Annotated in this window: 52 protein-coding genes, 1 pseudogene and 1 other annotated feature (2 of these 54 cut by a window edge); of the genes and pseudogenes, 15 read left to right on the top strand and 38 right to left on the bottom strand. The window is 42.3% G+C overall.

The window, feature by feature from the left end; genetic code table 11:
- On the top strand, window positions 1-2130 hold the 3' portion of the coding sequence (gene metE, locus L4D20_RS10930) for a 5-methyltetrahydropteroyltriglutamate--homocysteine S-methyltransferase (protein WP_428801600.1). Its footprint begins 210 nt before the window's first position; 2130 of the gene's 2340 nt are visible here — the last part of the coding sequence; the start codon falls outside the window, past its left edge; the stop codon is at window positions 2128-2130.
- Between the two features lie 115 nt (window positions 2131-2245).
- On the opposite strand, the gene L4D20_RS10935 is transcribed toward metE, so the two are convergent.
- From L4D20_RS10935 to trpL2, 16 genes are all read right to left on the bottom strand, one after another.
- On the bottom strand, window positions 2246-2803 hold the full coding sequence (locus L4D20_RS10935; RefSeq protein ID WP_428801601.1) for a VC2662 family protein: 558 nt from the start codon (window positions 2801-2803) through the stop codon (window positions 2246-2248).
- Window positions 2804-3030: 227 nt separating this feature from the next.
- The gene (locus tag L4D20_RS10940) at window positions 3031-3414 is read right to left on the bottom strand and encodes a GspS/AspS pilotin family protein (RefSeq protein ID WP_428801602.1); all 384 of its coding nucleotides are present in this window, start codon (window positions 3412-3414) and stop codon (window positions 3031-3033) included.
- A 1-nt stretch (window position 3415) separates the two neighbouring features.
- Window positions 3416-3712, bottom strand: a complete 297-nt coding sequence (locus L4D20_RS10945) for a YciI family protein (RefSeq protein WP_428801603.1) — start codon at window positions 3710-3712, stop codon at window positions 3416-3418.
- Window positions 3713-3819: 107 nt separating this feature from the next.
- Complete coding sequence (gene yciA / locus L4D20_RS10950) at window positions 3820-4209, bottom strand: acyl-CoA thioester hydrolase YciA (protein WP_428801604.1); 390 nt, start codon at window positions 4207-4209, stop codon at window positions 3820-3822.
- A 118-nt stretch (window positions 4210-4327) separates the two neighbouring features.
- On the bottom strand, window positions 4328-4876 hold the full coding sequence (locus L4D20_RS10955) for a septation protein A (RefSeq protein WP_428801605.1): 549 nt from the start codon (window positions 4874-4876) through the stop codon (window positions 4328-4330).
- An 84-nt stretch (window positions 4877-4960) separates the two neighbouring features.
- On the bottom strand, window positions 4961-5212 hold the full coding sequence (locus L4D20_RS10960) for a hypothetical protein (RefSeq protein ID WP_428801606.1): 252 nt from the start codon (window positions 5210-5212) through the stop codon (window positions 4961-4963).
- Between the two features lie 97 nt (window positions 5213-5309).
- Window positions 5310-7853, bottom strand: a complete 2544-nt coding sequence (locus L4D20_RS10965) for a hybrid sensor histidine kinase/response regulator (protein ID WP_428801607.1) — start codon at window positions 7851-7853, stop codon at window positions 5310-5312.
- Window positions 7846-9033: an acyl-homoserine-lactone synthase gene (locus L4D20_RS10970; protein ID WP_428801608.1), complete on the bottom strand. Its 1188-nt coding sequence runs from the start codon at window positions 9031-9033 to the stop codon at window positions 7846-7848. The genes L4D20_RS10965 and L4D20_RS10970 overlap by 8 nt, the downstream gene beginning before the upstream one ends.
- 236 nt (window positions 9034-9269) lie before the next feature.
- Window positions 9270-10559: a dicarboxylate/amino acid:cation symporter gene (locus L4D20_RS10975; RefSeq protein WP_428801743.1), complete on the bottom strand. Its 1290-nt coding sequence runs from the start codon at window positions 10557-10559 to the stop codon at window positions 9270-9272.
- Between the two features lie 321 nt (window positions 10560-10880).
- Window positions 10881-11687: a tryptophan synthase subunit alpha gene (trpA, locus tag L4D20_RS10980; RefSeq protein ID WP_428801609.1), complete on the bottom strand. Its 807-nt coding sequence runs from the start codon at window positions 11685-11687 to the stop codon at window positions 10881-10883.
- Entirely contained in the window at window positions 11687-12877 is a 1191-nt protein-coding gene (gene trpB, locus L4D20_RS10985; RefSeq protein ID WP_428801610.1) for a tryptophan synthase subunit beta, read from the bottom strand. The genes trpA and trpB overlap by 1 nt, the downstream gene beginning before the upstream one ends.
- Window positions 12878-12888: 11 nt before the next feature.
- Window positions 12889-14304, bottom strand: coding sequence for a bifunctional indole-3-glycerol-phosphate synthase TrpC/phosphoribosylanthranilate isomerase TrpF (gene trpCF / locus L4D20_RS10990; protein ID WP_428801611.1), 1416 nt, complete (start codon window positions 14302-14304; stop codon window positions 12889-12891).
- 4 nt (window positions 14305-14308) lie between these two features.
- A complete protein-coding gene (trpD, locus tag L4D20_RS10995; protein WP_428801612.1) occupies window positions 14309-15307 on the bottom strand; it encodes an anthranilate phosphoribosyltransferase in 999 nt (332 codons plus the stop codon).
- Between the two features lie 13 nt (window positions 15308-15320).
- Window positions 15321-15947: an aminodeoxychorismate/anthranilate synthase component II gene (locus L4D20_RS11000; protein WP_428801613.1), complete on the bottom strand. Its 627-nt coding sequence runs from the start codon at window positions 15945-15947 to the stop codon at window positions 15321-15323.
- Window positions 15948-15952: 5 nt separating this feature from the next.
- Complete coding sequence (locus tag L4D20_RS11005) at window positions 15953-17518, bottom strand: anthranilate synthase component 1 (protein ID WP_428801614.1); 1566 nt, start codon at window positions 17516-17518, stop codon at window positions 15953-15955.
- 126 nt (window positions 17519-17644) lie between these two features.
- Window positions 17645-17745, bottom strand: a sequence feature (Trp leader region).
- Window positions 17698-17829: a tryptophan operon leader peptide gene (trpL2, locus tag L4D20_RS11010; RefSeq protein ID WP_428801615.1), complete on the bottom strand. Its 132-nt coding sequence runs from the start codon at window positions 17827-17829 to the stop codon at window positions 17698-17700. It overlaps the preceding feature by 48 nt.
- A 56-nt stretch (window positions 17830-17885) precedes the next feature.
- Between trpL2 and rnm the strand changes: the two genes are divergently transcribed.
- The 3 genes from rnm to rluB all read left to right on the top strand — a co-directional run bounded on the left by rnm (window position 17886) and on the right by rluB (window position 20491).
- Window positions 17886-18761, top strand: a complete 876-nt coding sequence (rnm, locus tag L4D20_RS11015) for an RNase RNM (RefSeq protein WP_428801616.1) — start codon at window positions 17886-17888, stop codon at window positions 18759-18761.
- Between the two features lie 47 nt (window positions 18762-18808).
- Complete coding sequence (locus L4D20_RS11020; protein WP_428801617.1) at window positions 18809-19429, top strand: L-threonylcarbamoyladenylate synthase; 621 nt, start codon at window positions 18809-18811, stop codon at window positions 19427-19429.
- Window positions 19430-19540: 111 nt separating this feature from the next.
- A complete protein-coding gene (gene rluB, locus L4D20_RS11025; RefSeq protein WP_428801618.1) occupies window positions 19541-20491 on the top strand; it encodes a 23S rRNA pseudouridine(2605) synthase RluB in 951 nt (316 codons plus the stop codon).
- Between the two features lie 85 nt (window positions 20492-20576).
- On the opposite strand, the gene L4D20_RS11030 is transcribed toward rluB, so the two are convergent.
- Genes L4D20_RS11030 through L4D20_RS11040 form a run of 3 tightly spaced genes read right to left on the bottom strand, consistent with a single transcriptional unit; the run spans window position 20577 to window position 22474 of the window.
- Window positions 20577-20891, bottom strand: a complete 315-nt coding sequence (locus tag L4D20_RS11030) for a DUF1330 domain-containing protein (RefSeq protein ID WP_428801619.1) — start codon at window positions 20889-20891, stop codon at window positions 20577-20579.
- Window positions 20884-21492: a short chain dehydrogenase gene (locus L4D20_RS11035; RefSeq protein ID WP_428801620.1), complete on the bottom strand. Its 609-nt coding sequence runs from the start codon at window positions 21490-21492 to the stop codon at window positions 20884-20886. The genes L4D20_RS11030 and L4D20_RS11035 overlap by 8 nt, the downstream gene beginning before the upstream one ends.
- A 13-nt stretch (window positions 21493-21505) precedes the next feature.
- Window positions 21506-22474 carry a haloalkane dehalogenase gene (locus L4D20_RS11040; RefSeq protein WP_428801621.1) on the bottom strand — a complete coding sequence of 323 codons (969 nt, stop codon included), beginning with the start codon at window positions 22472-22474 and terminating at the stop codon, window positions 21506-21508.
- A gap of 155 nt (window positions 22475-22629) precedes the next feature.
- On the opposite strand from L4D20_RS11040, the gene L4D20_RS11045 reads away from it, so the two are divergent.
- Entirely contained in the window at window positions 22630-23490 is an 861-nt protein-coding gene (locus L4D20_RS11045) for a LysR family transcriptional regulator (RefSeq protein WP_428801622.1), read from the top strand.
- A 109-nt stretch (window positions 23491-23599) separates the two neighbouring features.
- Here the strand turns inward: L4D20_RS11045 and cydC are convergent, their stop codons facing one another.
- The 4 genes from cydC to L4D20_RS11065 all read right to left on the bottom strand — a co-directional run bounded on the left by cydC (window position 23600) and on the right by L4D20_RS11065 (window position 29279).
- Window positions 23600-25321: a heme ABC transporter ATP-binding protein/permease CydC gene (gene cydC / locus L4D20_RS11050; RefSeq protein ID WP_428801623.1), complete on the bottom strand. Its 1722-nt coding sequence runs from the start codon at window positions 25319-25321 to the stop codon at window positions 23600-23602.
- Entirely contained in the window at window positions 25314-27101 is a 1788-nt protein-coding gene (gene cydD, locus L4D20_RS11055) for a heme ABC transporter permease/ATP-binding protein CydD (RefSeq protein WP_428801624.1), read from the bottom strand. The genes cydC and cydD overlap by 8 nt, the downstream gene beginning before the upstream one ends.
- A 129-nt stretch (window positions 27102-27230) precedes the next feature.
- Complete coding sequence (trxB, locus tag L4D20_RS11060; RefSeq protein WP_428801625.1) at window positions 27231-28193, bottom strand: thioredoxin-disulfide reductase; 963 nt, start codon at window positions 28191-28193, stop codon at window positions 27231-27233.
- 261 nt (window positions 28194-28454) lie between these two features.
- Window positions 28455-29279 carry a DUF2797 domain-containing protein gene (locus L4D20_RS11065; RefSeq protein WP_428801626.1) on the bottom strand — a complete coding sequence of 275 codons (825 nt, stop codon included), beginning with the start codon at window positions 29277-29279 and terminating at the stop codon, window positions 28455-28457.
- A 275-nt stretch (window positions 29280-29554) separates the two neighbouring features.
- On the opposite strand from L4D20_RS11065, the gene L4D20_RS11070 reads away from it, so the two are divergent.
- Window positions 29555-30859, top strand: a complete 1305-nt coding sequence (locus L4D20_RS11070) for a GGDEF domain-containing protein (protein ID WP_428801627.1) — start codon at window positions 29555-29557, stop codon at window positions 30857-30859.
- 21 nt (window positions 30860-30880) lie between these two features.
- Here the strand turns inward: L4D20_RS11070 and L4D20_RS11075 are convergent, their stop codons facing one another.
- From L4D20_RS11075 to L4D20_RS11085, 3 genes are all read right to left on the bottom strand, one after another.
- On the bottom strand, window positions 30881-31642 hold the full coding sequence (locus L4D20_RS11075; RefSeq protein WP_428801628.1) for a SanA/YdcF family protein: 762 nt from the start codon (window positions 31640-31642) through the stop codon (window positions 30881-30883).
- Window positions 31615-31938: a DUF3392 domain-containing protein gene (locus L4D20_RS11080; protein WP_428801629.1), complete on the bottom strand. Its 324-nt coding sequence runs from the start codon at window positions 31936-31938 to the stop codon at window positions 31615-31617. The genes L4D20_RS11075 and L4D20_RS11080 overlap by 28 nt, the downstream gene beginning before the upstream one ends.
- 92 nt (window positions 31939-32030) lie before the next feature.
- Window positions 32031-33719, bottom strand: a complete 1689-nt coding sequence (locus L4D20_RS11085) for an NAD-dependent malic enzyme (RefSeq protein WP_428801630.1) — start codon at window positions 33717-33719, stop codon at window positions 32031-32033.
- 182 nt (window positions 33720-33901) lie between these two features.
- On the opposite strand from L4D20_RS11085, the gene L4D20_RS11090 reads away from it, so the two are divergent.
- From L4D20_RS11090 to L4D20_RS11100, 3 genes are all read left to right on the top strand, one after another.
- Complete coding sequence (locus L4D20_RS11090) at window positions 33902-36247, top strand: helicase-related protein (protein WP_428801631.1); 2346 nt, start codon at window positions 33902-33904, stop codon at window positions 36245-36247.
- A gap of 218 nt (window positions 36248-36465) precedes the next feature.
- Window positions 36466-36843 (top strand): transporter, encoded by a 378-nt coding sequence (locus tag L4D20_RS11095; protein ID WP_428801744.1) that lies wholly within the window; start codon window positions 36466-36468, stop codon window positions 36841-36843.
- A 174-nt stretch (window positions 36844-37017) separates the two neighbouring features.
- A complete protein-coding gene (locus L4D20_RS11100; RefSeq protein WP_428801632.1) occupies window positions 37018-37662 on the top strand; it encodes an outer membrane beta-barrel protein in 645 nt (214 codons plus the stop codon).
- A gap of 152 nt (window positions 37663-37814) precedes the next feature.
- On the opposite strand, the gene L4D20_RS11105 is transcribed toward L4D20_RS11100, so the two are convergent.
- Together L4D20_RS11105 and L4D20_RS11110 are read right to left on the bottom strand one after the other, a co-directional pair.
- On the bottom strand, window positions 37815-39005 hold the full coding sequence (locus L4D20_RS11105) for an amino acid aminotransferase (protein ID WP_428801633.1): 1191 nt from the start codon (window positions 39003-39005) through the stop codon (window positions 37815-37817).
- 208 nt (window positions 39006-39213) lie between these two features.
- Window positions 39214-40662, bottom strand: coding sequence for an HD-GYP domain-containing protein (locus tag L4D20_RS11110; RefSeq protein ID WP_428801634.1), 1449 nt, complete (start codon window positions 40660-40662; stop codon window positions 39214-39216).
- A 369-nt stretch (window positions 40663-41031) separates the two neighbouring features.
- On the opposite strand from L4D20_RS11110, the gene L4D20_RS11115 reads away from it, so the two are divergent.
- The gene (locus L4D20_RS11115) at window positions 41032-42123 is read left to right on the top strand and encodes a GGDEF domain-containing protein (protein ID WP_428801635.1); all 1092 of its coding nucleotides are present in this window, start codon (window positions 41032-41034) and stop codon (window positions 42121-42123) included.
- Between the two features lie 115 nt (window positions 42124-42238).
- Here the strand turns inward: L4D20_RS11115 and asnS are convergent, their stop codons facing one another.
- Both asnS and L4D20_RS11125 read right to left on the bottom strand, forming a co-directional pair.
- Window positions 42239-43639 (bottom strand): asparagine--tRNA ligase, encoded by a 1401-nt coding sequence (asnS, locus tag L4D20_RS11120; RefSeq protein WP_428801636.1) that lies wholly within the window; start codon window positions 43637-43639, stop codon window positions 42239-42241.
- 190 nt (window positions 43640-43829) lie between these two features.
- On the bottom strand, window positions 43830-45449 hold the full coding sequence (locus L4D20_RS11125; protein WP_428801637.1) for a methyl-accepting chemotaxis protein: 1620 nt from the start codon (window positions 45447-45449) through the stop codon (window positions 43830-43832).
- A 314-nt stretch (window positions 45450-45763) separates the two neighbouring features.
- Between L4D20_RS11125 and queD the strand changes: the two genes are divergently transcribed.
- The 4 genes from queD to L4D20_RS11145 all read left to right on the top strand — a co-directional run bounded on the left by queD (window position 45764) and on the right by L4D20_RS11145 (window position 48448).
- Window positions 45764-46126 carry a 6-carboxytetrahydropterin synthase QueD gene (gene queD / locus L4D20_RS11130; RefSeq protein WP_428801638.1) on the top strand — a complete coding sequence of 121 codons (363 nt, stop codon included), beginning with the start codon at window positions 45764-45766 and terminating at the stop codon, window positions 46124-46126.
- 113 nt (window positions 46127-46239) lie between these two features.
- Window positions 46240-46902: a hypothetical protein gene (locus tag L4D20_RS11135; protein WP_428801639.1), complete on the top strand. Its 663-nt coding sequence runs from the start codon at window positions 46240-46242 to the stop codon at window positions 46900-46902.
- A gap of 147 nt (window positions 46903-47049) precedes the next feature.
- Window positions 47050-47223 carry a hypothetical protein gene (locus L4D20_RS11140; RefSeq protein ID WP_428801640.1) on the top strand — a complete coding sequence of 58 codons (174 nt, stop codon included), beginning with the start codon at window positions 47050-47052 and terminating at the stop codon, window positions 47221-47223.
- Window positions 47224-47293: 70 nt separating this feature from the next.
- Entirely contained in the window at window positions 47294-48448 is a 1155-nt protein-coding gene (locus L4D20_RS11145; RefSeq protein WP_428801641.1) for an amino acid permease, read from the top strand.
- Between the two features lie 86 nt (window positions 48449-48534).
- Here L4D20_RS11145 and catB read toward each other — a convergent pair whose 3' ends face one another.
- The 8 genes from catB to L4D20_RS11185 all read right to left on the bottom strand — a co-directional run bounded on the left by catB (window position 48535) and on the right by L4D20_RS11185 (window position 57172).
- Window positions 48535-49167, bottom strand: a complete 633-nt coding sequence (gene catB / locus L4D20_RS11150; protein WP_428801642.1) for a type B chloramphenicol O-acetyltransferase — start codon at window positions 49165-49167, stop codon at window positions 48535-48537.
- A 13-nt stretch (window positions 49168-49180) separates the two neighbouring features.
- Window positions 49181-49780 (bottom strand): class I SAM-dependent methyltransferase, encoded by a 600-nt coding sequence (locus tag L4D20_RS11155; RefSeq protein ID WP_428801643.1) that lies wholly within the window; start codon window positions 49778-49780, stop codon window positions 49181-49183.
- A gap of 98 nt (window positions 49781-49878) precedes the next feature.
- A complete protein-coding gene (locus L4D20_RS11160; protein WP_428801644.1) occupies window positions 49879-50229 on the bottom strand; it encodes a putative quinol monooxygenase in 351 nt (116 codons plus the stop codon).
- A 143-nt stretch (window positions 50230-50372) separates the two neighbouring features.
- The gene (speB, locus tag L4D20_RS11165) at window positions 50373-51314 is read right to left on the bottom strand and encodes an agmatinase (protein ID WP_428801645.1); all 942 of its coding nucleotides are present in this window, start codon (window positions 51312-51314) and stop codon (window positions 50373-50375) included.
- A complete protein-coding gene (gene speA, locus L4D20_RS11170) occupies window positions 51315-53225 on the bottom strand; it encodes an arginine decarboxylase (protein WP_428801646.1) in 1911 nt (636 codons plus the stop codon).
- Between the two features lie 332 nt (window positions 53226-53557).
- A complete protein-coding gene (locus tag L4D20_RS11175; RefSeq protein WP_428801647.1) occupies window positions 53558-54919 on the bottom strand; it encodes an L-serine ammonia-lyase in 1362 nt (453 codons plus the stop codon).
- Between the two features lie 78 nt (window positions 54920-54997).
- A complete protein-coding gene (locus L4D20_RS11180; protein ID WP_428801648.1) occupies window positions 54998-56251 on the bottom strand; it encodes an aromatic amino acid transport family protein in 1254 nt (417 codons plus the stop codon).
- Between the two features lie 315 nt (window positions 56252-56566).
- Window positions 56567-57172, bottom strand: coding sequence for a CoA pyrophosphatase (locus tag L4D20_RS11185; protein ID WP_428801649.1), 606 nt, complete (start codon window positions 57170-57172; stop codon window positions 56567-56569).
- Between the two features lie 357 nt (window positions 57173-57529).
- Here L4D20_RS11185 and L4D20_RS11190 point away from each other — a divergent pair.
- Window positions 57530-57671: pseudogene (locus L4D20_RS11190) on the top strand (response regulator); its annotated part runs 248 nt beyond the window's last position; the annotation flags it as partial.

Raw genomic sequence — 57671 nt, forward strand, 5'->3', positions numbered from 1 at the left:
CTAACCACAACATTACTGTTGGGCCATACGCCTAAGCGTCATAACAATGGCTTTCCTGATTTGGACACCCTGTTTAAGGTGGGTCGTGGCCAGTCTCAAAATCATTCTAGCAATACGTGTGGATGCGGTAGTGCTCATGGGAATAGCGAAGTAAAAGAGGAGAGCGGAAATGCCGCGTCTGATATGACGAAATGGTTTAATACCAATTACCACTATATTGTGCCAGAGTTTAGCCAAGACGATAGTTTCGAAGTCAGTTGGCCACAGCTGTTTGAAGAGGTGAATGAAGCGATTAAAGCGGGCCACAAAGTCAAACCTGTTCTGCTTGGTCCTTTGAGCTATCTATACCTAGGTAAAGAAGTTGAGCCAGGCTTTGATCGTTTAACATTATTGCCGCGTTTACTTACGGCTTATCAAGCAATCTTGTCAAAACTAGCGGGTCTTGGCGTTGAATGGGTACAAATTGATGAGCCAATTTTATCGCTTGAGTTAGAAGAGAAATGGTTAAACTCTTTCAAACTAGCCTATCAAGTGATTCAAGGTGATGTAAAACTACTGCTTACCACGTATTTTGACTCTGTCGTTGATACCATTGACAAAATTGTAGAGCTTCCAGTTCAGGGACTACACGTTGATTTATCAGCCGCACCAGAGCAGCTTGATCTTGTTCTTTCTAAACTGCCGCAAGATTGGGTTCTATCTGCTGGTGTGATTAATGGCCGTAACGTATGGCGAGCCGATTTAAGCGCCTTAATTGAACGTTTAGAGCCAGTCAAAGTGCAGTTAGGTGAGCGTCTATGGATTGGTACATCGTGCTCTCTGCTTCACAGCCCAGTTGATTTAGAGTTGGAATCTGACTTAAGTGAAGATGTTCGCTCTTGGTTTGCTTTTGCAAAACAGAAAGTAGATGAGGTAACACTACTTGCCGCAGCACTTGATGGAGACAGTAATGCGGTGCTAGCTTGTGACACTTATAGCCAGCCAATTGTAGCCAGGCGTTCATCAACTGCAGTAAACAAACCGCAAGTGGAAGTACGCATTAATAGCATTACCAAAGCATTAGCTGAGCGAAGTGAAGAGTATGCTACACGTGCTCAACATCAAGCAAATGTGCTTGGTTTACCTTTACTACCAACAACAACAATTGGCTCTTTCCCGCAAACTGGTGAAATTCGTGCTCAACGTAGTGCACATAAAAAGGGCCAGTTAACCGATACGGAATATAATCAAGCGCTGAAAGGTCATATTGCTGATGCTGTAAAACGTCAAGAAGCGTTAGATTTAGATGTTTTGGTGCACGGTGAAGCTGAACGCAACGACATGGTTGAGTATTTCGCAGAGAACTTATCTGGGTTCCAAACAACTAAGTTTGGTTGGGTACAAAGTTATGGCTCTCGTTGTGTTAAACCTGCAATTGTGGTTGCCGATATTGAGCGTGAACAGCCAATCAGTGTGGGTTGGACGACCTATGCGCAGTCTCTAACATCGAAGAAAATGAAAGGGATGCTTACAGGGCCTGTAACAATCCTATGTTGGACTTTCCCCCGTGAAGATATCTCACGTAAAAAAATCGCCCAGCAATTGGCGTTCGCATTGCGTGACGAAGTGTCTGACCTACAAGATGCGGGGATCAACATAATTCAAATTGATGAACCAGCGATTCGTGAAGGGCTACCACTTAAGAAGCAAGATCATAAAGAGTACCTAGAGTGGGCGGTAGACGCTTTTAAAATCTCAGCGGCTAGTGCAAAACCTGAGACTCAAATACATACTCACATGTGTTACAGCGAGTTCAATGAGATCATTGATTCAGTAGCAGCGTTAGATGCAGATGTGATCACCATCGAAACCTCTCGCTCAAATATGGAACTACTGAGAGCATTTGAAGAGTTTAACTATCCAAATGAAATTGGTCCGGGTGTCTATGATATTCATTCACCAAATATTCCATCGGAAGAGTGGATTCAAGATCTACTTAAAAAAGCAGCAGAGAAGATTCCAGCAGAGCGTTTATGGGCAAATCCAGATTGCGGTTTGAAAACACGAAACTGGCCTGAAACTGAGCAAGCATTAACGAACCTAGTGTCAGCGGCGAAGTCGTTACGTAAAGAGTGGACTGAAGCGGTATAGCTTTAGAGTGGCTTTGAAATGAAACTAAAAATGCCGCTATTAATAGCGGCATTTTTATCAACTTTTGAAAGTAAGATATCTAACTTAGAAAAACGCTAACTTAGAAAAATCAGAGCTACTTAGCAAAGTTGATGATAGGGAAACACTTGAAGAATCCGTTATCAGCACAGTTGATCAGACCGATCTGAACACCCTCAATTTTTGATGTTTTGTTGAAGATGCCGACTTGCACTGTTGATGTCTCAGACAAGTTAGCTGCACCAACATCAACCATAGTGTTACCTTCTGAGTAGTTTACAAAACTTACGTTTGCACCTTTAACATCATTAGTTACGTTTACAGCACCAACGTTTGCACCCAGTGTTGAGCCAGTATTCCAGTTAAAGAAACCTAAAGATGCACCTGTCATTGATTCGTTAACTTTTGAAGCGCCGAAAATACCCAGGTTTACACCAGTTGTGTTATTAGTTTCTGAAAGACCAACAATTGCTAGATCCACACCTTTAACTTCATTAACTTGACCGTAAAGCGCAGCAACACGAACGCCGCCAACAGCGTTTTCGTCTGGGGCGTTAAAGTTATTAATAGATGAGAACATTACTGGGGTAGAAGCAAAGGCAACCGAAGAAGTAAGCGCTGCTGTTACAGCTAGAGCAGAAACGATTTTTTTCATGGGGGACTCCAAACTATGAGTTTTTATAATTTTCAATTGACGCTTGTACAAACAAGGGGCAATAGATGCGATCTGACTCGCATACTCTATATGCGTAATGTAGAGTATGCAAGTCTATCAGTGAGTTGGGTTGAATGCGTATCACAGATGAAACGATAGCGTATCATTTCATCTTGTTCGTATATTGCTCCGTAATTGACAAGTACTATCTATTTTAGAAGTACTGCCTATTTACAAGTGCTATTGTCAATGTATTGATCAATGACGAGCTGGCCTCGACTATTACGCATTTTAATACGATAGCTGATTCCGACTTCCAAATTACTCTTCACTTCTGGATTTTCACAATAGCTATTTATGCTCATGTTGATGACTTGCTGAATAGGCTTAGCACCCCGAGCATCATCGTTATAGACCATCATGATTTCAATGGTTGTGCCTTTTGCATTGGCACGCATGATCGAGAGTGGACCATGCTCTAAAGGTAGTTCTGCGCTCAACACGCTTGCTCTATTGTTTGCAAGCAGCTCAAGATGACGCTGCTGCTCGGCATTTGAAGAACAGCCTAATAGTGTTAGTGAAACCAGACAACCGATGAGAAATCTACGCATTTTAAAATACTTTTTTAAACGGCTTTACAACAACGTTGGCATAAACACCGGCATCAATATATGGATCGGCGTCTGCCCAAGATTGAGCATCTTGAAGAGAATCAAACTCAGCAATAACGGTAGAACCAGTAAAGCCCGCTTCAGCCGGATTCTCAGAATCTATAGCGGGCATAGGGCCTGCTGTGAGAAGGCGACCTTCATCTTGAAGCGTTTGAAGGCGCTCTAAATGCTGTGGGCGAACAGAAAGTCGTTTTTCAAGAGAGTTTTCAACATCAGTTGAGAAAATAACGTACCACATAGTATGTCCTTATAAAGAGTGATTAATTACATTGGGAATGCTTTATTGAAAACCAATGTACCGAAAGTAACAGGATTTTCCAGCAACAATGTGATGGTAATGTGAGTTTAAGCTTTGGTAATAGCGCGAGGTTTTCCATTTGTATCAATTGCAACGTAGTTGAAGGTTGCATCACAGACCATAAACCGTTCTCCCACACCATTTTCTTTGACAGGCTTAACCCAAACAGCAAGGTCAATGCTCATGGAGGTACGACCTATTTTCGTACATTCACCGTATACACAAACAACGTCACCCACTTTTACAGGCTTTTTAAACGTGATGCTAGAAACAGAAACGGTAACGATACGGCCACCTGAGATCTCTTTAGCAAGAATGCCCCCAGCTAAATCGAGTTGAGACATAATCCAACCACCGAAAATGTCTCCATTTGCGTTACAGTCGCTTGGCATGGCAAGAGTTCGAGTAAGTAGTTGGCCTATAGGTGCATCTGACATGGTTTTACCTTGAATAATTAGTATTTCTGAAACAACACAGCGACCCCAAAGGTCGCTGATTTAGAATATTAGAACTGGAACGAAGCGATTGTACCAAATTGAAAGTATGTAGACAGCACTACAGTTTTGAAGAGTTATCTTGCTCTTTCGGCATGTACTTGTAGACATAAATACCGGTGAGAATAGTGTAGCCAAACGTGGCAGCAAGTAGACCGAATACTTTAAAGTTCACCCAAAAATCTAATGGCATCTCATAAGCAACATAGATATTAAGTAGTGCGCAGAAGCTGAAAAAACCAACCCATGCCCAAGTAATATTCGCCCATACTTTTTCTGGCAATGTCAGCTCTTTTGCGAGCATTCCTTTGATAACCGACTTGCCAATTAAATGACTCACTGCAAGTCCGGTTGCAAACACCGCGTATACAATCGTGACTTTCCATTTTATAAAGTTGTCATCGTGTAGGAAAATCGTCATGCCACCAAATATTGCCACCATTATAAAAGTGATGAGCTGCATCTTTTCGACTTTTTTATACAATATGTATGTAACAATTATTTGAACAGCAGAAGCGATAATCAAAGCACCTGTTGCTACATAGATATCCTGCATTTTATATAACGCAAAAAATATTATTAGTGGAATAAAATCAATCAGCTGCTTCATTGGTGTATGTCTTCCAAATCATAATTGGCTACAGTTTAACGAAAACAGCGGAAATACTAAACCGATGATGATTAATCTATGCGGCTATCTTTCCATTCCACTCGTTTGCAGCCTTGGGATCAGTCGCTTCATATCTTCCAAATACCCTTCGTTACGTAGGTTATCTACTGCCGACCTTAGCTCTGCATCGCTCATGGAAAAGCAACACGATTTACCCGTCATCAAGTTCAAGTATTCGTGGTATTCCATTTCAGTAAAATGCCCAATACGATCAACGAGTAACGTTTTAATCCCATGATGGATTAAGCCATAGTAAGTATGTCGATGAATGTCCATAACAACTGCTCCTAATCTAAGTTGCTGCTGAAGAGCAAGTGGTAGCCAAGAAAATGCCACCGCAACGTAATAGAATACAAAGCATATTAAATGCCAACTAATGAGTCGCTTGAACTTCTCGATTTCTACTAAGCCATTTTATTACTTTTTCTTCTAGGGCATCTTGGCCTGTTGGCTTACTTAAATGGTCATCCATTAATTCTGAGATCATAGAAAGCTCTTTGGCTCCAGACTCGCCAGAGAGAGCAATGATAGGGGTTGTAGGGGATATCCGCTTCAGTTCAATTGAGGCGTCAAACCCATTCATCACGGGCATTTGGATATCCATAATAACCAGATCGATAGGGTTTGTTCTAAAAATATCAATCGCGGTTTTTCCATTATTAGCTTGAATAATATTCAGCCCTAGATCCAAATGTTCAAGGTAAAGCGTCACAAGTGCTCGTTGCACCTCTTTATCATCGACAACCAAGATATGCTTATGGTTTAGCTGTTGATTATCAAAAGCGGTAGGAATAAACCTATTATCTGTTTTATTTTTAAAGCTTTTTTCCACGGGTTGCGGTACAGCGATAACAGGAAAGCTTAATCGAAATTCAGTGAATTTCCCCAATTCTGATTCGCAGTTAATAGTCCCACCAAAAGAGGTCATTACTCGCTGACAGTATCCTAGCCCGAGGCCGCTACCACCACTTTTATTATGAGAGAAAAAGTCATTAAAAATATGAGCTTGTATTTTTTCTGGTATACCAGGTCCGGTATCTCGGACTATGACGTGATTTTGATTGTCACTTTGCAATATGGAAATGTCAATTTGACTATCAGGATAAGAATCAAAGTAATAAATGGCATTACGAAGTAGGTTGAAAATGACAAAATTAAATAAGGTATCGTTAACTTTGACATAAAAGTCACCAGTTGCGATTAGCCGAATTCGTTGTTTCTGCGAGGTGTCTTCGAACCCGTACTGGTCGAGTGATCCTCTTAGTAGTTGGGTAATTGAATATGAAGACGAGGGTTCATCGTCTAATGAGGCACTGTTTACTTCTCTTAGTATGATATCAATAAGCTGCTTACCGCGTTCAACAGCATTTTTACCTTTATCTATCTCTATTTCTAGCTCATGGACGGCAGATTGACGGTCAATGTGTGAGCGTAATGTTTCAAAATGCAGTAACACCTGCGCGAGCGGGTTTCTCATCTCATGCGCAATCGTATTAGCTAACGCTTGAGACTGTCTAACTTTACATTCCATGTTGATATAGCCTTGCGCTTTTTTGAGCATGCGTTGCAACGCTAAGACCTCTTCCTGTGAGAATAAGCGGCCACTTGTTTTGTGAGTGGATATGAGAAAGTGTGAGACGCCATGGCTATCATCAAATAGCGGCAGTGCCATAGCGACATCGGTATTACTCATTTTAGCGTATAACTTTGCGAGCTCTTCAGGTTGATCGCTAGATGATCGATCAATTTGATCTTTAATTTCATCAACAATAAGCGCATTCCCGAATAGCTGAACCTGTTTGGTGTATAGCTCATCTTCTTCACTCGTTTGGATTAGCTGTATTTGGGATTTAGGCACGCCCAGTAATAGGGACAGCTTATTCATGGCAATTGATGGAGAAGACTGAAACTCTGAAACCAAAGAGTTGATCTCATCAAGTGGTGTTTGTTCTGATTGATAGAGTACAACACTGACATAACGCTTAATCTTGTTGAACATGTATCGCCATGTAACACCAATAAACATGCAACCTATAATGACATTTGTGGTTACTTGAGCTGGTGTTAAAAATTGGCAGATAGAAAGGTAAAGTGCAGTATAGAACCCACTAGTGATAATCAATGTTAGGGTGAGAAAGAGTATGTACTTCCCACTAAAAAATCGACGCGTTAGTAGCGCATAACCGACCATCAACATTTCGCTGATTGATAAAGCAGGTGGTAACCATGTTAACGAGAAATCATTGAGTAGATAAGTAAAACCAAGCTGTATAACGGCTGTTGAAATCATGAAAATTGCGATGCCCAGAATCATGTAATTGATTCGAGCTTGACCAAGTTTATCAGCACTGTGTCTTATCGAAACCAAATTGATCAACGTGAGTGCTATTAGGGAAATCAGAATGGTAAAGAAGCCTTGAGTGTGCGGACCAAAGACTATTATAAAGTCACTCGCACTTTTTACATGAACATCAACGACGGTGAGATCTGGAACGATGTTTACAGTAATCGCATAAATGACAAACAGACTTAATATCGCGTAATGAAACTTTGGTGTCGGTGTTTTTGAAAGCTCAGCGCGAAGCTGACATGAGAACAAGAAAGCGAATGTAAATCCAAGAAATGCAGATATATTGGCGAGTATTGCCATGAAAACAGCGACTTCAGCAGAAAAAATAACTAAGAAGTCGGTATGAAAATAGGCATTACTTATGATCCAAAAAAATAGCCCAATAGAATAGAACACATAGAACCTAAAAGTATTTGCTTTATTTCCACTAGATGGCTCCTGTAACGAGCGTGATCGACTTCGTAATGAATATAAAAAGTAACCGACCCAGATCAAAATAAGAAAAGAGATACCAATCAATGTTAACGCTTTTGGATAAAGCAGCGGTGCAATGAGTGTGTCAAACATAGTCAATCTCTTTCACTTCTCTAATTCTACCAATGACGCGATGCTTATAAGATTGATAATCTAGATCTTCAAGCTCATAGCGCAAACTAGGGATGACCCAAAATCCTTTGTACGTATTGTTGATAGAGTTTTCAACATGTCTAAAACTACTATGAAAATAGCCCCCGTATTTTAATGTTTCATAAAACCGGATCATCCACGGTTGTTCGATAACTGTGTATGCGAGTTTGAAGTTTCTATCGGCTAGATAAGGCATAATTCGTTTTTGTGCAAGAAAGAGAAAGAATGCACCTTGCGTGGTTGTCCCGCTCACTGTTAAACGTAGCACTTCACATATTTGCTCTTTATCTTGGATATGGGAACTGAAGTTGTCTTCAAAGTGTTGGTTACAGCTACCGTTATAATCGAACTTGGCATCAAATAATCCCAGTTCGAAACAGCGTTCATTCAGGTTGTTAGGCAAACATAATTGCCAATAATGATTTCGGAAAAACGATGTGAAATAGAGCCAATGTTGTGCGTCTTTCCAACCTTGAATTCGAGCTGATGAAACGATAGTGCTTGGTGTATCTTGATCGTTAGAATTCGGGTAGGTAAGGATAAAGTGGCTTCCCTGACGTGATATGTCTAATTTGGGTAGAATTTCATACCACTTGTTCACTGAGACCAGTGTGGATAGATTAATAAGGGCAATCGCATCATTTAGCGGCATTGGTGCAAAATGGTGAAGTGATAAATAGAGCTTATTTGATGTCGCTATCTCTTCAACGATTTCAGATTGGTATAGATTTTCATCGATAAGTAGAGCACTAGACTTGTAAGCACTATCGGATGGATAGCGCTGTTTTATCTTGTATATTTCATATTCACACCAGAATGCAGGCCAATGACCAAAGCATTGTATCGCCAATTTTTCGAGTGAATTGAACTCTTCAGGCCAAGTGGGAATATCGGTTTGAAGCGCTTGACAGTACGCTTTTGTCTTAATGCATGAATCGATGCTAAGGGATTGGATAGATGGATCGAGAGAGTAGGCAATACTTAATCTATTCATCAATATATCGACAAGAAAACTTGTTGATACTGTTGCTTCAATTGCTTGGGCGGCGCGAAAACAGCTTTCTTTAGTGATATCGAGATCGAGTTGGTGGTTACAGTCTGATTGTTCGATCGCGGCCATCCTTTGTCCCTATGTTTAGCAGAGTTAACTAGTGGCCTAGTAGCATAACAACAGAGAATAATGTAATCGAATGCATATTAAGTGAAGCGTGCGATAGATCTCAGCATTTATAGAACAAAAGGCCCTGAGATTTAACATCTTAGGGCCTTTAAGTTTCACTTTAATGAAACATGTAATTCAAGGTGATGATTTAACAGCACCACTGATTACGATATTGAATCAATAATGGACAAGCTCTATGCTTCTTGTTTTTGAAGTTCAGCTTCAACTGCTTCATCTTCAATTAGAGAGTCAACAATAACGGCACATGCTGCATCACCAGTGATGTTTAGCGCTGTACGGATCATGTCGAATACACGGTCAAGAGCGAACAGTAGTGGTAGACCTTCGATTGGAATACCAGCCGCTAGTAGTACTGCAACCACTAGGAAAGATGGACCAGGAACACCTGCTTGACCAACAGCACCAAGAGTCGAGGTTAAGATGATCGCAATGTATGCGCCCATGCTTAAATCAATACCAAATAGCTGTGCAAAGAAGATAGCAACCAAACCGTAGTAAATCGCGTTACCAGACATGTTGATTGTTGCGCCTAGTGGCAGAACAAATGATGCCGTTGAGTTACGAACACCTAGCTCTTTTTCAACAGTTTCCATAGTAACAGGAAGCGTTGCCATAGAAGACGCCGTAGAAAGTGCGACAGCCTGTGGCTTCTTCATTGCTGTTAGGAATTTCTTCGCAGACGTCTTAGTAAAGATTTGGATCATCAGCGGGTATGCAACAAAGCCGAAGATTAGAATTGCAGCAATGTAAACCATGAACAGTTTGAATACGATCATTAGTGCAGCAAAACCAAACGTACCAACCGCTTCAGCCATCAGACCAAATACACCTAGCGGAGCGATGATCATTACTTTATTGATCATCCAAACCATTGCGCCAACAATAGTGTTAACACCGTTGATGATTGGGTCGCGCTTTTCAGCAGCTTGCTGAGAAAGTGCTACACCAAAGAACAGGCAGAATACTAGGATTTGTAGGATGTTTTCTTCGTTCAGGGAGCTGAAAATGTTCGTTGGGATCATACCAGTAATGGTTGCCCAGAAAGTAGGAAGCTCACCTTTGTCTGCTAAGTCACCAACTGCAAACATGCCTTCAACGGCAGAAACATCAATACCTAGACCAGGCTTGAAGATTTCACCCATTACTAAAGCAAGTGCTACAGCAAGTGCTGAAGTAATGCCGAAGTAACCTAATGTCGTTAGACCAACTTTACCTGCTGATTGACTGCTACCTAGACCAGCTGCACCTGAAATTAGGGCAACCGCTACTAAAGGGATCACCAGCATTTTAATCAATGCGATGAAGATTGCGCCCATCGGTGCAAACATCGTTGCACTTTCGCCCATCAGGCCACCGATGACGGTACCAAGAATCATAGCGATGACTACTTGCACGCCGATGTTGCTTAGTAAATTCTTTTCTTTTAACACTTTTGTTACTCCTGTGCTGCTTAAATGTAAAATCCTAATATTACATACTAATAGTTACTAAATTATTAGATAAATATTTCGTCATGCTTTGTACACGTATCTATCGCTATTGGCAACCGAGCAGGGGGGCAATTGGAGTACTTAAATAGGTTTTTATGACTTTTGTTTGTTTTTTGTCATTTTTAGCAAACGTTTGCTATTTGTTTTGGTGATTTGTTGTTCGAATTCCATTGAGGGTGTGAATGGTATTTTGATAAGGCTTGAAGTAAGAGAATTGTTAAATGTTAAAAAAAAGACCTTCAAAATTTCTCTGAAGGTCTTTTAGACTAAAAGATCTAATTTTTAAACATTTAGCTACATTTGTGTAGCTTGTTTCATAGTAGAAACGAATTTATGAAGTGTTGAGAGCATCTGGGTTGGTGCTTCTAGGTTTGATTCGATGATCTTAACGACAGCGGAACCTGAGATGGCTCCCGCAGCACCGGCGACTAAGGCTTGCTTAACTTGCTCAGGTTCAGAAATACCAAAGCCTAGAAGCGCAGGAGGAGCATCATACTGGTTAAGGCGATCTAATAGTGCATTAACGGGCATGTTTGCCTTGGTTTCTGCGCCTGTTACACCTGAACGCGAGAGTAGGTAGGTATACCCGCTGCCTAGTTTAGCTACTGATGCTAATGTTTCATCGCTCGCCGTTGGTGGAGCGATGAAGATTGGATGTACACCATGTTTTTCAGCAGCAGCGACAAATTCGGCACTTTCATTAGTAGGGACGTCTGCGATTAATACAGAATCAATGCCTGCTTCAGCGCAGCGTTGGTAGAAATTTTCAATGCCACGCGAATAGACTAAATTTGCATACATCAGTAAGCCAATCGGTAGCTCTGGGTATTTAGCGCGAATTTTAGCGATAAGATCAAAACAGATGTCAGGCGTTACTTTTGAATCTAAGGCACGAATGTTTGCACCTTGAATCGTTGGGCCGTCCGCGAGTGGATCAGAGAAAGGGATACCAAGCTCAAGAGCGTCAGCGCCAGCTTCAACCAATGTCTCCATTATTTTAAGTGACTGCTCAGGGTTAGGATCACCAACAGTAACGAAAGGGACAAAAGCGCCTTGGTTTTTCTCACTTAGACGAGTGAATAGTGTTTGATAGCGATCCATTATAAGACTCCTTTCTCTTCTAAAATATCGTGGACAGTGAAAATGTCTTTATCACCACGCCCTGATAAGTTAACAACCAGTAGCTGCTCTTTTTCTGGTTCGTTATGTGCCATCTTGAGTGCATGCGCAAGAGCATGAGCTGATTCAAGCGCAGGAATAATACCTTCTTTACGAGCTAAGATTTGGAAAGCATCCAACGCTTCATCATCGGTCACGTTGTCGTATTCCGCGCGGCCAATAGCACTTAGGTGAGCATGTTGTGGACCTACTGATGGGAAATCAAGACCCGCTGAAACAGAGTATGACTCTTCAACTTGTCCATGCTCATCTTGCATTAATGGCGCTTTCATGCCGAAGAAGATGCCCGTTTTACCGTGCTTAAGTGGCGCACCGTGTTGGTCAGTATCAATTCCTTTACCTGCTGGCTCTACACCAATCAGGCGAACATCTTTCTCTTCGATAAAGTCAGAGAACATACCAATAGCATTAGAACCGCCACCAACACACGCGATAACCGCGTCAGGCAGGCGACCTTCACGAGCTAAAATTTGATGCTTAGTCTCTTCGCCAATCATATGTTGGAATTCACGAACAATGGTTGGGAATGGGTGAGGGCCAGCAGCAGTACCAAGTAGGTAGTGAGCGTCTTCATACGTTGCAGACCAATCACGTAGTGCTTCGTTACATGCGTCTTTAAGCGTTGCTGAACCTGAATGAACTGGAATAACTTCCGCGCCCATTAGCTTCATGCGAAATACATTAGGGCTTTGGCGTTCAACGTCTTTTGCACCCATATAAACACGACATTTTAAATCAAGCAGTGCACACGCAAGAGCCGTCGCAACGCCATGCTGTCCCGCGCCAGTTTCCGCAATGATCTCTTTCTTGCCCATACGCTTAGCAAGCAGTGCTTGACCAAGAACTTGGTTGGTTTTATGCGCGCCACCATGAAGCAAGTCTTCCCGTTTAAGGTAAAGCTTAGTTTTCGTGCCTTTGGTCAAGTTACGAGTCAAAGTTAACGCCGTAGGACGACCTGCGTATTCTTGCAGTAGCGTCATAAACTCAGCTTGAAACTCAGGGTCTTCTTGAGCGTCAATAAATGCTTGCTCAAGTTGGTCTAGTGCTGGGACTAAGATTTGTGGAACGTATTGTCCACCGTATTCACCAAAATAGGCGTCTAGTTTTGCCATGATAATAATCCTTAATAATCTCTGATTGCTGCAAACGCTTGTTGCAACTTATCGGTATCTTTTTTACCTGCTTGGTATTCAACGCCTGAGTTTAGGTCAAGGCCTAAGCAGCCAAGAAGTGACGCTTGCTGCGCATTTTCTGCACTTAGCCCACCCGCTAGCATAATTTGTTGTGTCTGGTTTATGATGTCCCAGTCAAATACTTTTCCTGTTCCACCTGATTGTTCACCGATTTGGGTATCTAACAGGTGGCGGTCAATATTGTGCTCCAATAGTGTCGGCATAGAGTCAGTGACGCCGTAAGCTTTCCAGATTTCAGTTGAATCGGAAAGACGAACTTTTAGCTCATCTACGAACTTTTGATTCTCATTACCATGAAGTTGTATCGCTTTAAGACCTAATTGAGAAGTGATTTCTACAATTGAATCAACGTTACTATTTTGAAATACGCCGACATATTTAAGCGGTGCACCACTCATCGTTAATCGAGCGGCTTCGAGATCAACATATCGTTTAGACTTTTCGACAAAGATAAGCCCGCCAAATACAGCGCCAGCTTGGTACGCTTTCGCTGCATCATCAGAGTGGGTTAATCCACACACCTTGTTTTCGCCTAAGATGACGCTACGAGCTGCAAGCTCAATATCATCTTCTGCCATTAACGAGCTACCGATCAAAAATCCCTTAGCGTAAGAAATAAGATCTTTTACTTGTTGATGAGTGTATATGCCGGACTCTGAAATAATAATCGCATTTGGAGCTTTCGCTTTTACTTGTGGAGCAAGCTCTTTAGTACGGTTAAGATCGGTCGACAAGTCACGCAGGTTACGATTGTTAATGCCGATAACCTTTGCGTTCAATGCGACGGCACGGTTTAATTCCTCTTCATTACTAATCTCGGTCAGAACTCCCATCCCTAATGAGTGAGCGACGTCCGCAAGTTCTTTGTACTGTTCATCGTTTAGTACTGAAAGCATAAGAAGAATGGCATCTGCGCTGTAGTGACGCGCTAGATATACTTGATACGTATCAACCATGAAGTCTTTACACAAGATAGGTTGCGTCGCGATAGAGCGAACCTTCGGCAAAAATTCAAAGTTACCTTGAAAGTACTTTTCATCGGTCAGAACAGAAATAGCGCTCGCATGGCGATTATAAACGGTAGCGATCTGCTCTAGGTTAAAGTCATCACGTATTAGTCCTTTAGAAGGAGACGCTTTCTTACACTCTAGAATAAAAGCGGTCTTTCCTTTTTCGAGTGCGTTGTAGAAGTCACGATCGGATTGCTTAAGTGCAGCTTTAAATTCACCAAGAGGTTGCGATACTTTACGATCTTCGACCCACAAATATTTATCTTTGACAATTTTGGCTAACACCTCAGCCATTTCCGTTTCTTGTAGCGATACGTGTTCAGAAAGTTGCGTCATTGAATTAGCCTCTGCTCGCAAGTTGTTGAACAAGCTCGAAAGCTTTTCCTGAATTCATCGCTTCGATGGCTTTTTGTGTATTTGCTTTCAAATCTTCCTGACCAAATAGACGCATTAGAAGTGCTACATTGACAGCCACTGCCCCTACTTGAGCGTCGGTACCTTTACCTGTCAAAATATTCGTAATAATGGCGCGGTTCTCTTCAGGAGCTCCGCCTTTAATGGCTTCTAGAGGGTGGCTAGTTACACCAAAGTCTTCTGGTGACAAGGTATATTGCGTAATTTCACCATCTTTAATTTCGGCTACGGTAGTTGTACCGTGGATCGCCACTTCGTCTAGCCCACTACCGTGAACAACGGCCGCGCGTTTCATGCCCATCTTCAACATGGTCTTAGCGATAGGCATAACAAGCTCTTCGCTGTATACTCCCATCAGCTCTATGTTCGGACGAGCAGGGTTGATCAGAGGGCCGAGAATATTGAAAATTGTACGCGTTTTCAGTGTTTGACGAACAGGCATCGCGTGGCGAACACCACCGTGATATTGAGGAGCGAAAAGAAAGGCTACACCCAGTTCATCAACTGCTTGTCGAGTATCTTCTGCGCTCATCGCAAGGTCGATACCAAAAGAGGCAAGCAGATCAGAAGAACCTGACTTGCTTGAAACACTACGGTTGCCGTGTTTTGCAACTTTCAATCCACACGCTGCGGCGACAAAGGCGGCAGTAGTAGAGATATTAATAGTGTCATGGCCATCACCACCCGTACCTACGATATCGGCAAAATCATAATCTGGGCGAGGAAATGGACTTGCGTTGGCAAGCAGTGCTTTCGCAGCACCTGAGATTTCCTCAGGCGTTTCACCTTTGATTTTAAGCGCAGTCAGTGCTGCGGTCATCAAAATAGGGTCTAATTCACCACGAATAATAACGTCAAACAGTTGCTGACTTTCTTCTTGGGTAAGAGAGTGCTGGTCATAAAGCTTATTAATAATATTTTCCATGATAACTTCCTTATTAAGCCGTTTTTTCGTGGTTAGATTGATTCTCAAGAGCCCACTCTATGGCATTGCTAAGAAGTGTCGCGCCATAAGTGGTCATGATTGATTCTGGGTGGAATTGGAACCCGCAAACTTTATCTTGTTCGTTGACAACGGACATAACGAGCCCATCAACTTCAGCTGTTATCGTTAGTAGCTCAGAGACATGAGTCGCGACCAAAGAGTGATAACGAGCAATGGCCAGAGGGGAAGGTAAGTTCTGATAAATCGCATGATTCTGGTGTGCCATCATCGACACTTTGCCATGAATGATTTCACCTGCGCCTGCCACGGTACCACCGTAAGCTTCAACAATCGCTTGATGCCCAAGGCAAATACCAATCATAGGCACTTTACCTTTTAAACGTTGAATCAGTTCCGGCATTGAGCCTGCTTCTGATGGTGCTCCCGGACCAGGCGATAACAGTACGACAGGATTGGTTAATTGCTCGATTGCGTTTTCAATGGCACTTGCTTCGATATTGTTACGATAAACCGTTACTGGGTAGCCAAGCGAACGAAATTGGTCAACAAGGTTATAAGTGAATGAATCGAAGTTATCGATAAATACGATGTTTGCGTTGTTTACTGATGTCGTCGTCATATCAATTATTCCTTATGCGCAGCTTGAATCGCTGAAATGACAGCTTGAGCTTTTCCGCGAGTCTCGTCCGCTTCGGCTTGCGGGTCTGAATCAAAAACGACACCAGCGCCTGCTTGAACTTGAGCAATACCATTTTCAACGTAGGCTGAACGGATAACAATACATGTATCAAGCGTGCCTTCACCTGTTAGGTAACCAACTGCGCCCCCATAACTTCCGCGACGCGCTTTCTCGACATCACGAATCAGTTGCATGGCACGAATTTTAGGTGCGCCCGTGAGTGTTCCCATATTCATACACGCTTGGTACGCGTGGAGAGCATCCAAGTCTTCACGCAGTTGACCAACAACGCGAGAGACCAAGTGCATAACGTGGCTATAGCGGTCAACTTTCAATAAGTCAGCCACGTGGCGAGTGCCTGCTTGAGATATTCGAGCAACATCGTTTCGTGCTAAGTCGACGAGCATCATGTGTTCCGCGTTCTCTTTTGTGTCCGTTCGAAGTTCTAGTTCAATACGGCTATCAAGATCGAAATCAATCTCACCATTCGGGCGCTTACCCCGACGTCGAGTTCCCGCGATAGGGTAAATTTCGACTTGGTTAGTATCGGTTTCGTATTTCAGTGCACTTTCCGGTGAGGCGCCAAACAGAGTAAATAGTTCATCTTGCATGTAGAACATGTAAGGACTTGGGTTACTTTGTTTGAGTTCTTGATAAGCAGCAAGTGGAGAAGGGCATGGAAGAGTAAATCGACGAGAAGGTACAACTTGGAAAACGTCGCCTTTAACCACGTATTGCTTTAAATCACGTACTGTCTGACAGAACACCTCATCAGAGATGCTAGGAACGACATCAACATTCGCGAGTTTGTTTGCTTGAACGTTCGCAGCAGGTAGTTCGCACAGTGCTTTGATTTCAGTGAGTCGCTGTTCAAGTTGGTCTTTTACTTTTGAGTCTTGGCTAAAGTTACTAGCGTGCAAGTGACCTTCTTCTAATTGATGGTCAAAGCGTAATAAGGTTTCTGCAACATAAAAAACGTAATCAGGGCACTGGTTCGTGCTTTCAGCATCGCCTAGGGGCTCAAAATTTGCGACTAGGTCATAAGCAAAAAGGCCGGCCAAAAATAGCTCTAGCTTTTCATCTGGGTTGTTTTTGTAGCTATGCTGGACAAGACGTAGGGCATCAAAAGAAGAAGGTTCGCGAAGGCGAGAGTCTTCATCAAGTGTGTCGCAAGCTTGAGTAAATGTGAGCACCAACTTTTCTGAGCTATACTCAGATTCGATATCAGATTTTACGTTAGCATGAATATGTTTAATGAGGCTTTGGCCGTTCGCTGTTAAAGCTTGGAATGTAACTTCGTGGCCATAACAGATAATCCGAACCGCAGAATCAATAAGCAGCAGGCTCTTTAGATTCTGTTTTGAGTCAATTTCGGCAGACTCTAGTAATAAACTGTCGCGTTTATTCTCACAAATAGTGTGAAAAAGTTGCGTCGGGTCTTGAGAGTAAGGGACGGTAGTATTGATGATCTCAATGTTACCTAGCTCTTTAATATCAATGGTCTTGTTCACAAGACTTCCTTCTAGTTTTTTGTATCTTCCTGCCGTACATACTCGCATAAAGTATCTAGACTCCCAATGAACAATATTGCTTATTTGTTGAATTGTTAGTCAATTGAGTGTGAGTTAGTCGACAAAATAAAAAAGCCCGCTAATTTAGCGGGCTTAGTGAAATAATCTGGCTTGATTTGTTACACGCGTACCCACTTAGAACTTGTCCAAGTACGCCACCAACGAAGTTCGCTGCAAAGAGCAGAAACTTTATCTTTATTAGGTTGGTTTAATTCTTGTAACATAGTGAGCCTTATTGGAGATGCTTGCATTTGTGTACTAGTTAACTAGTTCAAAGAAAGAAAGTCAAACAAAATGAATAAAAAAGATGAAAATTGATCTACACAGTCACACGACAGCTTCGGATGGCAGATTAACCCCTCAAGAGTTGGTTGATAGAGCCGTAAGCTTTGATGTCAAAGTCCTAGCGATTACCGATCACGATACCCTTGATGGCCTTGATGTTGCCAGAGACCACATTGAACAGAATGAATTACCCATTCAGCTTATTAGTGGGATTGAATTTTCCACGGTATGGCAAAACAAAGACATTCATATCGTCGGCCTCAATATCGATCCAAATAATGCATCGGTACTTGCACTCATCGAACAGCAGAAGTTACATCGTCACGAACGAGCTAAGCTTATCGCGCATCGATTACAAAAAGCGACCCGAGAAGGTGTGTTTGAAGAAGTGCAGCAGATAGCGGGAGATGCGCCGATTACACGCGCTCACTTTGCAAAGTGGCTCGTTGATAATGGTTATGCCAAGACCATGCAGCAAGTATTCAAAAAGTATTTAACTCGTAATAATCCAGGTTACGTGCCGCCGACTTGGTGTTCAATGAATGATGCTATTGACGCCATACACAGCGCTGGAGGGCTTGCTACGCTAGCTCATCCAGGACGCTATAATTTAACGGCGAAGTGGATTAAGCGATTAATTTTGGCCTTTAGTGAGGCGGGTGGGGACGCTATGGAAGTAGCTCTACCTCAACAAGCTCAACAAGAAAGACGCACCCTTGCTGATTATGCTATACAATACAAACTATTAGCCTCTCAAGGCAGTGACTTTCACTACCCATCTGCTTGGACTGAGCTTGGAAGAAATTTATGGTTACCTTCTGGCGTTGAACCCGTTTGGAAGGATTGGACTATTATCTCGTCACCACCGGTGAACGAAGGTGAAGAACCAACTATATAGTTTCAATAATAATATAGAGTCGAGAGACTCGATAATGAGGAATTACAATGAGCCAGTTCTTTTACGTACACCCTGACAATCCACAGGCTCGCTTGATCACTCAAGCCGTAGCTATTATTCGTAATGGTGGTGTTGTCATTTACCCGACAGATTCAGGTTACGCACTAGGTTGTCAACTTGAAAACAAGCAAGCGTTAGAGCGAATTTGTCAAATCCGCCGATTGGATAGCAAACACAACTTTACGCTTCTATGTCGTGATCTTTCTGAGATTGCTTTATACGCGCGAGTCGATAATACCGCGTTTCGTTTACTGAAAACGAATACTCCTGGGCCTTATACCTTTATCTTTAAAGGCACTAAAGAGGTACCACGTCGCTTGATGAACGCTAAGCGTAAGACTATCGGTATTCGAATCCCTGATAATAAAATTGCTCTTGACCTACTGGAAGCATTAGGTGAGCCATTAATGTCGACGTCGTTGATATTACCGGGCAATGAAAATACAGAATCTGATCCTGAAGATATTCGCGATCAATTGGAGCATGCGGTTGATTGTATATTAAATGGTGGTTATTTAGGTGAACAGCCGACCACAGTGATCGACTTTAGCGATGACGAAGCCGTGGTAGCACGTGTTGGCTCTGGCGATCCTTCTCCGTTTGAATAATCAAAAAATGATGCTTTTTGTACGTTAATTTGAGATACTACGCGGCCGCGATTTTGGGTCGCAATAAATTTCATTCGACGTCTGTGAAGACGACAATTACTAGGTAAATAAATGAGCGAAAAACTACAGAAGGTTTTAGCACGCGCAGGGCATGGCTCACGTCGTGAACTGGAAACTTTAATTAAATCCGGTCGTGTTAGTGTGAACGGTGTGGTCGCTAAACTAGGCGAACGTCTAGAAGATGAAAGCGCCGTTATTCGTATTGATGGTCACAATGTAGCAGCTAAGGTTTCTGAAGAAGTTGTTTGTCGTGTACTTGCATACTACAAACCTGAAGGTGAGTTATGTACTCGTAGTGATCCTGAAGGACGTCGTACTGTTTTTGATCGCTTGCCTAAGATCCGTGGCTCACGTTGGATTTCAGTTGGTCGTCTTGATGCGAACACTTCTGGTCTACTTTTATTTACCACAGATGGTGAGCTTGCGAACCGTTTGATGCACCCAAGCCGTCAAGTTGAGCGTGAATATTTAGTTCGTGTTTTCGGTGAAGTAAACGAAGATAAAGTAAAAAACCTTGTTCGTGGCGTTAAGCTCGAAGATGGAATGGCTCGTTTTGAAGATATTGTTTACGCTGGTGGCGAAGGTATGAACCATACTTTCTATGTAGCGATAAACGAAGGTCGTAACCGTGAAGTTCGTCGTCTATGGGAATCTCAAGATACAACTGTTAGCCGACTAAAACGTGTTCGTTACGGTGATATCTACTTAGACAAGAAACTGCCACGTGGTGGTTGGAAAGAGCTCGAACTTAAAGATGTTAACTATCTTAGAGAGCTTGTTGAGCTAAGCCCAGAAAAAAGCACCATGCTTGATGAGTCTAAAGAGAATACATCACGTCAGCGTGAACGTTCTCGCAGCCAAAAAATTCGTCGCGCTGTTAAGCGTCATGAAGAACGTGTTAGCACGCCATCAAAAGGTCGTAGCAACAACCCATCACGCAGTAAAAAGCCGACTAAGAAGTCAGCAGGCGAGCCGGGCGCACGTAACAAGACTCGCCGTTAAGCGAGTATTGCTTTAGGGCATAATGAATACAATAAAAAAGCTGATAGATTTCCTATCAGCTTTTTTTTCGACTAGATTTCGTCATTTAACTTATAGCAAGAGAGAAGTTTGTATCAATCACATCTGACCTTAAGTGCTTAATGGCTAAGTACTCTTGGGAACTCATACACTCCTTTAAGTGCAGCATCGAAGGAAATTGCACAAGTGACAACTTAGCATCTTGAGTTGACCAGTTACCTTCAAGAATCCCTACCTCTTGCTCAGAAGTGCCTGAAATCAATACATTTGCTCCGTACGATTGAAAAATTGGCATTGCTGCTTTTGTGTAATCGGCTAATGATGCATGCCCTTCTGGCAGGATTAGAGATGCGACAAGATAAGCGGGCTGTGAGTTATTCATATGAGCCACCGACCGCATTATATACTTGCCCGTTCTTCGAACCATGAATGCTGGCATCGTAATACGTGGCGACATCAGATGCCGCTATACCAGCACTGCTATCAATTCCCCACGACGCCATGGTTTCTTTAACCATACTCGGGCTTACCGCATTAATTCGCTTACCATCTTTTAGTTCGAGTGCTGTTGTTGCCACAAACGCGTTGATGGCAGCAACACCCATGGCAATAGCAGCAGTACCTGGCATAGGATGGTTTGATGCTTGACCGGACGTGAGCGTAATTGAGCCGTTATCATTGAGGTAATTTAAACCAATCCGCACAAGGTTAACTTGTCCCATGATTTTATTGTTCATAACCATTTCGAACCCTGAATCAGGCATTTCCTCGATATTACCCATCTCACCATTACCTACCATACTAACAATGGCGTCTACTTTTCCTACTTTTTCAAACAGAGAGTGAATGGAAAGGCTATCCTCTACGTCAACGGTATAATCTCCTTGGGTATGACCTACCGCTAGGACTTCGTTATCTTTTCGTAACTGATTAACGACTACTTTTCCGATGGTTCCATTTGAACCGATAGCTAAAATTTTCATGCTTACTCCTAGTTTAATATTCAGTTTTTTCTAACCAATGTATTAAGGTTGTCGTTAATTGTTGCGATTGATCTTCTTGTAAAAAGTGTGATGCGTTATTGATGGTCTTATGCGGTTGCCCGTACGCACCTGAAAAGTTATTTTGAAATTTTGTGTCATAACCACGATCGGCTAAAAATGGGTCTTGGTCGCTAAAAAGCGTTAGTACAGGTTTGTCCCACTGCTTTAATTTCTGCCAATCCTCATTGACGCTATCTAATTCAGAAGCAACAATCTGAGGCATCTTTCTTGGCCCCGCATAATATTTAGAGCTTGGAAACGGGGAGTCGTAAGCTCGTATTTCCTCTGGATTAAGATCTTTTGTTGTTAGTGTTTGAATGATTTTTCCTACTTCGAGTTGAGATGAGTGCTTAAAGTAGCCCGCCCAATTGCCGTAATTAATTTTGTTTGAAAAGGTTTCGAGATTTGGCTTTCCAGCGAATGCAGCCAGCAATTTGAGCACTTTGGGAACCATGAACTTCTCAACACCATTCATTTCAGCAAGGGCAGTGTTAGCAACGACAAGTCGGTCTAACCATTCTGGCTCTTGAGCTAATGTGCGTAGGCCTATCATTCCTCCCCAATCTTGCATAAATGCGACGGCGTTTTTTATCCCTATTTGTCGGACAAAACTGCTCATCCAACGAACGTGATTGCCATAGGTGTGGGCATCGATGCTTGTTGGTTTATCCGATTTACCAAACCCGATTAAGTCAGGGGCAATAACACGGTAGCCAGCGTTCGTTAACACTGGGATCATATGGCGATACAGATAGCTCCATGACGGTTGTCCGTGCAGGAGAAAGATGGTTTTAGTGTTGTGACTTCCTTCGTCGAGGTAGTGAACTCGCATACCTTCTACATCTATATAATTCGGCGAAAATGGGTAGTCCGCGAGATTATTGAAAGCACTATCCGGTGTTCTTAGGACTTGTTGGTTCATTGCTATTCCCTTACTGAGCTAATTATTTATTTATATCTGAGCTTTGCCGTGTTGATCGTTAGCAGGACAGAAGCGATTTGATAAGTTCACTTTAAGCAATAAGCTCATTCTAAAAAAGCATAGCTTTTCGACGAACATGGTCATATTATTAGTCCATGATTGCATTAGAACATTTGCACGTTATAAGCGTGATTCACCAAGAAGGTAGCTTTAGAAAAGCGAGTGAACGTCTTTTCAAGGCGCGTTCTGCCGTGTCTTATTCAGTAAAACAGGTCGAAGAGTATTATCAGGTCGAGATCTTCAATCGCGATACCTACCGGCCAGAGTTCACTCGTAATGGCAAAATATTACTCAATAAAATTCAACATCTTCTTAATGAAGCGAATGAGTTCGATTTATTTGCTAAACAAATGAATAGTGAAGTCGAGGCTGAATTACGCCTGAGCTTTAGCGCAATATTTCCGATGGAAAAAGTGTCGATGCTGTTGTTGGCCTTAAAACAGCAGTTTCCGAAAACGATTATTCATCTGAATATAGAGACAGCTTCCGGCGAAAGGATGTTGCTTGATGATCTCGTTGATATAGGCGTATATGCAGGGTTAGAAAAGGATGACAAAGTACAGTACCGCTGTGTTGATCATTGTAAATTACCTGTTTTTATTTCAAGCTCATTTCCATTGGCAGGCAATAGCGACATTACTCAGCTAGACCTTACTCAGTATCCTCAGATCGTCGTTAAATCTTCTTATAAAACCAATCCGGATTCAGGCATAGTCAAAGACGGTCTACAGTGGTATGTATCAGATCATAATACTAAAAGGTCGCTAATTCGCAGTGGGCTAGGTTGGGGGCGTTTACCTCTTCATGAAGCCAAACAAGATGTTTTGGACAACAAACTGATCCAATTGGATTCGTTGCAAGCGATGGAAGTGCCCGTTTTTACAGCGAAGCTCAAGACTAAAGCCTTAGGTCCTGTAGGTAAGATGGTATGGGAGTTTTTTGATGATTTTGAGTAGTGGCTAATTCAGTACGAAGTTAATTGAATTAACATACGAAGCATAACCAGAAAGCGATACATCGATTAGATATTCGCTTACTGGTTACACATACTGATAGCTGGAAGTGTTACAGAGTTTGAGTTAATTGGAAGTAGCGACCTTGCTGACCCAACAGCTCTTCATGGCTGCCCATCTCAACAATCTCTCCTTGTTCAATAAGACAAACCTTATCCATTTTATGTAGATTGACCAAACGGTGAGTAACGAATAGCACCGTCTTGTTGACGAAGTGTGACTCAAACAGTGCCATGATCTGCCGTTCTGTATGTTTATCTAATCCTTCGGTTGGCTCGTCTAGCAATAGGATAGGGGCGTCATGAAGAATGGCTCTTGCAATACCAATTCGACGTTTTTCACCACCGGACAAATGGCGTCCACCGTCTCCAAGCCATGTGTCTAGCCCTAGATCATCGAGCAGTTTACTTAAACCAACCTTGTTCAGTGACTCTGATAAAGCGTCATCATCTGCCGATGGTTTCGCCATTAGAAGGTTGTCTCTTAGCGTACCGTTAAGAATATCGACACGTTGGCTGACTACTGAAATTGAGGCACGTAATTGACTCTCGTTCCAATCAACAAGAGGGATACCACCTATCGATATTTTTCCTTGTTTAGGATCCCAATAACGATTGAGTAATTGCAGTAAGGTTGATTTTCCAGAGCCTGTTTGACCAACAATCGCAATTCGCTCATTAGTCGTAACGCTCAAGTCAATAGATTTTAATACCGTTTGTTCGCTATCTGGGTATTGAAAGGTAACATCGTTAAACTCAATCGAGTAAGACTCAGTTCGCTCAGATTTTTGTGGGTTAAAGACAACGTCCGGCTTCGCTAAGATGACTTCATTGAGTCGTCTAGCAGAAGTGAGAGTTTGACCTAAATGCTGGAATGCTCCGGCGATAGGCATGAGTAGTTCGAAGCTAGCCATTGTTGCAAAAGCTATCAAGGCAATCATCGGATCCGGAGGATTACCGCCTACACCGTCGGCAGATAGCCAGATAATTAGCACTAATGTCCAACCATTCGCAAGCATCAGGAGAGCCTGAGCTAAACCCGAATAGTGGGCATTAATAAACTGATTTGAAACTAATTTGTTTTGTGCATCCAAGATAGCGTTACGGTATTTCTCTTCAGCGCCAAACAGAGTTAATTCACTGTAGCCTTCCAACCAATCCAGCGTTGATATACGAAGTTGTGACTTATTCTCAGTAAGCTGCTGTCCATTTCGTTTGCCAAGTTTGTAGAAGACAATAGGCCAAGTAGCTAAAAGAATCAGCAATATGGAGCCTAGAGTAAGCCCAAGGGTTAAATCAAACCAACTCAAAAACAGAGTAAGAGTTACTATACCAAAAAAGCTAACAATAACAGGGCTAATCAAGCGTAAATAGACGTGATCCATCGCATCAACATCGGCGACTAAGCGATTGAGTAAGTCACCATCTCGAAGCGTTGAAATTTTTCCCGGAATAAGAGGGGTTAACTTCTTGAAGAAGAAAATACGTAGGTCTGTAAGAAGCTTAAAGGTAGCATTATGGCTTACAACGCGCTCACCCCATCGGCCTGCTGTTCTGCCCATTGCAAATCCACGGACAAAAGCGCCGGGGAGCATATAGTTAAAGGTTTCGCGAGCTACTGTTAAACCGGCAATAGCTGCTGCTGATAAAAACCAGCCAGATAGTGTTAGCAAACCAATTGACGCGAATAGGGTGGCAAATGCTAGTAACATTCCAAGTGATAAGCCGAACCAATGCTTTTTATACAGTTTTAGATAAGGGAGTAAATCACGCATCTAAATTCCCCTTATTTGCTTGGTTAAAGGCTTGATTTGAAGAGAGCATGGTATGGAACAGTCCTTTCTTTGATGCTAACTCATCGTAGCTTCCAGATTCGGCAATTAAGCCGTCACTCATGACGAGTATTTGATCCATATTTTTGAGTGGATCTAATTGGTGCGTCACCATTAACGTTGTTTTGTGCTTGGTTTGGCTGTTCAATCCTTGTGTTACAAGTTGTTCACTTCGTGCATCCAAACTTGCTGTTGGCTCATCTAGCAGCCAAAATTGCCCTTGTTGTAACATAGCGCGAGCAAGTGCAATACGTTGAGCTTGCCCAACAGAAAGTCCACCAGAACGGTCTGAAACTAAATAGTCTAATCCATGTTGGTCAACAAACTCTGCTGAGTAAGAGTCTTTCAGTACTTGAGTGATGGCCTGCTCGGTAACTGATTCATTACCCAAGGTGATATTGTCTCGAATGGTTCCATGAAGCAAAAGTGGGTTTTGACCTACCCAACTGATGGATTGACGCCAACTAGAATGATCTATTTGATTTAACTCTATGCCATTAATACTCAAACTACCCTGATAAGGCATAAAGCCCAAAATAGCGTTTACTAAGGTTGTTTTTCCTGCGCCACTAGGGCCTACAAGTGCCGTATTAGACGACGAGTTTATGTTAAATGAAATTGGGCCGACAAGTTTCGTTCCATCTGGGCTGAATATTTCCAAGTTATTTGCGGAAATAGAGATGCTGTCATCATTGTTAATGGCTACATCGCCCGATTGAATCTGACTGACATCCGTCTCCAAAAATTCAACGATGCTTTCTGCTGCGCCAACAGCCTGCTGCTTAGCGTGGTAATAAGTGCCCAAATCACGAAGAGGCTGATAAAACTCAGGCGCGAGAATGAGGATAAATAAACCAGCAAATAGAGTGACTCCGATACCGTAGTGTCCGAAATTAAGCTCACCAATGAAACTGAACCCAAAGTAGACGGCGGTAATGGCGATAGAGAGAGAAGTGAAGAACTCTAAAACCGCCGATGATAAAAATGCAACTTTAAGTACATCCATAGTGCGAACACGAAATACTTCGGATGCGCCTTTCAGTACATCAGCTTCAGCTTGAGTGCGATCAAACAGGCGAATGGTTGTCATCGCCTGCAAACGGTCATAGAAATGCCCAGAAAGTCGTTGCATGGCTTTAAAGTTTTTTCTATTCGCGTCGGCTGCTTTCATACCAACCATAGCCATAAATAAGGGTACTAGCGGTGCTGTGATCAGGAAGATAACACCGGCAGCCCAGTTGATAGGGAAAACAACGATGAGAATGATAAAAGGCACGAAAACAGACAGTGACATTTGAGGTAGGTAACGAGAGAAGAAGTCTTGCATATCTTCGACTTGCTCAAGTAATAATGTCGCCCATGCGCCTGCTGGCTTACCTTTAATATACGTTGGGCCTAGTGCGCGTAATTTGTCTAGGATAAGTTGGCGGATGTAAATTCGTATCTGTTCACCACAGCGAAATCCTGCGATTTCTCTACCCCATGAGCAAGCTGCACGAACTGCAATGGTGGCAGCGAGTGCTATAAAGTAAGGAATGAGTTCACTTTTATCTACTTGTTCGATAATAAGCTGACTTAAAATTGAGGCGAGAAGTGCAGCTTGAGCCAATAAAAAAATACTTGAAAGCACGCCTAGGCCAACAGTTATCATAAGCCAGCGTTTGGCAAGCTTACTTTGCTGTTTGAGCCACATATTTAAGCTACGTTGTTTTTTCTTATCCATTTGAAAACTTAATGATAATTATTATGAATTTTATAGCGGCATTATACAAAAGAAAGCCCAAAGGGAATACCTTTGGGCTGTAGGGATTTGAACTAAATATTAAAACTAATATTTAATTAAAACTAAACGTTAAGCTTGATCAGCTAAAGCGTCTAAATAACGCTCAGCATCGAGTGCTGCCATACAACCAGTACCTGCGGATGTAATCGCTTGACGGTAGTTATGATCCATAACATCACCTGCTGCAAATACACCTTCAACACTCGTTTGGGTTGCGTTTCCATCTAGACCCGATTTAACGATGATGTAATCATCTTTCATTTCAAGCTGACCTTTGAAGATTGCTGTATTTGGTTGGTGACCAATCGCGATGAAAGCCCCCATAACTTCAAGGTCTTCTGTCAAATCTGAACGAGTATCTTTGATGCGTACACCTGTCACCCCCATATCATCACCGAGCACTTCTTCTAACGTACGATCGGTATGAAGAACGATATTACCGTTTTCAACTTTGTCCATTAAGCGCTTCACTAATATCTTCTCAGAACGGAAAGTGTCACGGCGGTGAATAAGGTGAACCTCAGAAGCAATGTTAGACAGGTACAGAGCTTCTTCAACCGCGGTATTTCCGCCACCAACAACCGCTACTTTTTGGTTTCGATAAAAGAATCCATCACACGTTGCACATGCTGAAACACCACGGCCTTTAAACGCTTCTTCTGACTCTAGACCAAGGTATTTTGCTGATGCACCTGTTGAAATGATCAAAGCGTCACAAGTGTACTCTGCGCTATCACCTTTAAGGCGAAATGGACGTTGGCTTAAATCCACGTCGTTGATGTGATCGAAGATCATTTCGGTTTCGAATCGTTCGGCATGTTCTTTCATGCGGTCCATAAGTGCTGGGCCTGTTAATCCTTCAGGATCGCCGGGCCAGTTTTCGACTTCAGTCGTCGTTGTTAATTGGCCGCCTTGCTGCATGCCTGTAACTAAAACAGGATTTAGATTTGCACGAGCTGCATAGACTGCTGCTGTGTAGCCTGCTGGGCCTGATCCAAGAATTAGTAGATTACAATGTTTAACGTTGCTCATTCTGGCTCCAATACTGATATTTGAATGCTAATTGGGATGATTGTATGGAAGATATGGGGGCAAAGGAAGGACAAACAAGTGCTCTAGAGTGAATAAAAGGGAATAGGTTAGAACCAATGATGTGGTCATGCAAAAGCATCAAATAGAGTTGGATTAGCCTAAGATAAAAATGATAATTTTCTGATATGAGTGGCGATAAATATATCTACGGTCGATAGCTGAAATAGGGCCCCTGCGTACGTTAACGAGAGGCCTGATTTGTTACGCTTCGACTTCAACCTCATAAGAGGTGAATTTACGAATATTAATCACGCCGGTATCCAAAATGAGGTACTGACCCTTTATCCCTTGAAGTGTTCCGGTTACCTCAGGGTTTTTATCGAAATTATGCGAAACAATTTTCGTCGGGTGCTGAGTGACTGGATAACTTATTGGTGTAATGTCTGTGCTTAGAATCTCAATGGAATCATCGCCAAACTGCTGTTTAATTTCATCGACTTTGTGTTGTACGAGAGGGAGCAGTTCCGCAAAGCGTTGTTCCAGTGGTAAATCCTCACCGTCCTCTTTTAAGAGAGTGCGCCAGTTCGTTTTATCCGCAATGTGCTTAGCTAACTCAATTTCAATCAACCCTGAAATGTAGCGGGTCTTCACTTTGAAAATAGGTAAGCCTTGAGTGGCACCTTGATCAATCCATCTTGTTGGTATTTGAGTATGACGTGTAATGCCGACTTTTATGCTCGATGTGTTTGACAGGTAAACAAAATGGTCGACCATGCAGTTCTCTTCGCCCCATTGAGGCTCGCGGCAAGTTCCTTGTTCATAATGACAAGTTTCCGGCTTCATAATACACATATCGCAACTGGCGAGTTTTCTCATGCACACATAACAGTGACCTTGAGAATAACTTTTCTTCGTTTTCTTTCCACAAGCGCTGCAAAAGATATTACCTGTATGGGTTAATGTGATTGTTTTGCCAATGAGCGGGTTAAGCTCAACCAGTTCGTTACCAACGGGTAATCGATAGCTTACTGTTCCCTCTAAAGAGGTTGACATTTTTTTAAGTGTACCTAGTACGGTTAATGACATGACTTTGCTCTATTTTTTATAATTATGACTGAGTTTAACAAACAAAATGTGTTGAAATAAAATGTGATTTATCAATAGTGCTTTATACTTGATTTACTAGTTGCATAGAACCAATACGTGAAGTACACCGTAAATAATTACGCAATGATAGGTTGCGAGATGAAAAAGATTGAACCAAGCTCTCGCTCATCTCAAAATTGACTAGTGATAAATCAAACCGAGTGATGGATCAAATTTTTGACTGAGCGTATTAGCTTTGGAGCCAAGACAACTGCATGAAGTTTATACATAAATCTGTACTTTTCATGGTTGTTATTACCATCTTAACTGTCCAACTTTATCTTGTGTACGGAGATGGTCGAGTTAAAACAATCCCCCCACATTTATACACATTTTTTGCAACCACTGATACCTATAACGGTGGGCTATCTACCGCGAAAATTGATATTAATCGACAGAGTGTTGTTCTTACGTGTGAGCTAAAAGAGAGTGATTACCCTTGGCCATATTGTGGCGTTTCTATTCATCTTCATAAAGAGGCTGATAAGGGTTTTGATTTTTCCGGTTACCACACCGTTCGGCTTAATGTTGATTTAACCAACCTTGCTGATAATTCGCACCCACGAATGCGTTTCTATATGCGTAATTTTAATTCTGAATATTCTACACCTGATAATGAGTATACCCATAAGTACAACGGAATTGAGTACTCACCAGCTCAGGGACAAGGACTGCTTGAGATTCCCTTATATAGCCTTCAAGTGATGACTTGGTGGTTAGTCGACAATAATATTCCGATTAGACACTCTGCGCCTGAGTTTACCAATATCAATAAAATCGAGTTTGCGACGGGATCTAGTGCCGGGCCAGGGAACTATAAGATGGAAATTAATGAGGTATCTCTGGTGGGTAAGTATATCCCCGGTGAGACATTATTCATGTCGTTACTTCTTATGTGGGTTGTGGGCGGAAGTCTACTTTTGCTCGGTGAAATTCGCCGTAATCATAAAGTGATTAATCAATCAGCAACAAGACAAGAGCACTTACGAAACATCAACCGCTCGTTGCGTGCACAGAACTTTCAATATGCTGAACTAGCACATCGTGATGCGTTAACCGGAGCGATGAATCGACATGCGATTCGTGACTGGTTGAAAGTACAAAAGGAGAAGTGTTTAGGTGGTGATAGCTCGGTAGCAATACTCTACTTGGATATTGATTACTTTAAGCAAGTTAATGATCAGTATGGGCATAAGATTGGCGATGACATACTGCGTGAGTTCGTTATGGTGGTATTCAGTGTGATTAAGCAAGATCATCGCCTAGTTCGCTGGGGTGGAGAAGAGTTTATAGTTTTTTGCTCAGCGATTGAGCTTGATAATGCGGTGGCACTGGCTGAACAGATTCGACACTGCGTTGAAAATCATATCTGGGTTCATGGAGATCCACTGACTTGCAGTATTGGCGTCTCAATGCTGACGAACGAACGTTCTACCGAAGCGATAGCAAGGGCTGATGAAGCGCTTTACGTAGCGAAGCACGAGGGTAGAAATAGAGTTCAAGTTAGTGAGGCTGGTTAGTCGCTTTGTTTATTGTCCCGATTACTTAGTGAGCGTGCTCTCTTCGGGAGGGCCTTCCAAGATGCTGTTGTTAATAATGGGTTCTTTGGGACCTAAGAATTTTGGTTGAGTATTAATGATGTAGAGATCGAGGAATGCTTTTGCGCGAGCAAACACTTCACGTAGTCGAACTTTGTAACCTGAATGATTCTTTGGCCCAGAGACGGCTAAACAGTGAGCATTGATATTGTGGTGTTTAGCAATAAACAGAGCACGTTCACAATGAAATCGCTGCGTAATTATTAAGAAGTCATCACTTTCGAAGATCTTTTGCGCTCTAATCACCGAATCTAGCGTTCGAAAACCTGCGTAGTCAAGATAGATATTATTTTCTGGGACTCCCGCTTTAAGTAGGTCTCGCTTCATTGTCCACGGTTCATTGTACGAACGATGGGCATTATCGCCACTTAATAGGAAGTCATCCACCTTAGTTTGCTGGAAAAGATCAATTGCCGCATCTATACGATGTTGATAATACTCATTGAGTGTACGGCCTAGGTATTTGCTCGTCCCTAATACAACGGCAACATCGTAATGCCCGATCGATTGGGTGTCAGAGGTAATTGAATCGGATGTTCTCCAGCTAACCCAACGGTCGATCAATGCCAGCGTGAATATGGATAGAACCAGTAAAATGATGGCGTATCGAATCGCCTGGAAGCAGTACTTCCAAGTCCAACGTTTGTGAATTTTAATCTTATGAATCAATTGCACGATTAGATCTGTCGATTTCGTTGAGCCCATAATCCAATAATAATAAAGCTGACTAACACGATGGAAAACATCATACCAGAGTTGAGCCCGCTAAGTGTGCGAGAAAGGTAAGGTGTTGCTTTGACAATGATTAATCCGTAGCCAAATGCATTGATCAAAATAAACACTATAGTACGAATAAGAAAGTGCTGTGTGCGCAAAGTGTGTCTAACGATACGATTTATTTCGGCACCGAATACAACAAGCATGCATGCTATTAATGCCGTTGAAATTTCAAACATGTAAGGGCTTAGATAGCTTCCAATAGGCGCTAAGAAATCAAACATAGAGACCTCAATAGAAAGGCCCTTACCTGCTGCTCAACAGTAGGCAAGGGCTCTTAATCAGAATACAGCAAGAATTGCCGCATATTGGTTGATTAGAATGCAGTTCGTTTGTAACGGCGGTATACAGGTTGCCAGAAGTGTTGGTCAATAGCTGACTCAAGTGCTTCGTCTGTAATCTCTAACGCAACACCTTGTTCAATGGCTTTTTTCGCGACAGCAAATGCAATTTTCTTCGATACCGAGTGGATGGACTCAAGCGGTGGAAGAAGAGCGCCTTGGCCATTAATGGCGAGCGGAGAGCATTCAGACAATGCGCGGCTTGATTCCATTAGCATCTCATCAGTCACACGATTTGCACTTACTGCTAGAACGCCTAAACCAATGCCAGGGAAAATGTAGCTGTTGTTACATTGAGCAATAGGGTATGTTTTTCCATCATGGACAACAGGGTCAAACGGGCTTCCCGTTGCGACTAAAGCTTCGCCATTAGTCCAACGGATAATATCATTCGGTGTTGCTTCAACGCGGCTTGTCGGGTTTGAAAGAGGGAAGACAATAGGACGTTCACAGTGTTTGTGCATCTCTTGAATCACATCTTTACTGAACAAACCAGGAGCGCCAGATACACCAACAAGAACCGTTGGTTTTGCGTTGGTCATTACATCAAGTAGTGAGAACGCTCCGCCATCGTTTTTCCAATTTTTAGTGTCTGCATTTTTTTGTACAAGACGCTGTTGGAAATCTAGAAGGTTTGGCATGCCTTCTTGCAATAAGCCCCAGCGATCAACCATAAATACTTGAGCGCGCGCTTTCTTGTCACTTATTCCTTCAGAGACCATTTGCGCGATGATTGCTTCGGCGATACCACAACCAGCCGAACCTGCACCTAAGAAGGTGACACGTTGCTCTGAAAGTTTACTGCCTGCGGCTTTACATGCAGCAAGGAGTGAACCAACAGTTACAGCTGCTGTGCCTTGAATATCATCGTTAAAGCAACATAGACGATCTTTATAACGCTCAAGCAGTGGCATTGCGTTCTTTTGTGCGAAATCTTCAAACTGGATTAATGCATCAGGCCAACGGCGCTGAACGGCTTGCATAAAGTCTTCAACAAAAGCGTCGTAATCAGAGCCTGTGATTCGAGGGTGTCTCCAACCCATGTACATTGGGTCAGCCAATCTTTGAGGGTTGTTCGTACCCACATCTAAAACGATAGGCAACGTATACGCTGGGCTGATTCCGCCACAAGCTGTGTAGAGTGCCAGCTTACCGATTGGAATTCCCATACCACCAATGCCTTGGTCACCAAGACCAAGAATACGCTCACCATCAGTCACAACGATGACTTTAACGTTGTGGTTGGTTGCGTTGTTTAGAAGGTCGTCAATGCGGTCACGGTTCGCGTAAGAGATGAATAGCCCACGTCCACGGCGATAAATATTAGAGAAGTTTTCACATGCAGCACCAACAGTTGGTGTGTAAATGATTGGCATCATCTCTGAAATGTGGTTCTGAACAAGTCGATAAAATAGGGTTTCATTAGTGTCTTGAATATTGCGCAGGTAGATATGTTTATCCATATCACTTTCAAAGCTGGTGTATTGCTGATACGCACGTTCGACTTGTTCTTGAATAGTTTCAGTACTTTCTGGAAGTAGTCCTTCTAAGTTGAAAGAACTACGTTCATTGGCAGTAAATGCGCTGCCTTTGTTTAGTAATGGAGTACTAAGGAGAGCTGGCCCAGCGTAGGTAATATAGAGGGGGCGTTTATCGTTTTTCATTTTTTGCCTATTGTAGGGTGGAGGGACCTTAAAATGATAGGGATAAGTTATCTTATTGTAAATAGAACACTTGCTGCTCAGTCGTGAATTAAATGGTGTTTATGAAGTTTATTGATTGAAATACGCTTCAGCGGGCAACATCGGTATACTAAGGCGATTAATACTTTAGTTTACGGCTTCTCATGTTATCGCTTCCCATCGACGCTATTCAAACCACTTTTCTCCATCAACTTTCTCAAAATCATCTTGTAGTAGAAGCTGAAACCGGCTCTGGGAAGTCAACTCGGTTGCCATTGTGGGCGAGTGAACAAGGGCGAGTATTGGTGATTGAGCCTCGAAGAATTGCGTGCACATCGTTAGCTCACTATTTGGCGGAGCAAAAAAATCAGCCGATTGGCGATTCGATTGGCTATGCGATCAAACTAGAGACACACTACAGCGAAGAGACGAAAGTTGTCTTTGTTACACCGGGAGTGGCACTTCGCTGGTTTGCTGAAGATAGACTCGCGACATTTGATATTATTATGGTTGATGAGTTTCATGAGCGGCGCTGGGACACTGATTTGTTAGTATCAATGTTAAAAGAGACAAATCAGCATCGTTTGATCATTACTTCTGCAACCATTGAAGGAGAGCGTCTAGCTAATTATATTGGAGCAAAAAGGCTTGAAGCCAAAGGGCGCAGCTACTCTGTGTCAGTATCTAATATCGCTCGTGACTCTGCGCACCTTCCTAGTGCTCAAAACCTAGAACGTGATGTTTGCTCTCAAGTGCTTACAGAGTTAGCGCAAGCAGAAGGCGATATTCTTGTTTTTCTACCCGGGCGAAAAGAGATTGCCCAATGCCTGTCTCAACTTAAAGAGAAGACATCAGCGTTAGTTGTTCCACTGCACGCATCGGTCAGTGATAAGGAGCGTGGAATTGCACTTACTCAGCAAGATCAAAAAAAGGTGGTGCTTGCTACCAATGTTGCTGAAACCTCACTCACCATTCCTAATATATCAACGGTTGTGGATTCTGGGTTAGAAAGGCGTACGGTGCAGCGTAATGGGCGCACAACATTAATGCTAACTCATATATCAAAGGCAAGTGCAAAGCAGCGAATGGGGCGAGCTGGGCGAGTGATGAATGGCCATTGTGTCCGTTTGTACGGGTCTCACGCTGCTTTAGAGTTAATGACGCCCCCTGAATTTCAACGTGAGTCATTAGTTGAACCTATGCTCACGGCATCTATGTGTGGTTATCAATTACGGAAGCTTTCTTGGCTAGATTCTATTCCCCCTAAATCACTGGTTCTTGCGCAAAAAACTCTGCGGTCTATGGAAGCAATTAATGAATTTGGGGAGATTACAGATCACGGAAAAAAACTCTACCCGTTACCGATTGATGCCCTACATGCTGACTTGTTAACTAGAATCACTAAGAAGTCTTTGAAAGAAGCCATGATTGATTTGACGGCTGCGATATCAGTGCCCAGTTCATTATATTCGATGAACCAGAGCAGCGAGTTGATTGAGCAACTTAACCAGTCTGAACCGTTAGGTTGCGATGGAAACTTACTGATTAAAATTGTGAGAGGGGAATCCATTTCCGGTATTAATCTTATTCCAGAAGCCATCACTGAAGCTCAGGGGTTAGCGGCTCAAATGCGAGAACTATTTTCTCTCCCCATGCTAGAAGTTGCCTCTCGATTTAACCAACGTGAATTGACTATTGAAATAGCTAAGTTATATCCCGAACTCGTATTTGTCCGACGTCAGAAGCGTAAAGAAGCCCTAGGAAATGGGCTAATGGAGGTACTCCCTGCGAGAAACAGTCGATTCTTTGATAAGTCAGAGGCGGCCATTGTCCTTGATTTGCATAGCCTACCTGGAAGGGGAGTAAAACAGACGTTGAATCTGGCGACCGTTATGATGCCCATCACCATTTCAGATGTGGTTGAGTGCGGTTTGGGTGAATGGAAACAAGGTAAAACCCAAGTTGAAGCAGGTATCGCCTACAGTCAAATGGCACTTCATTACGCTAATCGAGTAATTGCCCATAAACGGATAGAGGCAACGGGGGAATTGACGAATAAAACAATTCTGGATGAAGTAACGTCCGGTAGAGTACTCCCCGGTTTTGCCATCAAGCGCACTGAAGAAATTGAGCTTTGGAAACTCTATGTGGAACTTGGTCTCGCTGACGTGACTGAGCATGGAGACATTACATTCGATTCATGGTTTTCTCAGCAACTGGATGATTTGGAATTAGACTCAATTCAAGATTTGGCGCTATTTGATTCAGATGATTTTGAATTTTCTGGGATCCCTTATTGGGAATACCAAGAATTTGCGACAAAATATCCATTCTCATTAGCGTTAGGAGATTTAAATCTGCGAGTGAGTTATGAGCAAAAAAAGAAGTTGGTTGTTGTGACTTATCAAAGTGGGCTACGAAAAGGTGACCCGAAACGATGGGAGCTACCGCGTTGGGTTGGTTGGCGTGTCCGCTATAAAAAAGCGAGTCGTATAATCGACATTAAATAAACTCTGACTCAGAGTGCATATTAATTTTGGCTATGAAATATTAACTACTAATGCAGGAGATGATTATTTCTTGTGCTTCATTTGTTACATAACTGGTTTTTATATAGCTTTTAAACCTGCTTTTTGGCTATAAAAGACCGTTGTCTTATATCCTATTGATATATCCGTCGTATTGCATGATATTGGTTTCTTAAGATGAACAATACATCGAGAAAATGATGGATGAACAAAAAAAACAGTGCGTAGTTTTTGACTATACGTCTTTTCTTGGAGCTTCGTGTACCAAAAAATGGACCTTTCTAGAGGCTATGAGCTCGCTAGCCCCTGCGATGGCTCAATTGATGAGTAAACGCCCTGAAACGCTGGTTCCTGTTGAAGAGCGCCTTTGGACATCTGCTCTGCAATCCCTATCACCAAGTTACAGTGACGAAGTGAACCTACTCACTCTTGTTGAGCTGGCTAAGGAAGAGGGTATTGATCAACTTAAAGTGGTTATGCCTTACTCCTTAGAGCAAAGACAGATCGATGCGATTCAAAAAGAGTGCGATCTAGCGATTGAAAATAAGCAGCAAGAAGAGTTTGTAGTACATCTTTAATTCAGATGAATGCATAAGCGTTGATCTGGACTTCGTTTTATTTCTTTCATCAACGTCACATCTTTAATGATGCGACTTAGAAAATATCCAATTCTAGTTATTATTCCCCTTTGAACCAAACTATTTAGTCTATCATCAATATAGCAACTCTTTGTTTGTTATAGAGGTTAGACGATGATTGAGCGATGGATAGCTTTTACCCTTCTTTTCCCACTTGTGACTTTTAATGCGTTCGCTGAAGGTGATACTGAGCAGTACCAGCAAGGAGATATAGTCAATTATGATTATTTCTATGCAGATCTGAGCTCAGGCTCGTTTGATGAAAATATCGCAGAAAACAGTAATGTTACGGCTTTGGCTATTGGAGTGAGCTCTCAATATCGTGGTGATTGGTTGTTGGGTTTTGACTATTCAGCGCGCTTTGTTCACCACGATACTACAACTGATGAGTACTATACGATGCAACCTGCAATAGGTTATCGCTTTCCTCTAACTTCTAAGCTTGAATTAGCACCAAGAGCAAAAGTCGGCTTTAAGCGTATGAATTCAGTTGTGAAAGACACGGAAGAGCGTTTTGATCGACACGATGACTTTATTTATGGATTTGATGTTAAAGCTGCTTACCAATTGAGCAAAAGACTTGAGCTTGCAGCGATAGGGGAACTTATTCGTAGTGAACATTTTGATGAGAATATTTTAACGTTGCGTGGGGACTATCGAATTTCCCAGAATTTCACTTTTGGTGGCTTCTATACGCATCGAGATATGATGGATCATACGACGAATGAGGGCGGGATTTCACTTCGTTACTACTACTAGCTGATATTCATAATACGGAAACCAAATAGTAAGTTAAAAAAGAAAGAGTCAGCATAGCGCTGACTCTTATTTTGAATTTATTCGTTTATTCGTTTATTCGTTTATTCGTTTATTCGTTTATTGTTTCTATGTGAATAAGTACTTAACAGCGATTAAAGAACCGCTGCAATCCCTTTACATAGAGGACCCATGTTAGATTTAGTCATACCAGCAACACTGATGCGACCTGAGCCTACAATATAGATTGCGAACTCATCTTTAAGGCGAGTTACCTGCTCTTTAGACAGACCCGAGAATGAGAACATGCCGTTCTGGCGTTGAATAAAGCTAAAGTCAGCATCGACACCTTCGGCTTTTAGAGTAGCGACAAACAGTTCACGCATCTCTTGAATGCGGTCTCTCATTTCAGCTACTTCCCCTTCCCACTCAGCGCGTAGAGCGGCATCGTTTAGAATGTGAGTAACAACGGCACTTCCGTGAGCGGGAGGGTTTGAGTAAATTGAGCGAATGATGGCTTTAACTTGAGAGAATGCAGTTGTAGCGATCTCTTCAGATTGCGCAACCAAAGTAAATGCACCAACACGTTCGTTGTATAGACCGAAGTTTTTAGAGAACGAGCTCGCCACTAATATTGATTTGTTGTATTTCGCGAAGGCACGCAGGCCAGCAGCGTCTTCTTCAACGCCTTTAGCAAAGCCTTGGTATGCAAAGTCAAACATTGGCAGAAGGCCTTTGTCAGCAACGAGCTTCGCTAATGTTTCCCACTCTTCAGCGGTTGGATCAATGCCTGTTGGGTTATGACAGCATCCGTGAAGAAGAACAACGTCACCTTCAGACGCCTTGCCTAAGTCAGCAATCATTGCAGAGAAATCTTTGTCTTTGCTTTCTGCGTTGTAGTAACCGTATTGAGCGGTTTCGATACCTGCCGCAGCAAATACACCGTTGTGGTTAGCCCAAGTTGGGTTACTGATCCAGATTTTCACGTCACCAAGTTGGCGTTTAATGAATTCACCAGCAACACGAAGGGCACCTGTACCACCTGGTGCTTGTGCAGTTTTCGCAAGCTTTTGAGTAACAATCTCAGAATCAGCACCGAATAGTAGCTTTTGTACAGCCAAACCATACTCAGCTGTCCCCTCGATAGTTAGGTAAGATTTTGTTTTTTCACTTTCTAGCAGCGCTGCTTCTGCTTTTTTTACTGTTGCAAGAACAGGAGTTTCACCGCTCTCATTTTTGTAAATACCAACGCCTAGGTTGATTTTTTCAGCGCGAGAATCTTTTTTAAATTCTTCAGTAAGACCAAGAATAGGGTCTGCAGGTGCAGCAACAACTTTTTGAAACATAATCTTCATCCATGTTTAATTAAGAGGGAATTGTGAACTCCCTCATTTATACCTTTGTGCGCCTTTTGAAACAACCGAAACAAAACAGAAAACTGCAAAAAATTCTTACTGTCGAGTTATTCTTAATGAAATCGTTATTTATCGATACTTAAGTGATAAAAAATCACTATCTCTAAGCGAGTTTAATTATGCGTAGATGGAATAGTAATCAATCTTGATAATGAGAGGCGATCTCTAAAAATTGGTCTTCGACCGCTAAGAAGGTATCAACAATTAATGGGTCGAAATGAATTCCTTTTCCTTCGAGAATTATAGAGCGCGCTTTCTCATGACTAAACGCCTCTTTATAGACGCGTTTTGAAATAAGCGCATCATAAACATCTGCAAGTGCCATGAGTCGACCAGACAACGGAATATCTTCTCCCGTTAGCTGGTTAGGGTAACCACTGCCATCCCACTTTTCATGATGAGACAGTGAGATCTCTTTGGCTATTTCTAAGAATGAACTACTGCCTAACTGCTGCTCTGCCATGGAGAGCGCTTTTGCCCCAATTTCTGGATGTTGTTTCATTATTTCGAACTCATCGTCGGTTAATTTACCCGGTTTGAGTAGTACGCTATCAGGAACGCCTACTTTGCCAACATCGTGAAGCGGGGCAGATTTATGTAACAGTTCAATGTAGCTAGGGGTTAAAAGGCTCTGGTAGCGTGCGCTCTTACTTAACTCAGTCGCAAGCGCACGCATATACTCTTGGGTTCGAAGAATGTGCGCACCGGTTTCATTGTCTCGAGACTCAGCAAGGGCTGATAGACTCAATATGGCCACATCGCGAGTGGTTTTAACCTCATCTTGGGAGGATTGCAGGCTATCGAGCATTTTGTTGGTTAACGACGCCATTGATCCAAGTTCGTTATGTTCAAAAACCGGCAGACGTTTGTGGGTCTGGCCTTGAGTGACCTCCATTAAGGCAAATTCTTGGCTGAACAACACTTGTTTCATCAGTTTTGTCCAAAGCACTAAGATGGTTCCAGCATAGGCGGAAAGAACAATGGAAATAAATATGAACTCTTTAATGACGCTGACTGCACCCGTTCCGTCGATTACTCGTTCAGGGTTATGTTCTAGCCAGTAGATATCTTTGATGGCAACCATACTCAACATGATTGTTAAGGTAACGAGCAATAAGCTCATCATCATGATCATCTGTTTTACTAACGATTGGCGTTGGTTTGCTAATATCCCGTTAGTATATTCATCGCTTTGTGTATTTGAAAACTGAACGAGTTTCCCACTAAGTTGCAAAATGGTTCCGGTAAAAAATCCAAATAAGGCCATCCCAAACAGTACTTTAATATTACTTTCGAACGGAAAGGAATGAGCAACATTATAATACGCCGCAAGTGGAAGACTGAAAATAAAGAAAAGTGATGTATCAAGTATGACTAAATTTCCGTACGGCTTGAAAGTTTGATTTAGTGAAATGAAGTGGCGTGTAAGCCATAGTAGAGCGAAAGTGATTCCTACATGAAGAAATATCTCGGCGGTGGTGAGTACTTCAAGAAATGGGCATACACGCCCACCGTAAGCCGCAAAGACTAGCCCGGAGATTACATACATTTTAAGTGTTAATGACGTATTGTAATGATAATTTGTCATAGCCTAACCCTAGAACCTTTTTAGTTATTTATTTTTAGTTTAATTCTTTACGTAAGTTTCGTATCCAAATAGACCGAGTAACCAAACAAATGATTTCAAATCTTCCTTTATCATAAGATAAACGGATTGATATGTTGTCTTAGTTATATAACAAAATCGAGGTATTACAATAATCTTGGTATATATAGTGTTATTGGTTTAGTTAAATACCTATATGTTGAAATAATTGTGAGTTGGTACAGCGTGCCGTACGGTTGAAAGTGTTATTATCCTCGCAACTATAGGTTTCGTCATTGATAATGAAGTAACTTATCTGTGTGCGTGATCAAGAAGATTAATGCTTAAACCTAACGTAAAGAGACTGCAGCGGTGCCATCAAGAACACATAATTTTATTGCAGAAAAACTCGTTGAAGTGGTGGAAGATAAGCATCGCCGGCAGCGCATGATGGTCAATACATTAACCATATTGGGTATAGCGTTTCTCTTTAGTTTCAGTCTTTTTAACTTCCAAAATCAATACAATACTCTCGGCAGTATCTTACTGTTTTTTACAATGGCTGCTTTGGTTAACATATATGTACTCAACCGTTGGAGAAATGCAGGACTTATAGGTTTAACCACAATTATCTATTCCTTAAGTATCATTCTCGTTATTTCGGGAGGGTATCAAAACACCGGAACATTGTGGATATACCCACTAGCTGTTATTGCTATTTTTATTAATCACTTTCGTCAGGGAGTAGCCCTGAATGCGCTATTTATGGTCGCGTTGTCTGCCATACTAGCAAATGATTGGGAACTGGCTGTTTACAGTGACGTTGTTAAAGTACGTTTTATCATCACGTTATTCGCATTAAGTGGTATGTGTCATATCTTGATTTATTTTCAAAGTAAAGCAGATGACTACATCCTCAAAATGCATGAGGAAGACATTCATAATCTTGCTTATTTTGATGGCTTAACTCAGCTTGCCAATAGAGCAACGTTTCGCTCTATTTTGGAGCATACAATGCTACGGAGTGAGTCGATTCGTTCCGCTCTGATTTATATTGATTTGGATAATTTTAAGCAGATTAATGATGACTATGGGCATGATTATGGCGATCGCGTGTTGTCTGATTTTAGTTATCATCTTAAACAAAAAGCGAAATATCACATTGGGAGTGGGCTAGGGCAATATGATGTTGCTCGTCTTGGTGGCGATGAATTTGCCGTTTTTATTGAGAGCGTACCGTGTGGCGATAGTCGAGCTCATGATCTGGCCAATGATGTGATCTCATTGTTTACGAATCATCATTTAGAAACGTTAGCCGATAAGGCTCATTCGATGTCGGCGAGTATTGGTATTGCCTTTACTTCCGAAAATACGACTAACCTACATGATAGTTTAAAGCTTGCCGATCAGGCGATGTATCAAGCGAAGCACGCTAATAAAGGGCAGGTTAGAGTTGTTGAATAGATAGTGCTTGAAGTAGCGCTCTTGAAAACAGAGAGATAAAAAAACGGGAACCCACTGAGTGAGTTCCCGTTTTTGTCTGTAAATTATCTAATCAAATGAACAAGATAATTAGCAATTAGAAATTAGCTGAACGCGGCGTACGTGGGAATGGAATCACGTCACGAACGTTACCCATACCTGTTACGTAAGAAACAAGGCGCTCGAAACCTAGACCGAAACCAGCGTGAGGCACAGTGCCGTACTTACGTAAGTCGCGGTACCAGCTCATGTGCTCAGGGTCGATACCCATACCAATCATGCGCTCGTCAAGAACGTCTAAACGCTCTTCACGTTGTGCACCACCGATGATTTCACCGATGCCTGGTGCAAGTACGTCCATTGCAGCAACTGTTTTTCCGTCGTCGTTTAAGCGCATGTAGAAAGCTTTAATGTCTTTCGGGTAGTTCTTAACGATAACAGGTGCTTTGAAGTGTTCTTCCGCAAGGTAACGCTCATGCTCAGAAGACATGTCGATGCCCCACTCAACGTCAAATTCAAATTTCTTACCAGAGTCGATAAGAATTTGGATTGCGTCAGTGTAGTCAACTTGTGCAAAGTCAGCGTCAACAAACTGCTCTAAACGAGTGATTGCTTGCTTGTCGATGCGTTGCGCGAAGAACTCAAGATCATCACGGCGCTCTTCAAGAACGGCTGCGAAAACGTACTTAAGCATGTCTTCAGCAAGCTTAGCTGCATCATCTAGGTCTGCAAAAGCAATTTCAGGTTCAACCATCCAGAACTCTGCTAAATGACGGCTAGTGTTTGAGTTTTCAGCACGGAACGTTGGGCCGAATGTGTAAACTTTGCTTAATGCACACGCATAAGCTTCAGCATTTAGCTGACCAGATACCGTTAGGAACGTCTCTTTACCGAAGAAATCTTCGTTGTAATCAACATTGCCTTTGTCATCTAGGGGAAGGTTGTTGTGATCCAGTGTTGATACACGGAACATTTCACCAGCACCTTCAGCATCAGAAGCTGTAATTAACGGCGCTGAAGTCCAGAAGAAACCTTGCTCATGATAGAAGCGGTGGATAGCTTGAGACAGACAGTTACGCACACGAGCTACTGCGCCAATCACGTTAGTACGTGGACGAAGGTGAGCAACTTCACGAAGGTACTCAATAGAGTGACGAGTTTTTGCCATTGGGTACGTATCAGCATCTTCAACCCAACCAACAACTTTTACATCAGTTGCTGCGAGTTCGAAATCTTGACCTTTTGCAGGAGATTCAACAATCTTACCTGTTACTTCAACAGAGCAGCCAGTGGTTAACTTTAATACTTCGTCGTTATAATTATTAAGATTATTAGGAACCACGGCCTGAATCGGGTCGAAACAAGAACCATCGTAAATGGCAAGGAAAGAGATTCCAGCTTTGGAATCACGACGTGAACGGATCCAGCCGCGAACAGTTACTTCACTGTCTACCGCTAGCTTGCCGCCAAGTACGTCTGTTACAGGCGCGTAAGTCATGTTGGTTATATTCTCCATTGAGGGACAAAACACCCAGTGCATATTTTTGCATATCCCCAGATTAAGTAACAACTTAATGAGATAAGCCTCTGCACTAGGCTAGTTAAAATTTTCAATCAATAGGACATATTACCTGTCATATCGTTAGCTTCAACCTTTATTGCCCTCTATCTGGCGAATATTCCTCCAATCATGAAGATTTCTTTACCGAAAGGGTAAACTGATTTAACAATGCCTCTAAGCGCTCTGATAATTGCTCAAGATTTACACTGATTTCTCTAGTTTGAGTCGCTGAGCTTGACGTGTCATCTGAGTGTCGAGTGATGACTTCAATTTTACTTTGTATCTCTTGGTTTATCTGAGTAGTGACTTGGCTCTGTTGTTGAATATTGTTCGCGTGATTAAGTGCCTGCTCCATTTCCGAGACAACATCTGTCATTGCTGCGGAAAGGGCTTCAATAACAGTTGAGCGTTGATGGGCCTGACTGCAAACATTATCAACGGAGTGTAATGAGCTTTCACTGTTTGTTTGTAGCTGAGCAATGATACTTTCTATGCTCCCTGTCGCGTCGGATGTGCGACTTGCTAGCTGTCTCACTTCATCGGCAACGACGGCAAAACCACGACCTTGTTCTCCTGCACGAGCGGCTTCAATAGCGGCATTTAACGCGAGAAGGTTAGTTTGATCGGCAATACCTTTAATCACCGCTAGAATACTCGAAACCTCATTAGTTTGATTATTAAGTTGCAAGATATTGTCTTTCACGCACTCGATATCACCGACAAGGTCTTTTACGCCTTGGCTAGCTTGATGTGCTTGCGCCGCACTCTCTTGGGCAATGGCTGTTGTATGCTTTATTAAGCCAGATGCATTAATAGTGGCCTGCTCGACCTGATTTTGCTGGACTTGCATCTGTTCTATGTTGGCTTGTACATCGGATGTTTCTTGTTGCTGATTATTCGCGGCATGATCAGTGATTTTAGCGACATCAATTAGCGTAGAAGCAGAGTCTGCCAGATGATGAGAGGTGTCTTGCACCTTTCCAAGGCTATCACTTACGGTACACATAAATGAGTCGATAGCGTTAGATAGGTGTCCAATCTCATCTTGGCTCGTTGTGTTCATTCGTTGTGAGAGATCTTTCGTTTGGCTCACCGATTGCATGAACTGTGAAGTACGCAGAATAGGGCGAACTATGATTTTTCTGATGACAACGAGCGTGAGAATAAACCCAACAAAAGAAATGAGAGCGGTAATGCCGAGTGCAAAGATAGTTTGGTTATTAATCATCTTATTGACACTGCTGAGGTTGTACTCTAAACGAATTGCACCCAGCACTTCGCCCTCAGCGGCTAAGTGACAAGAGACACAATTAGTACCTCTATAGTTTTCACTCGATTTCATCGGAAGGGCAACCACAATGCCTTTGCCCCAACTGCCCTCAAAAGGTTCTATGACGGTTTCGCCGGCGAGGGCTCTTCGATCAATATCATCGCTTGGTTTCTGATTGGAGTGGCCTTCACCATAGATCTTGCTTACAGCGTCTGCACGTAGAACTTTGACATTCTCAATACCATCTTGAGCCAGTGCTTTGTCGCGCAGTGTCTCTTTTTGAGCCATGGTACCAGTGATCATCATCATGTTGAGGCTATCGAAGTAATTACTGGCTTTATCGTGTAATTGTTCGCTTAGGACTGAATTAATGAGGTTCCGCTGCTGTACGTATTGGTAGCCAGTTGATACTGATAATACTAGAGCTGAAACGGAAATTAGGGTGACAAGTAGTTTGAAGCTGACGGTTAATTTCATGATTTTTTTATTGTTATGAGACTGACGCCGCTAATATACCTTGTTTATTATAAGGGTAATATACGATATACCTCGTTAGTGTGATGTCTGGCAGGTTGTTGCTTTGTATCTGTGATGTGAACACTTTATTGCTGGCTTGTTGTGTTTGGTGTGGTTCTGTCTTTATACTTTCGTTTCGTACTTCGGTATTTTCATCATCCTTTAAGTAAGTGCTTTCTTGATTAGTTGAGAAGATATTATTTCTATCAACTAAACTTGTCACAATGCAGGATATTCCTTACTATTGCGCGTCCTTAAAAACCTTGAGATAGAAAATGAAAGCCGAATTGTATAAAGAGTTTATGTTTGAAGCCGCACACCATCTTCCACATGTTCCAGAAGGACATAAGTGTGGTCGCCTTCATGGACACTCTTTCTTAGTTCGTCTGTTTGTTGAAGGTGAAGTGGACCCTCATACTGGTTGGGTCATCGATTTTTCAGAAATTAAAGCAGCCTTTAAACCAATCTATGATCGCCTTGATCACTATTACTTAAATGACATTAAAGGGTTAGAGAACCCGACAAGTGAAGTACTTGCTAAATGGATCTGGCAAGAGCTGAAGCCAAGTTTGCCTTTATTGAGTAAAGTCGAGATTAAAGAAACCTGTACGGCAGGTTGTATCTATGTCGGCGAATAATAGCCATATAGAGAGTTGATTGTGAGAAGCGAAGTTGAACTTCGCTTTTTTTATGCCTAAAAAACAGGTTAGTATGAGTTAGGTCATTTGATCGAACAAGGAGAGTGGATTTTATGATGGCACGCATTTCAGTAGTCGTTCAGTGCACCTTAGCGATTTCTATTTTTTATTTGGGGTACAGCATCTATGCCTTTACGGCGAAAGTAGGGGAGGTCGTAGATAAATATCCGCAAATGATTTCAGACATTAGCGGTATGACTGAGCAACTGGAAATAAAGGAGTGGCTTCTGTTCGCTGATCATGTCGAAGCTATGGTTCCACAAGTATTGGCCACAGTGAATGATGTGAATCAGACGATGGTCGAGGTCAACAGTACCGTTGATTCTATTGATAAAAAAATCCCAACCATTGTGTCTGAAATTGCAGCGTATCGTGAAAGCACCATTCCGGCAGCTTTAGCTGAAATGAAGCAGTATCGAGTTGGTGTTATTCCAACGACGGTGAAAGAGCTAGAGAATTACCGTGTTGATGTCATTCCGCCGGTACTCGTTGAAAGTAAAGCGTATCGAACTTCGGTTATACCCAGTGTAATCACGGAATCGACAAATTTGCGTAACGATATTCCTCCGATGCTAGCGAAAGCGGATGTGATTATTGATAAGACGCAGCAAATTGCCGCAGAAGCAACGCAAGGTGCAGTGAAGGGTGTGGTTCTTTCTCCAATAAACCTGCTTCGCGATGCAGGGACCGAGTTAAAGTCAAAAGTCCAAGAGTAGTCACGCTAGGGCATTGTCGTTAAAGATGAGTTAGGGATTGCAATACTAATATTAATCGATAAGATAAATCCATCTCTATACAGAGGTGGATTAGCGTAAGGATTGCTAGTCATAACAAACAACGGATGTCACTTATTGGTTAAATAAATGAAATTCAAGATTACTACCCCGATCATTGAACCAACTGAAGGTTCACCACACGCTTTAAATACACATCTAACTCAGCTTTACTCTTCTATTCAAAATACTCTATTCGCTCGCCTTTATCGCTATACCTCGCCTCTGCGTTTTCTCTTTATTCAAGCTCGTTATTGTTATTGATTCCTACAGTCAAATCTTTCGCCTATTAGGCAAACTAAAAATTACGAATTAAATATAAGTGCTTGAAAATATGAATACTAAATTATTAGGTAGCTCCCTAATTATCTCTGGTACCGCTCTTGGTGCTGGAATGCTTGCAATCCCTATGGTCTTGGCTCAGTTTGGTCTACTGTATGGTTCGATGTTGATGTTGTTTATCTGTGCAGGGACCACTTATGCTGCACTGTTATTACTTGAAGCAACCATAAAAACAGGCGACGGCCTTGGTTTAAACTCTATCGCTCGTATGGTTTTAGGTAAAAGTGGTCAAATAGTCTCCAATGGGCTTTTATACGCACTGCTCATCTGTCTTCTTATGGCTTATATATTAGGTGGGGCTGACTTTGTCGGTCAGATGTTATCTAGCGTTGGAATAACATTGAGCCCGACACAAAGCCAAATCGCATTTACTGTTATAGCAGGCGCTGTTGTTGCTGGTGGGACACAGTTGATTGACAGGCTTAACCGAGGCTTTTTCCTCGTGATGCTCGGAAGCCTAGCTTTGTCATTAATTTTGTTGGCTCCGAATCTATCGTTTGATAACTTATTTCAGGTAAGTAATAACGATCACGTAGAGCTGATAAAAACAAGTGCGATACTGTTTACAAGTTTTGGCTTTATGGTGGTTATTCCAAGCCTCGTTGCTTATAACCATGAAGCAACTGATAAACAGCTGAGAAATATGGTGATTCTGGGTTCTGTAATCCCATTGGTCTGCTACCTGTGCTGGCTATTTGCCGTAGTAGGTAATCTTCAACTTGATCAATTAGATCGTTTTCATCATGTCTCTGATTTAATGCGTGCTTTCGAATCTCATTCACCTTGGATTAGCGGTATTTTATCTGTCTTTACAGGGCTTGCTTTGCTGACGTCTTTCTTTGGTGTAGCAATGGCATTATTTCATCAAAATACGGACACGTTTCAAAAGAATAGATTCGTGACGTACTTGATCACCTTTATTGCTCCCTTAATTGGAGCGTTATTGGCTGCTGAACAGTTCCTATCCATACTTAGCTATGCTGGGATTATCTTGGTATTTCTTGCCGTATTTGTACCGTTGTTACTGGTATACAAGTTGAGAAAACGTGGGACGAACGCTGAACGCTATACCGCTGAGGGTGGGCGTAATATGTTGGTTATTACGTTACTGTTTGGTGTGTTCTTATTGAGCTCGCAAATGATCTAAAATAGCCCATCAAATGAGCGGTTATTAACAGTTCATGACCGCTCTGATCTGATATCAAAAGTTTCCTCTTTTTAGACTTAAATAGCCTATTCAGTTCGTATAGTAGTGAGCCAGTACTGATATAGACCTTCAATATCGGCAGAACATAATAGTTTCATTGCTCCTTTTAGCTCACTGTCAGCCCAATTCCACCATTCCATCTCTACTAACATTGCAATCTGCTCACTCGAGAAACGGTATTTGATATGCTTTGCAGGGTTTGAACCAACGACTTCATATGGAGCAACGTCTTTCGTTACAACAGCTCGACTAGCGATGATTGCTCCATCGCCAATAGTGATACCAGACATAATCATGGCTTCTGAACCAATCCAAACATCATTTCCTATAACGGTATTTCCAGCTCGTGCAAAGCCATCTTCGGCACCGATAAAGTTCTCATTGTCTTGATAGAAAAATGGAAACGTACTCGCCCAATCATTTCTGTGGCCTTGATTACCAGCCATCATGAAGACTGCCCCTGAACCGATTGAGCAGAAACTGCCGATGATCAACTTATCGACATCAGTTCGGTCCGGCATTAAATAACGAGCACATTCATCAAAACTATGCCCGTGATAGTAACCAGAGTAGTAGCTATGTCGGCCGACAATAATGTTGGGATTTGTAATCTGCTCTTGTAGAGAGGTTCCAGAAAACGGGGATTCAAAATAGTTCATGAGTTCATCTACTCTAGGTCTTTTCTACAATGAGATAAGTGTGTACTTCTGGGTATTGATCAAATTCTAGGTGTTTAATTATACATCCTAGATCCATAAATAACTTTAGAAAACCATGTGTACCAAGCGATGAGTAGTAGACTTCCGGGCCCATAAAGTCATCGGTATGAGAGCCTTCTTCGTTAACGCCACCAAATGAAAATATAAATATGCCACCACTATTTAGGCTCGCAATGATCTTTGAAATAACGTGATGTTGCTGCTCTAAAGGGATATGCCAAATACTGTCCCATGCGGTGATAAAATCGTATTTCTCTTGAAGAGGGAACTCGCATATATCAGCTTGGATAAAATTGATGTTAGGGTGGCTTTTCCTAGCTATTTTCAACATCTCTGATGAGATATCCATACCTGATGGCGTAAACCCTTTGCTTAGCAATAAATTGATGAAGCGACCTGTGCAACCACAGCCAATATCGAGAGCATTTCCACGATTTTTTGTATAACCAATCGCTTTGTTGTGTTGCTCAATACCATTATTCATATTGAACTCATTGCGTTCCCAAAGATGGGTGATATGGTTATACGCTTTTCCTATATCGACGGGTTTCATTTGGATGCCTTTTAATCTTATCTCTAGATTAAATTGCCCATGGACATTACGCCACGGGCTTGGTTAGAGTTGGTAATTTTTACTGTAGCAACTACTTATTACTCGTAGATAGGTGCGTCGAAATCCTGACCTTCGTCTGTATATGCAGTAACGACAGCATCTTCGACAAAACCAGTTTCCGCTTTTACTTGAGTTTCAAAAAAGTGTTGTATTTGCTTTCTGCGACCGTGTGCAGACCAAGACTCGGCATCTTCCCAAACTTCATTGAATACGATCGGATATTCGTTTCTAGAGGCACTTGGATGATCAATTTGGCGGGTAAGCATGTATTGAATACAGCCCTGCTCACGATAAGCGTCAGGCTCTAGAGCTTTCAGTACTTCAAACAGCTCCGCTTCTTTCCCTTCTTTTGGCTTAAACTGAGCTAAAACATATACGCGACTAGTCATTGGATTTCCTTTAATTTCTGAGGTTTACAAAGGTAGTAGCTGAGTATAGAAGAAAATGGAGTGTGAAACTAGAAACTAACGGTATGACTAAATACGACTAATGGTTAACTTAGAAAAAGTGCCCTAGATAAGGGCACTATATGTTAACTATTAACCATTAGCGATTGATTCGACCGTGAAGCCCAAACATAGAGAAGTTCCAGTGCAATAGTGGCTCCCGCAAGTGCCGTGACCTCGCTTTGATCGTAAGCCGGAGAGACCTCAACCACATCCATGCCAACAACGTTGATACCAGCAAGTGCACGAAGAATTCTTAACGCCTTGTCCGTTGTTATCCCGCCGCATACGGGTGTTCCTGTTCCCGGAGCAAACGCAGGGTCAAGGCAGTCAATATCAAAAGTGATGTAGACTGGTTTATTCCCGATAATGTTTCGAATGTCAGCCGCTATCTCTTCTGCACTCATATCGTTGGCTTGCATTGCGTTTATCACATTAAAGGCATGCTCATCATCGTTATACTCGGTGCGAATTCCTACCTGTACAGAATGCTCTGGCGAAATTAAACCTTCTTTTGGCGCATGATAGAACATGGTTCCATGATCATATCGGCTGCCACTCGCGTAGGTATCGGTGTGGGCGTCAAAATGAATCAGCGCCATTTCCCCATAATGTTTAGCATGAGCCCTTAGTATTGGCAGTGTAATGTAATGATCGCCACCCAGAGCCAACATTGTTTTCCCGCTATTTAGTATCTCGCTCGTTGCTGATTCTAGGCGGCGACTAAAGTCTTCTGCATCACCACAATCAAAGACAAGGTCGCCACTGTCGATAACATTATGATCATCAAAAATGTTAAAGGCCCATGGGAACTTTTTTCCCTCCCAAGCAAGATTCACTGATGCTCGACGAATGGCATCGGGCCCCATTCTAGCTCCAGGTCTACCAGACGTTGCCAAATCTAGTGGCACACCCAGAACCACGACGTCGGCTTCACTGTTAGCAGGGTTATTAACCAACGGACGACGCAGAAACGTCATTGCATTTGAATACAGTGAGTTGTCTGTTTTCGTAAACAGGTCATTCATTTAAAAATCCTCCAAATAGGTGTACCCCGTCAAGCCTTGCTCTAACTCTTGTAAGACAAGTCCTTGCTCATTCTTCGTCACATAACGCTCGACGAGTTGACGATAGTTGCTTCGAATGTCGTCAACATCAATATGGACATAACGCATCATATCTTCGACAGAATCGCCTTCATCGATTGACTCAAAGGTGGTTTCGCCGTGCTCATCTATTGTGACGACTGCGCTGTGTGTATCGCCAAACAAATTGTGCATATCGCCTAAGATCTCTTGGTAGGCACCCACTAAGAAAAAACCCATCAAGTAGGGTTTATCTTTATCCCAAGCAGGTACTGCAAGTGTCTTTTCAATGCCTTGGCCTTCAACATAGTGGTCAATTACGCCATCAGAATCACAGGTGATGTCAAGAATTACCGCTCGCTTATCGTCAACTTCCTGTAATCCAGAAAGAGGTAACACAGGGAAGACTTGATCAATCCCCCAAGCGTCGGGCAATGATTGAAACAATGAGAAATTGACAAAGAACTTATCGGCTAAACGACTGTTTAATTCGTCTAAAATCGGTCTGTGGAAGCGATTTTTATTACTCATCAATTTCCGTAATTCAGCGTAAATACGCAGTGATAACTGCTCTGTCCATGCGCGTTGCTCTAGGTTAATAACACCGGTTGAGAATGACGCATGCGCTTCGCCTAAATCACTTTGTGTATCGTTGTAAATTTCTATCAGTGCACGGTCATCGCTGCCTTTAGTTAGGTTTTGCCAGTTACACCACAGGTTTTGCAGTAGAACTGGTGCGTCAAGTTCTGGCGCATCTATATGCTCAACGGCGTAGCTCTCTGTTCCTATAACATTGGTTATAAGTACTGCGTGATGCGCGGTTAATGAACGGCCCGACTCAGAAATAATGACTGGGTTTGGCTGCCAATACTCATTACATACATCTCCAACGGTATTTACCACATTTCGCGCGTATTCAGCTAAGCCATAGTTCATTGAGTTAGATGACTGACTTCTCGTGCCGTCATAATCCACCGCCAAGCCGCCGCCAATATCGAAGTAATCTAATGGCGTACCTAGCTTGCGCAGTTCACAATAAAAACGCGCGGCTTCATTCACTCCGCTGCGAACATCACGAATGTTGGCCATCTGAGAGCCTAAGTGAAAGTGCACCAGCTGCATTGTTTCTAATTGGTCTTCATTCTTTAAGCGGTCGATGACACTAAGCACTTGTGAAGCAGACAAACCGAATTTTGATTTCTCACCACCACTTGCTTGCCATTTCCCTGCGCCTTGAGAAGCAAGGCGAATACGTAAACCCATACGAGGTTTTACGCCTAGTGCCTTAGCTTCACGCAGAACAATATCGAGCTCAGACAGTTTTTCTAAAACAATAAAGACCTTATGACCTAGCTTTTCTCCAATAAGCGCAAGACGAATATATTCGCGATCTTTATAGCCGTTGCAGACAATCACAGAGCTTGCTTGTTGGGCTAGTGCGAGTACGGCTAGTAATTCCGGCTTACTTCCCGCTTCAAGTCCTAATTGTTTTGTCTCTAATTGCGCTTGGCTAGCGAGTATTTGATCAACGACCTCTTTTTGCTGATTCACTTTAATTGGGTAAACCAATAAGTACTGATTGTCGTATTGGTACTCTTCTATTGCTTGATTAAAGGCATCACAAATATTGTGCACGCGCTGATGAATAATTTGAGGAAAACGCAGCAAAGCGGGCAGGGTTAACCCTTTTTTCTCCAGTTTTTTTGCGATTGTAGTCAGCGGTGTTGCATGTTGCTTATCACTTCTCGGCGAGACAACGATCTCTCCATCATCATTAATGCCAAAGAAGTCTTGGCTCCAATACTGCACGTTGTAGTCAGCGCGGATGTTGTCTAGTTTAGATTTACCGGTCACGGCTTTTGTCTCATATTCTGATGCACAAGCATCGTTATTAACTTATTAATTCGTGATTCTCTTCCATGAAAATTACGCCAAATTTCTCGCGGATTTCAATTTTTATTTCGGGTGCGAATTGGAGCGTATTAACGGATAAATTTGGGGCTCTGTCTAACAAAAGGATTTTGTCGTCATGATTAAAAATATAAGGAAATGTGTCGGATATAGTCGAAAGGGGGAGTGCTTTTGTATTACTTAAAATACGCAGAAAACAAAAAGCCCGAGCAGTTGCTCAGGCTTCATTATTCTAGTGGTTCTTACTCAGTAAGAGTTATATGGCAACGGCTTGCTTAGCAAACAACCTTAATAGCCAGTCCACCTTGAGAGGTTTCACGGTATTTTGCGTTCATGTCTTTGCCTGTTTCTAGCATTGTTTCGATAACTTTATCTAGAGAAACACGAGGGTCAGATGAACGACGTAGAGCCATACGAGTAGAGTTGATAGCTTTAACCGCAGCAATACCATTACGCTCGATACATGGAACTTGAACTTGTCCTGCAACTGGGTCACAAGTCAGCCCTAAGTTATGCTCCATTCCAATTTCTGCCGCCATACAAACTTGCTCTGGGCTTCCACCCATTAGCTCAGCAAGACCAGCAGCAGCCATAGAACAAGCAACACCAACTTCACCTTGGCAGCCAACTTCAGCGCCAGAGATAGAAGCGTTGCGTTTGTATAGGCCACCAATTGCGCCGGAAGCTGCAAAATAACGAATGTAGTCTTTTTCCGTAACGGTTTGAATGAACTTATCGTAGTAAGCCAGAACAGCAGGGATAATGCCACAAGCACCGTTCGTTGGAGCCGTCACAACACGCCCACCCGCTGCATTCTCTTCATTGACAGCAAATGCAAACATGTTTACCCAGTCAACAACCGCCATTGGGTCATTAGAGGTTTTCTCTGAAGTCAGCAGTTGTTGGCGAAGTGCAGAAGCGCGGCGAGGTACACGTAGTGGTCCAGGAAGAATACCTTCAGTATTCATACCGCGGTCCATACATTCACGCATGGTTTTCCAAATTTTTGCATAGTACGTACGAGACTCTTCGTCTGAACGTAGTGATTTTTCATTCTCAATCACAAGCGTACTAATAGATAAACCGCTCTCTTTACATTGGTTAACTAGCTCTTCAGCTGATGTAAATTCGTAAGGGGCTTTAATTGGGTTTTCGTCTTCTTTACCAAAGTTCTCTTCGTCGACGATGAATCCGCCACCGATAGAGTAGTAAGTTTTTGAGTAAGCAACTTCTTCGCCAATCCAAGCATGAATTTGCATGCCGTTTTCGTGAAGAGATAGATTAGAAGTGTGGAAGTTCATGCCGCCATCTTTTGGAAAAGAGACAGTATGACAGTGCATACCAACTGGAAGACGTTCCGTCTCCTCTACGCGAGCGATGAAGCCTGGAATAGAATCGATATCAACTTTTTCTGGCGTGTTGCCAGCGAGACCCATGATGATAGCGATATCTGTGTGGTGACCTTTCCCTGTCAGTGATAATGATCCATATACGTCCACGGTGATTTTAGTGATATCGCGCAATTTTCCCATTGAGCGTAAATCATCAATAAACTCTTTACCCGCTTTCATTGGTCCAACTGTGTGTGAGCTCGATGGACCAACACCGATTTTATAGATGTCGAATACACTGATCATATTTGAAACCTCATTAGAAAAGGCCCCTAAAATGGAGCCTTATTTTAGTTATTATGTCTAACCTAGATTAGATTCGGCTTAGAATATACCGTTAATTGCAGAAGTTACAGCAGCAAGGCCACAAATTGCAGTGAAGATTTGAACTGGCTTAGAAGTTTTGTACTTAGCCATCGCTGGTACTTTGTTCATTGCAAAGATAGGAAGTAGGAACAAGATAGCCGCGATCATTGGAGCACCAAGGTCTTCAATCATACCTAGGATATCTGGGTTGATGATAGCAACAGCCCAAGTAGTTAGTACGATGAAAGCTAGTGAGCCTTTTTCAATTTTAGATTCTGAAGCATTAGTACGTGACTTAGCTAGACCCATTAGGCCTTCTTGAGCACCTAGGAAGTGACCGAAGTAGCTTGAACAGATTGCAGCAAACGCAACAACAGGGCCTAGGATAGAGATAAACGGTGATTCATGAATGTTAGCTAGGTAAGACAGAACACTGATGTTTTGTGCTTGTGCTTCAGATAGTTGCTCTGGAGATAGAGATAGTACTACAGAGAATACGAAGAACATTACAAAGCCCATCAGCATCATTGCCGCGCCGCCAGTGATAGCGTCAGTTTTCTTAACTGCGTTCTCACCGTGCTCTAAACGTTGTTGTTTAGCGAATTGGCTGATGATTGGGCTATGGTTGAATGAGAATACAATCATTGGAAGTGCTAACCAAATCAGAACTGGCATTGCGCTCCAGTCTGGGCTAACTGCAATCATTGATGTGTTCCACTCAGGGATAAGGTAGAACGATAGAGCTAGAAGAATAGCTACAAGTGGGTAAACCAGTGCAGACGTTATTTTCAGCATTAGCTCTTTACCAAACAAGATACCTGCCGTCATCATTGCAATCAATGAACCAGACAGTAACCAGCGAGGAATTGATTCCATGCCTACTTGGTTTACAAGAAAAGAGTCAACAGTGTTAGTGATACCAACGCCGTAGATAAGAACAATAGGGTAAATAGCGAAGAAGTATGCGAACGTAATAAGGTTTGCGCCAGTTTTACCGAAGTGTTCTTCAACTGTTTCACTGATATCTGCGTTAGGATTTTTAGCAGAAAGAACGAAACGAGCCAAAGATTTGTGTGCGAACCAAGTCATTGGGAACGCGATCATTGCAAGAATAGCTAGAGTCCAGAAACCGCCCGCACCAGCACGGATTGGAAGGAATAGTACACCAGCACCAACAGCAGTACCGAAAAGTGATAGACACCAAGTGAAATCTTTATAAGTCCACTTAGAAGAAGTTTGCGTAGCCGAAGCTGTAGAAGTTTGTGTGTTCATTAATAGTACTCATTTTGGGAACAGGAAATAAGTTGAGCGCATTGTGCATAGATTTGTTGCACAAATATTAGATCTAGATCATGTATTTGCCTAGATTATAAAACCATCAATAAAAACATGTTCTGGGTCACGTAATTTACGTGCTACGCATTATCTGGATTGTTGTTTTGGATTACTTTTTCTAATGATTGTGTTCGTTGGCTGTTTTGTGTGCGCTTTGTAGCGTAAGGTGCCGGGGCAAACGGTTGCGGAGTTTTGAGTGTTACTTTATCTAATAGTTAATGAACTGTAGTGTCATTGAAACTATTAAGTTTTTTAATTGATGGTCATGATATGTTGCTGCATTGCTTGAATAATTTGTGCGGTCATTCCCCAGATGAAATGATTTTTGTATGGCAGACCAAAAACACGGTGATCATGCTGATTAATGGTAAATAAGTGGCTATAAAGCTGACGTTTATCGAGCATAAAACTAACCGGAATCTCAAAAGCTTCATCGACTTCATTTGGGTCAATCGACATAGAGTAGTTTGGGTTAATAAAAGCAAGGACAGGGGTTACAGAGAAGTGGCTAACGGTAATCAGTTCTGGCATCTGACCAAAAACTTGGATGTGACTAGGGTCGATACCGACTTCTTCATGTGTTTCTCTAATTGCGGTGAATAATAGTGAGGGGTCGCTCTCTTCATACTTACCACCTGGGAAGCTAATTTGCCCTGGATGGTGTCTTAAGTGTTTTGCCCGCCGTGTTAGCACAACCGATAGTCCATGAGGTCTTTCGATAAATCCAACTAATACGGAAGCTTTTCTAAGAGGGCGATTTGTTAAGTGGGAGACGCGTTTCATTGATTCTGCGTGATAACTGACAGGCTGTTGAAACTGAAATTTTTGAATTAAATTGCTTTTATTAAGTTCAAACAACGTAAATGACCTCAAGTATTGATTGATGAAGGTGAGTTAATGAACGCATATTCTTTAAAAGCCAAAACGGACATAAGTAATAGGTGATCTTATATCGTAAGTGTTGCTTTACTCATTTAAGAATAGTTCATAATAAGCAAAGTGATTATTTTTACAGGACTTTTATGCAAATTTTTGATGGTTACGACGTGCTTTAGCTCAACGACATGCTAAATTAATAAGTGTGAGAATTAAGAAAACTTGGTTGTCGCATTATTATATTCTGTTAGGTTTCTCCCTTCGTCAATTATGTAGAGGAAATACATGAAGTATCCTTCACCACCGTTACAAGATTCCGATATGAATACCGAAGCCTTTGCCTCTTTATCGGTACTGGTTGCTGAAGATATTCGGATGAATCAGATTATAATCAGCCAGATACTGAAGAAATTTAATCTAGTGCCAGATATTAGTAATAATGGAATAGAAGCGATATCAGCGATAGAGACGTTGGAAGGCA

Origin of the sequence: Vibrio kyushuensis, from assembly GCF_050337325.1 — a bacterium.
GTDB lineage: Bacteria > Pseudomonadota > Gammaproteobacteria > Enterobacterales > Vibrionaceae > Vibrio > Vibrio kyushuensis.

Bases quoted from the DNA above. Each gene is read 5' to 3' on its own strand.
- L4D20_RS11085 (WP_428801630.1), bottom strand. From the start codon at position 33,719: ATGAAAAACGATAAACGCCCCCTCTATATTACCTACGCTGGGCCAGCT.
- L4D20_RS11105 (WP_428801633.1), bottom strand. From the start codon at position 39,005: ATGTTTCAAAAAGTTGTTGCTGCACCTGCAGACCCTATTCTTGGTCTT.
- catB (WP_428801642.1), bottom strand. From the start codon at position 49,167: ATGAACTATTTTGAATCCCCGTTTTCTGGAACCTCTCTACAAGAGCAG.
- L4D20_RS11095 (WP_428801744.1), top strand. From the start codon at position 36,466: ATGGATGAACAAAAAAAACAGTGCGTAGTTTTTGACTATACGTCTTTT.
- trpCF (WP_428801611.1), bottom strand. From the start codon at position 14,304: ATGACGCAACTTTCTGAACACGTATCGCTACAAGAAACGGAAATGGCT.
- L4D20_RS11045 (WP_428801622.1), top strand. From the start codon at position 22,630: ATGATTGCATTAGAACATTTGCACGTTATAAGCGTGATTCACCAAGAA.
- L4D20_RS11065 (WP_428801626.1), bottom strand. From the start codon at position 29,279: ATGTCATTAACCGTACTAGGTACACTTAAAAAAATGTCAACCTCTTTA.
- L4D20_RS11110 (WP_428801634.1), bottom strand. From the start codon at position 40,662: ATGACAAATTATCATTACAATACGTCATTAACACTTAAAATGTATGTA.
- L4D20_RS11125 (WP_428801637.1), bottom strand. From the start codon at position 45,449: ATGAAATTAACCGTCAGCTTCAAACTACTTGTCACCCTAATTTCCGTT.
- asnS (WP_428801636.1), bottom strand. From the start codon at position 43,639: ATGACTTACGCGCCTGTAACAGACGTACTTGGCGGCAAGCTAGCGGTA.
- L4D20_RS11030 (WP_428801619.1), bottom strand. From the start codon at position 20,891: ATGAATAACTCACAGCCCGCTTATCTTGTCGCATCTCTAATCCTGCCA.
- L4D20_RS11090 (WP_428801631.1), top strand. From the start codon at position 33,902: ATGTTATCGCTTCCCATCGACGCTATTCAAACCACTTTTCTCCATCAA.
- rluB (WP_428801618.1), top strand. From the start codon at position 19,541: ATGAGCGAAAAACTACAGAAGGTTTTAGCACGCGCAGGGCATGGCTCA.
- L4D20_RS11020 (WP_428801617.1), top strand. From the start codon at position 18,809: ATGAGCCAGTTCTTTTACGTACACCCTGACAATCCACAGGCTCGCTTG.
- trxB (WP_428801625.1), bottom strand. From the start codon at position 28,193: ATGAGCAACGTTAAACATTGTAATCTACTAATTCTTGGATCAGGCCCA.
- rnm (WP_428801616.1), top strand. From the start codon at position 17,886: ATGAAAATTGATCTACACAGTCACACGACAGCTTCGGATGGCAGATTA.
- L4D20_RS10945 (WP_428801603.1), bottom strand. From the start codon at position 3,712: ATGTGGTACGTTATTTTCTCAACTGATGTTGAAAACTCTCTTGAAAAA.
- L4D20_RS11080 (WP_428801629.1), bottom strand. From the start codon at position 31,938: ATGTTTGATTTCTTAGCGCCTATTGGAAGCTATCTAAGCCCTTACATG.
- yciA (WP_428801604.1), bottom strand. From the start codon at position 4,209: ATGTCAGATGCACCTATAGGCCAACTACTTACTCGAACTCTTGCCATG.
- L4D20_RS11040 (WP_428801621.1), bottom strand. From the start codon at position 22,474: ATGAACCAACAAGTCCTAAGAACACCGGATAGTGCTTTCAATAATCTC.
- trpA (WP_428801609.1), bottom strand. From the start codon at position 11,687: ATGGATCGCTATCAAACACTATTCACTCGTCTAAGTGAGAAAAACCAA.
- L4D20_RS10960 (WP_428801606.1), bottom strand. From the start codon at position 5,212: ATGGACATTCATCGACATACTTACTATGGCTTAATCCATCATGGGATT.
- queD (WP_428801638.1), top strand. From the start codon at position 45,764: ATGAAAGCCGAATTGTATAAAGAGTTTATGTTTGAAGCCGCACACCAT.
- L4D20_RS10935 (WP_428801601.1), bottom strand. From the start codon at position 2,803: ATGAAAAAAATCGTTTCTGCTCTAGCTGTAACAGCAGCGCTTACTTCT.
- L4D20_RS11000 (WP_428801613.1), bottom strand. From the start codon at position 15,947: ATGACGACGACATCAGTAAACAACGCAAACATCGTATTTATCGATAAC.
- L4D20_RS11155 (WP_428801643.1), bottom strand. From the start codon at position 49,780: ATGAAACCCGTCGATATAGGAAAAGCGTATAACCATATCACCCATCTT.
- trpB (WP_428801610.1), bottom strand. From the start codon at position 12,877: ATGGCAAAACTAGACGCCTATTTTGGTGAATACGGTGGACAATACGTT.
- L4D20_RS11075 (WP_428801628.1), bottom strand. From the start codon at position 31,642: ATGGGCTCAACGAAATCGACAGATCTAATCGTGCAATTGATTCATAAG.
- L4D20_RS11070 (WP_428801627.1), top strand. From the start codon at position 29,555: ATGAAGTTTATACATAAATCTGTACTTTTCATGGTTGTTATTACCATC.
- trpL2 (WP_428801615.1), bottom strand. From the start codon at position 17,829: ATGCAAGCATCTCCAATAAGGCTCACTATGTTACAAGAATTAAACCAA.
- cydC (WP_428801623.1), bottom strand. From the start codon at position 25,321: ATGCGTGATTTACTCCCTTATCTAAAACTGTATAAAAAGCATTGGTTC.
- L4D20_RS10940 (WP_428801602.1), bottom strand. From the start codon at position 3,414: ATGCGTAGATTTCTCATCGGTTGTCTGGTTTCACTAACACTATTAGGC.
- L4D20_RS10970 (WP_428801608.1), bottom strand. From the start codon at position 9,033: ATGGCCGCGATCGAACAATCAGACTGTAACCACCAACTCGATCTCGAT.
- L4D20_RS11035 (WP_428801620.1), bottom strand. From the start codon at position 21,492: ATGAAAATTTTAGCTATCGGTTCAAATGGAACCATCGGAAAAGTAGTC.
- cydD (WP_428801624.1), bottom strand. From the start codon at position 27,101: ATGGATAAGAAAAAACAACGTAGCTTAAATATGTGGCTCAAACAGCAA.
- L4D20_RS11100 (WP_428801632.1), top strand. From the start codon at position 37,018: ATGATTGAGCGATGGATAGCTTTTACCCTTCTTTTCCCACTTGTGACT.
- L4D20_RS11145 (WP_428801641.1), top strand. From the start codon at position 47,294: ATGAATACTAAATTATTAGGTAGCTCCCTAATTATCTCTGGTACCGCT.
- trpD (WP_428801612.1), bottom strand. From the start codon at position 15,307: ATGGAAAATATTATTAATAAGCTTTATGACCAGCACTCTCTTACCCAA.
- L4D20_RS11140 (WP_428801640.1), top strand. From the start codon at position 47,050: ATGAAATTCAAGATTACTACCCCGATCATTGAACCAACTGAAGGTTCA.
- L4D20_RS10965 (WP_428801607.1), bottom strand. From the start codon at position 7,853: ATGTTTGACACACTCATTGCACCGCTGCTTTATCCAAAAGCGTTAACA.
- L4D20_RS11175 (WP_428801647.1), bottom strand. From the start codon at position 54,919: ATGATCAGTGTATTCGACATCTATAAAATCGGTGTTGGTCCATCGAGC.
- speB (WP_428801645.1), bottom strand. From the start codon at position 51,314: ATGAATGACCTGTTTACGAAAACAGACAACTCACTGTATTCAAATGCA.
- L4D20_RS11180 (WP_428801648.1), bottom strand. From the start codon at position 56,251: ATGAACACACAAACTTCTACAGCTTCGGCTACGCAAACTTCTTCTAAG.
- L4D20_RS11135 (WP_428801639.1), top strand. From the start codon at position 46,240: ATGATGGCACGCATTTCAGTAGTCGTTCAGTGCACCTTAGCGATTTCT.
- L4D20_RS10955 (WP_428801605.1), bottom strand. From the start codon at position 4,876: ATGAAGCAGCTGATTGATTTTATTCCACTAATAATATTTTTTGCGTTA.
- L4D20_RS11160 (WP_428801644.1), bottom strand. From the start codon at position 50,229: ATGACTAGTCGCGTATATGTTTTAGCTCAGTTTAAGCCAAAAGAAGGG.